The sequence below is a fragment of the Duganella sp. Dugasp56 genome (assembly GCF_047304105.1).
Lineage (GTDB): Bacteria > Pseudomonadota > Gammaproteobacteria > Burkholderiales > Burkholderiaceae_D > Rugamonas > Rugamonas hordei.
On sequence record NZ_JBGLYQ010000026.1, the window covers coordinates 55,775 to 108,559 of the forward strand.

A 52,785-nucleotide genomic window follows, 5' to 3' on the forward strand; every position below is an offset into this window, starting at 1 on the left:
GAAGGCATGCGGGTCGTCCCGCAGCAGCGACATCAGATCAGACATTGCCGTCCACTCATGGCAGGCCACTGCATCCACGGTTCGCCGCCGCGCGTGACGGCCAGGCGGACGAAGGAATTAGCGGAGGTGTACAAAGCGAAAAACCGCGACAGCACGCCGGCCAGCACCAGCGGCGAGGTGCCGACGAATGCGTCGGCGTCGAACTCCAGCACGATGTCGGTGCCGCGGCAGTGGCCGCGCCAGGTGTCCGTGCCCAGCCGCGCCGTGGCGACCGAGGCCACCATGCTTTTTACGCCGCGCACCTGCGCCTGGTCGCGGGCGCTGTCGCCGGCGAACAGCATCAGCATTTTGCGCAGCGTGTCGACGCCGGTGGTGCCGTCCACCAGCGAGCGGTGGTTCAGGCGCAGCAGCGCCACCAGCGACCACAGGGCCTTGGCTTCCATCACCGGCGGGCGCTGCGCGCTCGGCTGGTACAGCGTGCGTATCACCGTCGACGTGGAGATGCCTTCGCCGTAGAAGCGTGTGCCGGGGCCGATCTGTTCGGCCAGGCCGCGGTTGGTGCACAGCAGCTGGGCATAGACCACCGGTTCGTCCGGCATGCTGCGCACGTCGCTGCGGTCGATAAAACTCAGGTAGACGTCGGTGCCGGTGATGCCCTTGCGCAGGCTCATCTCGCGGCGCAGCGACCAGTACACGTCGGCGTCGTCCGACTCGTCGGCGGTGGATTCGGCGTAGACGCTGGGGATGATGGTCGGGCGGTCGGCGCGCGGGTCGGACGCGGTGACCGACACCACCGAATGCACCTCCATCACCGCCTCGCGCTGGTAGTCCGGCACCAGCATGTATTCGTAGTGGCGGCGATGCAGGCGTATCGGTTCGCTGGTGACGGGGAACAGGTTCACGGCCGGCACGCAGCCCAGCAGGAAGTTGTCCGCGCTGAGCTGCGACAGCACGCGCGCGCGGCGGTTGAACACGAAGCGCACCGAGAAGCCGCTGCCGCTGCCCAGCAGGCCGCGCAAGCCCTTCAGGTCGAAGAACTGGAACTTGCGCGGGAAGGCGAAGTATTCCTGCAGCAGCGCATAGGCCGGATGCGCATGCGCTGGCTGGGCCAGGATGGCTTCGTTTTCTTCAAAACCCACCTCGGCCAGCGCGTTGGGGCCGAGGCGGTGCACGGCGCCGTCGCCGGAAACCAGCTCGATGCGTTCCAGGCCGCTGATCAGCAATTCGTGCAGCGGCATCGTCGTCATCAGGTCGCCGGACAGGTGCAGGCGCAGGCTGTCCAGTTCCAGCTCGGAGACGTCGAGGCCGGGGTCGCAGCGCAGGTCCAGGCGCAGGGTCGGCCGGTTTTCCTGCGTGTCTTCCATCTTGGCGACGGCCACCTGCAATGGCCACAGCGTGGTGTTCCACGCCACCTGGAAGCGGCAGTTCTCGCCGGTGGACGCGGTGGTGGTCAGCATGGCGCCGCGCACGACCGGCATGCCGGCCATGACCTTGCCCTGCGAGGAATCGAGCGTCATGCGCACCACCGTCATGGCCGGCACGGGCTGCGTCAGGCTCGGGCACAGGTTGTCCAGCATGGCGCCGGCGATGGTGGGGAAATCGCGGTCGAGGTCGCGGTGCACGCGGGCGGTCAGGAAGGCCACCGATTCGATCAGCCGTTCGGTGTGCGGATCGGCAGATTCGCCGCCGTTCAGCACCAGCCGCTGCGCCACCTTCGGATAGCGTTCCGCGAAGTCGGCCGACTGCGTGCGCAGATAGGATAGTTCGCGGCGGTAGTATTCAAGGATATCGTCGCTCACGGCGTGGCCTCCCGCTGGCCGGTCGTCATGCGGCCGCCTGCATTGCCGCTGAACGGGCGTCCAGGGCGACGTCGAAATTCACCCGGCACAGCTGCTGGCCGAGCATGACCACGGCGGCGATGGAGGCGCGGGCGGCGTAGGGTTTGACGGGATCGGCCAGCACCTGCACCTTCACATGCGACAGGCGCGGCTCGAACAGCGCCAGACTGCGTTCGAGCACGGTCGACCAGACGTACAGGTCCTGGTCCGATTGCGGCGACAGCGCCAGCATATCGGGCAGGCCATAGTCGAGGATCGTGGGATCGCCTTCCAGGAACTCCTGTATCGTCAGCGCGTTGCGTACATTGAACAGCCGCATCAGGTCCAGCTGCAGCGAGTGTTGCAAGCCGCCGCCATCGAGCAGCCTGCCATCCGGGGAAGCGTGCGCCACGCCGGTCAGCCGATCAAACAACGGAACAAGCGACGCCGTGATGGCTTTAGACATAGTTTCTCAACGATACGCGGTGATGATGAACAGGCCGGCGGCGCGCCCGCAGGCACGCGCCGGCTACGTGCATCAATCCGCTTTCATCGTCTCCAGGTTCCAGTTCCACGTGCCGGTGCCCTTCGCGGTCGAATCCGACTGCTGCTGGGTGTAGTCGCACTTGATCTTGGTGAAGCTGATCGAGAACGAATCCGACGGAATGCCGCCGCCGCCGGAAGTGCTGATGTTCGAGATCATGGCGTTGGTCATCTCGTACTTGAAGAAGCTCATGTACTTGCCATTCTCGACGCGCCCCACGTGCAGCGTGGCGGTGCCGATCTTGGTGCCCTGGGTACAGGCCTTGTACATTTCCGTGGTCGACAGGTCGGACATTTTCGAGAACGAAATCTCGGAAAACACCGGACGGCCGGAGGTACGCTCGGTGTTCGAGGCGTCCATTTGCAGCGGCATCGAGGCGCTGTGCGAGTACGACAGCACGATCACCTTGTCGGTATAACCGGTCACCATGCAGTTGCCCTTGATGGTGGTGCCCAAATCCAAAATAAGTACGTCAGACATTGCTGGCTCCAAATTTTTATAAGCAGACCCGGGCGCCGCGATGGCGCCGGGTGTGCGGGAACTTCATTGTGTATGGCGGGATATCAACCGGCGGCGGCCGGCAGTTCGGCCACCAGGCGGATCGACGTGGTCAGCTCTTCCATCTGGAAGTGCGGTCGCAGGAACACCGTGGCCGAGTAGGCGCCAGGCTTGCCTGGCTTCTCGGTCACATCGACGCGGCCTTCGGCCAGCGGGAAGCGGGCCTTCTCGCCTTGCGTCGCGTTCGGGCTCAGCAGAACGTAGGAGCTCAGCCACGAGTTCAGGTAGTTCTCCACGCTTTGACGGGTCTGGAAGCTGCCGACCTTGTCGCGCATGATGACCTTGATGTAGTGGGCGAAGCGCGAAGCGGCCAGCACGTACGGCAGGCGCGACGACAATGCCGCGTTGGCGTTGGCCGTGTCCAGGTTGTACAGCTTCGGCTTGTTGACGGTCTGGCCGCCGAAGAAGGCGGCAAAGTCCGAACCCTTGGAATTGACGGCGGCGATGAAGCCCAGGTCGTTCAACTCTTTCTCGCGGCGGTCGGTGATCGCCACTTCGGTCGGGCACTTCAGCACGACATCGCCTTCGTCGGTCTTGTAGGTGTGCGCGGTCATGCCCTCGATCTTGCCGCCGCCTTCCACGCCGCGGATCGCGGTGGTCCAGCTGTGCTTGGCGTAGGCGTCGGTGATGCGCAGGCCCAGTTGGTAAGCCGAGTTGGCCCACAGGTATTTGCTGTGGTCGCGGCCGTCGACGTCTTCCTCGAAGCTGAAGCTCTCAACCGGGCTGGTCTTGGCGCCGTACGGCAGGCGCGCGGCGTAGCGCGGCAGCACCATGGCGATGTAGCGCGAGTCTTCCGATTCGCGGAAACCGCGCCAAGAGGCCAGTTCGGCGCTCTCGAAGATCTTCGACATGTCGCGCGGCACGCCCAGCTCGGTGAACTCGGTCATGTCGAACAGCGACGGCGCGGCGGCCGTGATGAACGGCGCGTGCGCGGCGGCGGCGACCTTGGACAGGCGCTGCAGCAGGGCGATATCCTGTGGATGACGGCCGAAGTAGTAATCGCCGATCATCAGCGAATACGGGGCGCCGCCGAAGGTGCCGTACTCTTCCTCGTAGACCTTCTTGAACAGCACGCTCATGTCGTGGTCAACGGCGCTCTCCAGGTCTTTCAGCAGTTCTTTCTTCGACACGTTCAGCAGACGCAGCTTGAGCGTCGGGCCGGTCTCGGTGCCGTAGACCATGTCGTGCAGGCCGCGCCAGGAGCCTTCCAGCTTCTGGAATTCCTCGTGGTGCATGATGGCGTTCAACTGGTCGCTGAGGATGCGGTCGATTTCGGCCACGCGCTCGTTGATGGTTGCGACCACGCCCTTGTCCGGTGCGGTTTTCATGCCTTCGTCCAGCACCTGCGAAGCGAATTGGCCCAGCAGTTTTTTAGCGTAAGCGTTTTGCGACGGATCGACCGCCATCTTGCCTTCCTGGACGATACGATCCAGCAAGCTCAGTTCGCCGGCGGATTCCGTCGACTTGGCACCGCCTTTGGCGGATTGACTAGTAGCCATGATTTAGCTCTCTTTGGTAAACGATGAGGGGAAGCGCGAGGCGCGCGCTATCAGGATGGGGTCGCTTCCGCGTCCGCCGCCGGCGCTTCAGCGGCCGGTCCCTGGTCCTTGAGGGTTTTCAGCTCTTCCGAGTTCTGGACGATGTTTTCCAGCAACGCGTCGAGCTCATCGTTGCCATCGAGCTTGCCGAGCAGGTCGCGCAATTGCTGGCGCACTTCCAGCAGCTTGGCCAGGCGCGGCACCTGCTTGACGATGGCTTCCGGATGGAAGTGATCGAATTCGGTGAAGTTCAGTTCGACCTTGAGGTTGCCTTCGCCCTTGTAGGTGTCCGGCACCGAGATGTCGAGGCGCGGGGCGATCTTGCCCATCACTTCGTTGAAGTTGTCGCGGTCGATTTCAATCAGTCGTCGGGCTTTGAGCTTGGGCGGCGGGACCAGCGGCTGACCGGACAAATCGGCCAGCAAGCCTACCACCAGAGGCAGTTCTTTCTTTTCAGTGGCGTCACCAATTTCGACGTCGTACGTGATTTGCACACGTGGCGGACGATTGCGTCCCACCCATTTTTGTAAGCTGTCTGACATTCACATCTCCACATTCTGGTGACGAGCGGCTGACGATCGACTACTAAAAAAACAGGTGGAATGGAGTCCTGGAGTGCTCTCTCGCCGCCACCACTTCGCTGCGCCGCAACGTAATTGATAGGTACAATACTTTCCAATACTCAATTGATAATAAATGTAAATTCTTCTAGGAACAAGCTTTTTTACTTTTCACCGCGTCATATTTTCGCCACGGACTTGTGATTGCTCAATGTGACATTTGCGTGACATTTCAAGTGGACGGCGGAATGCCCGGCGGGGCTGGAGGGATAGCATCTTTCAAGTCGCTCAGCGATGCGAGTGGGTCGTGAGATGGAAGCTTGGCCGCAGCGTCTTTGGCGGCGGCCAGTTTGTCGGCCAAGGTCTTGGCGGCCGTGGCCTGGTCGGCGGCGGCTTTGCTTGCGGCGGCATCCGTTGCGGCTTTGGCTGCGGCAGCAGTGGCGTCGGAGGACAGAGCGTCTGCGGCGGGAGCTGCCGTCTCGGCGCCAGACGATGTGGGCTTGGCCTCGGCAACTGCTTTAGCATCGGCACCGGCTTTTGCATCGGCGGCCTTGCCGGCTGCATCGACATTCGGGGGCGTGCCGCCAAATGCGGCTTTTGCTGCCGCCTGGTCGGCGGCTGCGGCAGCGGCTTTGGTTGCTGCTGGCGCGGCTTGAGCTGCATCTGCCGCAGCCTTCGTCGCGGCGTCGACGCCGGCGGGCGGCTTGATGCCATCAGGGATAGGCATGCCCGCTTTGCCGGCCGACGCGAGGCTATCCGGCACGGCACCAGCGGGCGATTCCAGCGTTGCATCCGCTGCAGGCGTTTTGTCGGCAGGGACGCCCTCGCCCGCTTTCGGCATCGCGCCGCCGGATTTTGTGCGCTGCGCATGCGCGGCACCTGCAGATGCTGGAGCGGCGCCGTCGGCGGCAGTCGCGTCGGGCACCGCCATGCCGGCATCGGCATCGGTGGAGGGCGCATCCGCAGAGGGTGTTGCCGCCTCAGCGCCAATCGGCGCAGGCTCAGAAACGGCCGGGCCATCAGGTTTAGTATCGACGACCGCTTTAGCATCAGCGTCGGCGCTTACGCTGGCGTCCTTGTCGGCTTTGAGATCAGCATTTGCCTTGGCATCCGCGTCGGCTTTGGCATCTGTATCGGCTTTAGCGTCCGTACTGGCTTTATCATCCGCGTCCGCCTTGGCATCGGCATCCGCTTTGGCATCGCTGTCGGCTTTGGTATCCGCGGCCGGCGCATCGGCGGTGGCGGACGATGCGGACTTGGCGTCAGCGTCAGCTGTCGCACCGCCCGCATTGGCGGCGGCGGAGGCGCCGTCTGCCGCGCCGGAGTCAGAAGCTGCCGCCGCATCGGCAGGTGCTGCAGCGCCGTCGGCGGTTCCTGCTGCGGCACCGGCAGCACCGGCAGCACCGGCTGTACCTGCGGTGCCAGCGGCACCGGCTGCACTCGCGGCAGCAGCAGCGGCCTCGGTGGCGGCCTTGTCGGCGGCATCGGCATTCGAGGAGGTGCCGCCGTTCTTGACCACCTCCGCATCGACGATCGCCTCCGCCTTGATCGCCTCGGCGCGCGCCGCGTTCACCTGCGCCTGCACCGACTCAACCTGCGCCAGCGTTTGATTGATGCCCGCCTGCGCCTGGTCCTTCATCGCAGTGGTCTGCGCCGTGGCATCGTCCGCCGCCGCGCCCACGTCCTTTTCGCTGGCGACGATCTGCGCCGCCAACGACTGCTCCGATTCCTTGGCCGCTTGCGCCGCCTGCTCCGCCTTGTCCGCCTCGGCCTTCACATCGGCCAGCAACGCCTCGGTATCCGGCACATACGGCTCCATCGTCGTCTCCGACTCCTTCTGCGAATCAGCCAGCGACGACGACATCTCCTCCATCGCCCCATCCGCATCCGCCGCGACGCTGTCGGCATCCTGCTTCATGCCATCGAACGAGGCCTGCACCTGCTCCGACACCGAGCCGCTCTCCGTCATCGAATCGCTGGCCTCCTGCGCGCCGGCGGCCGTGTTGTCCGCCGCCATCTGCACCTCGCTCACGCCCTGCGACGCCTCGTCCGCCGCCGCGCGGGCACGGTCGAGCAAGTCATTGGCAGCCTGCTTCGCCTCGGACTGCCAGTTATTCACCGCGTCGACCACGCTGCCGGCGTTTTGCACCTGCGACTGCAACTGGGTAAACGTCCCCGCCACATCGTCGTAGAACTGCGCGAACGGCGCTATCTGCTCGCCCACTTCGCGGATCTTCAAGCTGGCGATGGCCTGCGACGCCTGGTCCACATACGACAAGGCCTGATCCGCCGCCTGCCTTACCTGCTGCTGCGCCGAACCGCTCACCGATTCCACCTTGCCTTGCGCCGTCGCCAGCGTGTCGGTCAGCTTCTGCATAGGCTGCATGGCCTGCTGCTTCACGCCCGCCAACGCGGCACTCAGCTTGCCCAGGCCGTCCTGCGCCATCGCGGCAGCCTTGCCGACTTCCACTTTGCCCTGCGCCAGCACATTCTGCAGGGGCGCGCCCGCGGCCTGTATCTGCGCCTCCAGCGGCTTGAAGGTGCGGTCCAGCAGATCGTTCAACTCCTGCTGCAGGCGCCGCACCAGCGGTTCGCATTGCAGCTTGGCCAGGCACTGCTCGGCGGCCGTGCGCACCTGGTCCAGCACCTGATGCACCGCGGCCGCTGCCTTGTCGAACTGCTCCTGCATCAGCGGCGGAATCTGTTCGGCGGCGGTGGCCACCTGCTGCAGCGCCGCCTGCATCTGTTCCAGCAAACCGATCAGCGCATCAATCGCCACCTGCACTTGCGCGATGGCCTGGTCCAGCAGGGGATTCAACGAATCGACCAGCGTGATCGCCTGGTCCATCAGGCCGGTGGCCTGGTCGCCCGCCGTCTTCACCGCCGTGCGCGCGGTGGTGATGGCCGTCTTCACGCCCGGGATCATGGCCTTGATGCCCATGAACAGCGTGCGTGCCACCATCAGCGCCGGCGCCTTCATCATGTAGCGCGTGCAGATCTCGATCGCGCTGGTGCACAGCGCGTCGGCCTGATCGAGCTCGCTGGAGGCCGCGTCGAGCGCGCCGTTGGCCTCGGCCACGAACGGCGGGATATTGTCCTTCACCTGCGTCAGCATGGCGATCGCCTCGGCGATCATGGTGCGCACGGGGATGAAGTTGTCCGGTAGTTGGCGCAGGATGGTCTTGGCGTTTTCGGCCTCCTCGTCCAGCTCCTTCATCAGCTGCAGCACCTTGCCCACTTCGTCGCGGATGACGTCCAGCACTTCCTGCAAGGCCTGCTGAATGGCATCCACGCGCAACTCCAGCGCATCGATCGGCTCCATCGCGCGCTGGATCATGGTGTCCACTGTGTTGGCGGCGGCGGCCAACTGGTCGATGACGATATCGACCTGCGCGCGGGCGGCGGCCAGCGGCTTGATGAGGATGTCGCCCAGCCTCCCCAGTTGCGCCGAGGCTTCATCGAACAGCGCATCGCAGTTGCGCGCCTCGTCGCCCAGCGCGGCGCTGGCGCTGTCCACCTGATCGATGGTCGCCTGCAACGGCGCCAGCAGCGCATTGCCTTTCTCGTTCAGCAGGTCGGATACGCCGCCTATCGTTTGCGTGGCTTGCGCGGTGGCTTGCTGCATCGCCGTTTCGAGGTCGCCGACGTTGCCGTCCAGCGTATCGCGCAGCGCCTTGACCTGCGCCAGGCTGTCGCTCTGCAGCTGCTCGGCGCGCGCCAGCACGGCCTGCACAGCGGCGTTGCCGGCACCCGGTCCGCCCTGCAGCTTGCCCAGCTGCTCCAGCTGCTGCGACAGCGGCAGCAGATCGCGGCCGTACTGCTCGACCATGGCGCCGGTGCGCTTGGCCAGGTCGGCCAGCGCCTGGCCGCGTCCCGGCAGGCTGTTGAAGAAGGTCATCTGCGCGCCGAAGTCCGGCACCAGTCCGGACAATTCCGGCAGCAGGGTGCTCATGGCCTCGACCGCCTCGTTGGCCGAGTCGATGACCTTTTGCACGCCGGCCGTCTGCGCCAGCAGGCGCTGCGGAATAGCGGCGGCGTCGTTGGCCAGCTGGCGCAAGTCGCTGGCAGCCTGCTCCAGCACGCCGGTGCAGCAATCGATGATGGGCTGCGGGTTCAGCAGGTCCGGTATCGCCTTCATCTGGTCGGCGACCTTTTGCATGTCCTGGTTCAGCGAAGTGGCGGTGGCCGTGACCTCGGTGGCGAAGGTCTTGCCCTGCTCGACGATGGTGTCGGCCGCCTTTTGCACCGCGCTGGCGATGTTGACCGGGCACTGCGGCAGCACTTCGATGGAGTGGTCGATGACTTTCATTTACAGGGATCCCAGCGTGGCCGTGCTGCGCGAAGTGGCGTCGCTCAGCGAGGTCTTGATCGCCGCCACCTTGGACGGCGCCGGCTCCAGCGACAGCGAGGCCGAGCCGATGGTGCCGATGGTGGCGTTGACCTGGGCCAGCGCCTGGTTCAGCTCAGGCAGCACCTCGGCGCCTTCGATGCGGATGTCCTCCAGCACCAGCAGCAAGTCCGGCACCACGGGGATTGCCGGTACCGCGCTCAGTGCCGGCAGGGCCGACAGCGCGGCGGCCGATGCGGCCGCGCCCGCACTGGGCGGCGCCACCAGCCGGCCCGGCTGGGCTTGGCGACTCAATTCCTCCATGACCACCACCGCGCCGCTCATCAGGCGTCCGGCCAGCGCGTGCAGCCAACCGTCCGGGCCGGAGTTGGCGGTCGCCAACGACGGGCCGGAGCGTTGCAGTATCCAGCGGAGTTCGGCGCGCGCGGCCGGTTCGCCCAGCCAGTAGCGCAGGTAAGTGTAGGCGTCGGCGGCGGACGAGAAGCGCCGCCGCGAACCCAGCGTGTGCTGGCCGCCCTGCCCCTGCAGCAATGCCTGTCCGATCTGGCCGCCAGATTCGTAGAAGGTGACACGGCTGGAATGGCGCCATAAGCTGGCCAGTGGATGCAGCATGAAAGTCTTGGCAGATGTTTAAGCTGTGCAGGGTCGGACGACAATAACATGAGCAGCTTGATAACGCAAACCCACAGAAGCTGCCCAGAAGCCACATCCCGAGCCGCCGTCGTTGCATGATGAGGTCGCCTCGGGTAGCATGGAATTCGAACTGGGACCCAGAGAAAAACGACAATGTGGAATCGCGCTTTATTTAAAATACTGGGTCTGGCTGGCTTGCTGTTTCTGTCGCTGGCTGCACAGGCCGACGCCGGCAGCAGCCCGACACTGGACACCATCCGCAAGAACAAGGTCATCCGGGTTGGCGTCAAGACCGACTTCAGCCCCTACAATTCGCTCAACGCCAAGCGCGAGGTGGTCGGCTTCGAAAGCGACATCGCTGAGCTGATCGCCGACCGCCTCGGCGTCACCCTCAAGAAAGTCAGCATCACCACCGAGAACCGCTTCCAGAAGCTGGAGCTGGGCGAGGTCGACATCCTGATCTCCACCGTCGGCGACACGGCCGCGCGGCGCAAGATCGCCACCGCCATCGAGCCGGGTTATAACGAAACCAGCGTCAACGTGCTGTTCCGGCCGGGCGAGGCCGTGCCGGCCTGGAACCAGATCCGCCACGAGACCATCTGCGCGCTGCAGGGCAGTTATTTCAACAAGCCGATGAGCGAGCGCTACCTGCTCGAACTGCAAACCTACAAGACCGTGCGCGACGCCCAACTGGCGTTGCGCGACGGCCAGTGCTCCGGCTTCCTGTACGCGACGGCGGCGCTGGCCAACACCGCCCAGCTGCCCGAATGGGCCGGCTACAAGATGCCGCTGCCGAACGCGCTGATCACGCCGATGGCGATCTTCATCGCGCGCGGCGAGCAAGGCAGCGAGCTGGATCTGGCACTGGGCAATATCCTGGCCGACCTGCACCGCACCGGCTGGCTGCTGGAGGCCAACAATCGATGGGGCATCGCCTCGACCTCCTGGCTGAAGGCGCAGAAGGAACTCTGGTCGGCGCGCGACGAGCACGGGCAGTACCTGTGCGTGCGCAACAATACCGGCAACTGGATCGCCGCCTGCCGCGCCGCCGAGTACGTGTCGAGCACCGAGGTCAGCGGCGTGCAGGCGGTCGGCCTGTGGATCAAGGAACAGCTGGGCGTGGACCTGAACTTCGTCTACGACCCGTACGACCGCGCGCAATTCTTCACCGGCATCTGCTACACCATGTTGCTGATCACCTGCAGCATCGCCATCAGCATGGCGCTGGGCATCGCCGTCTCGGTCGCGGTGGACGGCCGCGACGGCTGGACCGCGCGCGTCATCCACGCCATCATGGCCTACGGCAGGCTGACGCCGCCGCTGCTGATGATGTACCTGATCTTCTTCGGCCTCGGCGGCTGGACCATGCGCGAGTTCGGCATCAAGCTGCCGGCGTTCGCCGTGGCGGCGTTCTGTTCCGGCTACTACACGGCCGGCCTGGTGATGCGCGCCTTCCTTGAGGCGGCCAACCACGTCCGCACCTATGAAGCGGGCTTCGTGCTGCACTGGCGCAACCTGGGACGCACGGCGCAATACGCCAACTGGCCGGTCAAGCAGGCGCTGATCAACCTGACCAAGCAGACCATGATCGCCTCGGCCATCGCGATCCCGGAACTGCTGAGCGCCAGCAGCCTGCTGATCGCTGAAAAAGGCAACATCTTCCTGACCATGACGGTGCTGCTGATTACCTTCTACCTGATCACCAGCCTGTGGACCAGGATCTTCAATTACCTGGAAAAGGCCTTGCTGCCGACCGTGGGGCAACCATGAACAACGAAACCCTGAGTTTCCTGCTGACGTGGACGCCCTTCCTGCTGCAGGGCTTCATGTGGAATGTGTTCATCGCCGTGTGCGCGGTGGCGCTGGGCACGCTGATGGGCGCCGGCCTGGCTTGGCTGCGGGTGAAGAAAACCGGCCCCGTCGGCACTGCGGCCGAGCAGGTCTCGACCTTCTTCCGCGGCGTGCCGACGCTGGCGCTGATCTTTTACGCGGTGTTCGTGCTGCCCAGCGAATTCGCGCTGCCTGGCACCGAGATGACGATCCATATTCCGCAGTGGGTGAAGGCGGTGATCGGCTTGTCGGCGGCGCCGCTGTCGTTCACGTCGGAGAGCCTGGTGGTGGCCTACCGTGCCTGGTCGCGCGGCGACATCGGCGCGGCCCTGCTGTTCATCCCGACCTGGATCAATGTGTTCCTGATTTCGTTTGTCGCCTCGAGCGCCTCGTCGCTGGTCGGCGTGAGCGAGCTGGTGAGCCGTTGCAACACGGTGATCGCCGCCACCGGCACCAGCGTCATGGTGCCGGTGTATATTTACTGCAGCTTTTACTTTGTCATCACGTCGCTGGTGTTCACTGCGCTGATCGGCAAATTCAAGACGTCACGCTTCATGGCCGGGGTGCACACCCGGCTCTCGCACGCCCACGCCGCACTGCGCAACTGACCTCGCCCGGAAACCGACGCCATGCCACTCACCTTCAAAGAAGAGATTGAACTGCAAGCCGCTTTCATGCACATCAAGCGTGAGCGCCGCGAGTCCCTGCAGGCGATGTTCGGCGGCACCCAGCTGCGCGCCAAGAGCCGGGTCGAAGACGCCAAGACGCTGGCCAAGGACGCCAAGGACTGCAAGAAAAAACTGGGCGCCATTCCCGGCGTCGCGGTGCCGCATTTCAGCATACCGCAGCTGAACATCGACCTGTTCAAGGGACTGGACCTGCCCGGCCTGATCGACTTCCGCATCCCGGGCGTAGGCTTGCCGAATTTCGACATCAACCTGATCCCGGACATCCACCTGGGCTCCATTCCAGGCTTCAACCTGCCCACGGTAAGGCTGAACCTGAAGGGCCTGATCAAGTTCAAGGACTTGCTGCCCGATATCTCGCTGCGCGCGCTGGTGTTCAAGATCGCGCTGAAATTCCCGGAAATAAATATCCCCTCGCTGCTGTTCGACCTGAGCAAGATACTGAGCATTGATTTCGATGTGGCGTTCCCGCGCATCCGCGACCTGTTCCCGGACTTTTTCAAGATCGACCTGAACGTCAGCCTGCCGCACCTGGCGATACCGGACATCAGCCTGCCCAACGTCAACCTGCCCAACCTGGACCTGCCCAACATCAACCTGGGCGAGATCGACTTCAGCAAGATTCACATCCCCGGTTTCGACTTCCCGACCATGCTCAAGGTGCCGGGCTTCGACAAGGTGCTGCGGCTGCTGTTCGAGCTGTTCGACAGCCTGGACATCGAAGTCATCCTCGCCGAACTGGGTGTCGAGTTCATGGCCGACTTCATCAGCTCGGCGCTGCCGCTGGTGCAGCAGGTCAAGGCCGGCGCCAAGGCGGCCAGCAACTGGGGCACAGCGGCGATGGACTGGCACAAGGCGCAGAAGACCACGGTGCAGCGCGGCTTCCTGCTGCCGGGCGACGCCCGCGACGCCTGCGACGCCGTGGCCGCGCTGCTGCGCACCAGCCGCAACGAGCATGCGGCGCTGGCGGCGATCCAGACCACCCAGCTGGCGGTGTCCACGGCCGGCCTGTTCGCCGACCTCGGCGGCGTGACCGGCCCGGCCGTGGCGGCCGCCAGCGCGATCGCCACCACCTGCCAGAAGATCATGATCATGGGCGCGCGCTACAAGGAGATGAAGAAGGTCAACCAGATCCTGAGCGCGTCGGCGATGGAAGCGCTGTCGTCGAACATCTTCCGGGTGTCGCCGCTGCTGGGCTGCTACTACCTGGCCAACAACAGCACCAGCAGCGTGCTCAACATCCTGTGCGACAACATCATCGAGGATGGCTGGATGGCGCAATGGGAACAGAACAAGCGCCAGCATCTCGATCCGCTGCTGACGGAGTGCGCGCGCTTCATTTCGGAATCGCGCTACGTGCTCGATCCGGTGCGGCAGAACAAGGGGATGTTTGTCGAGAAAAGCAGCATGGACAAGCTGAAGGAAGGAATGGCCTTGTACATCAAGAAAAAGCGCGGCCTTGCGCCGGCGCACGCCAGGGTGGCGACGCACAAATACGTGGGCTGACGGCAAAGCTCGCCGCAGGCGCGGCGAGCTTTAGCAACCGGTCAGCGGCGGTGGTAGCCGCGCCCACCCCAGCCGCGTCCGCCGCAGCACCAGTGGCCGAACGAAAAGTCCAGGCCGATCGATACCGGCGGGTAATAATAGGCCGGTGCCGGCGCGTAATAAACCGGCTGGGCGACGTAGGTGGTCGTATAGACCGGCTCGGTGGTATACACCACGCGCGACGCGCTTTGCGCCGGCAACTCTTCCGTCCACGTGCCCGACTGCACGCTGCTGCCAGCAGGCACGGTCGACACGGTATGCCACTGATACGGATCCTGCACGCGGGCGCTGGTGTAATACGGCTGCTGCACTGCGCAGCCTGTCATTGCCGCCAGGGCGGCCACTACGGCGATGATGGTTTTCATGGCGAATTCTCCTTGTTCCAGATGTTACTATATAAGGAAGTGCGGCAATGCTGGAGTCCCATTACAGCTTGTTACACCCGATGTAACAGACGAAAAAAAGGAACCGCGCGCGGTTCCTTTTTTGTCTGCAACACCGGGCTTACTCCAGCTGCTTAGTCCAGCTTCCAGGCGTAATCGACCTTGGTCCAGGTTTCGGCCGGGGCGCCGTCCTTGGTGCCCGGCTTGAACTTGCAGGCGCTGATGGCCTTGATCGCGGCCTTGTCCAGGTTCTTGAAACCGCTGCTCTTTTCAACCTTGGAGTCGGCCACCGAGCCGTCCGGCTTGATCAGGAAGGACATCGATACCGTCCCCTGCTCTTCGTTCATCAGCGACGCTTTCGGGTATTCGGCCTTGCAGTTTTTTGCATCGAAACTGGCCGGAACTTCAGCAGCAAACGCCACTGGTGCGCTCGAAACGAGCACTGCTGCAATCACACTTAACCAACGCTTATTTGTAGACATCTGATTTCCCCAAGTGTTTTAGTATCCGGCACTTTGCTGATTTATTACAGCTTCCAGCTGTAATCGACTTTGGTCCAGGTCTGGGCCACGGCACCGTCCTTGGTGCCCGGCTTGAACTTGCAGGCGCTCAGGGCCTTGATGGCGGCCTTGTCGAGGTTTTTGTAGCCGCTCGACTTGTCGACTTTCGACTCAACCACGTTACCGTCCGCAGCCACCAGGAAGGACATGGTGACGTCGCCCTGCTCTTCGTTGATCAGCGATGCCTTAGGGTATTCAGCCTTGCAATTCTTGGAGTCCAGCGATGCTGGCACTTCGCCGGCGAAAGCGGTCGAAGCAGCGGACAGGATGACGGCGGCGAATACACTGGTAGAAAACTTATTCATTATGCAATTTCCAAATAATTATTATTAAAAACTGGTTAGTCGAATCCCACAGCGGACCTACGTGCCGCGCAAAAGCGCGACGGCAGACTGCGGCAAAGTTTTAGAACTCTTCCCACTCGTCGCTGCCGGCGGTGCTGGCTGCCGAGGCGACTTTCTTCGGTTTGGCTGCTGCGGCTGGCGCGGCGGCCAGTTTTTTCACAGGAGCACGGGCGGTGATCGGTTTGACCACTGCCTTGGCGGCGGCAGGCTGGTACACAGGAGCCGTAACGCGCTCCTCGCCTTCCACCAGTTTGAAGATGCTGACCACGCGCGACAGTTCGGCGGCCTGGTCTTGCAAGCTTTGTGCGGCGGCGGCGGCTTCTTCCACCAGCGCGGCGTTTTGCTGGGTCATGCTGTCCATCTCGATGATGGAGACATTGACCTGTTCGATACCAGCGCTCTGCTCCTGGCTGGCGTTGGCGATTTCGCTCATGATGTCGGTCACGCGGCGGACCGAGGCAACCACCTCGTCCATCGTCACGCCGGCCTGGCCGACCAGCTTGGTGCCGGCGCCGACTTTTTCGACCGAGTCATCGATCAGCATCTTGATTTCTTTTGCAGCACCGGCCGAACGCTGGGCCAGGTTGCGCACTTCCGACGCCACCACGGCGAAGCCGCGGCCTTGTTCGCCGGCACGTGCCGCTTCCACCGCGGCGTTCAGCGCCAGGATGTTGGTCTGGAAGGCGATGCCATCGATCACGCCGATGATGTCGACAATCTTCTTGGCCGATGCGTCGATCGAGCTCATGGTGTCGACCACTTCCGACACCACTTTGCCGCCCTTGATCGCCACGTCCGACGCGGCCGACGCCAGCTGGTTGGCTTCGCGGGCATTGTCCGCATTCTGTTTAACGGTCGAGGTCAGTTCTTCCATCGCCGACGCGGTTTTTTCCAGCGAACTGGCCTGCATTTCGGTACGCGACGACAGGTCGATGTTGCCGGCGGCGATTTCACGCGAGGCGGTGCCGATGGTTTCGGTGCCGGAGCGGACCTGGCCCACGATATCGACCAGGCTGTTGCGCATTTCTTTCATTTCGGCCAGCAAGCTGTCCTTGTCGTTGCCGGCGGTATCGATGGCGATCGACAGGTCGCCGTTGGCGATGCTGCCGGCGATCGACGCGGTGTAGTCAGGCTCGCCGCCCAGTTGTTTCAGCAGGCCGCGGGTGATCACCACGGCGGCGGCTACCGAGATACCGACAGCCAGCAGGCCCAGCACGATCATGAAGCTGCGGGCGCTGGAGAAGCCGCTGGCGGCATCCACTTGTACTTGTGCATTCAGCTTGTCTTCCAGCGTGGCCAGCTGGTCGAGCGCGGCCATCCATTTTTTCTGGGCTGGACGGATTTCCTTGATCAGTACCTTGGTTGCTTCTTCGGCCTTGTTGGCCAGCCACAGTTCGGACGCCTTGGCGATGGCCGGCATGGCGATCGCTTCCTGCTCCTTGATGGTCGCCAGCAGCGCCTTTTCTTCAGGCGTGGCTTCGACCGAGAACTGCGTGCTCAGTTTGTTTTGTGCGTCGGCGTACTTGCCGGCCAGTTCCTTGATGCGATTCATTTCCGGCTCCATGTCGCCGGCATCGGTCATCAGGGTCAGGATACGCAGCGACGTGATGCGGTCGCCCACGTTCGCGCGCATATCGACCACCAGGCGCGAGACGACGTTGTTCACGCTGATGACGTGGTCCAGGCGATCCTGGATTTGTGCCATGCGGAAGATGCCGACGGTCGTCACCGCCACCAGGAATAAGAGAACCAGCGCGAATCCGAGACCCAGGCGCGTTCCGACTTTCATTTTTGCTAAATTCATTTCGTCTCTTCGTAAGTGACACAGTTGATAAGAGTGCCCTGGATGGCTTCGTCTTTTGCACGGCACTATCCACTCGGCCCTTGCTGCTAGGTAATATATGTGACAGTAGCAAACAATGACTGCGAATGCAAAACTAGCGGTTCGGGGAATGCTGATGTGTCGCTTTTGAACCGCAAATACACAGAAGGAACAGCGTGGATATGTGTGTATATTAGGGAATTATAGATGCAAATTTTGCTTCAAAGCAAGCAAAACCTGCCTTAAAAATACGCAAGCGAACTTTCTGCGTGGAAATACCAACACACCCGACGATTGTTTGCCAAATAGGCTAGATCATGCGGCAATGCGCAGGTGCGAGGCGGCTTCGAGCAGCAGGCGGGCGTCGCCGGCGGCGAGTTTTTTGGAGTCGGACAGGACCTGGCGGAAAGCGCGGGCACCCGGCAGGCCTTGCATCAGGCCCAGCATGTGGCGGGTGATGGAATTGAGCTTCAAGCCGTTTCCACCGTGCTGGGCCAACTGGGCCTGAATGTAGGGAATCATTGCTTCCAGGACCTGTTCGCGGGTCTTGGGCGTGGTGGCGGCGCCATAGTAACGCTGGTCGAAGCCGGCCATCATGAACGGATTGTGATACGCCTCGCGGCCCAGCATGACGCCGTCCAGGTGCTTCAGGTGCTCGTCGATTTCGGCTTCGGTCTTGATGCCGCCGTTGATAATGATTTCGCAGTCAGGAAAATCGCGCTTCAATTGATAGGCGAATTCGTACTTCAGCGGCGGCACTTCGCGGTTTTCCTTGGGCGACAGGCCCTTCAGGATGGCGTTGCGCGCGTGCACGATAAAGGTGGTGCAGCCGGCCTGGTTGACGGTGCCGACGAAGTCGCGCACGAAGTCGTAGCTCTCGGTCTGGTCGATGCCGATGCGGTGCTTGACGGTGACGTCGATGCTGACGGCGTCGCGCATGGCCTTGACGCAGTCGGCCACCAGCTGCGGCTCGGCCATCAGGCAGGCGCCGAACGCGCCCTTCTGCACGCGCTCGGACGGGCAGCCGCAGTTCAGGTTGATCTCGTCGTAGCCCCACTTCTCGCCCAGTTTTGCACTGGTGGCGAGGTCGGCCGGATCGCTGCCGCCCAGCTGCAGCGCCACCGGATGCTCTTCATCGCTGAAGCGCAGGTGGCGCTCGACGTCGCCGTGGACCAGCGCGCCGGTGGTGACCATTTCCGTGTACAGCCAGGTGTGACGGCTGATCTCGCGGTGGAACACGCGGCAGTGGCGGTCGGTCCAGTCCATCATCGGCGCGACGGACAGGCGGCGGCCCGGCACTGCGGGGGCCTTGGCGGTGGTCGGCAGGTTGATGATGGTCATGGCGGCAACACTCGGTATCGGTCGGGGGTCGACATTATAGCTCAGGCGGCGGGCGGCGTCCGCAGCGCCCGCAGGATGTCGCGCCAGCTAAGGATGCCGACCAGCCGGTCGGCAGCGCTGAGGATGGGAATGCACGAAATATTGTGCGCATTGAACACGTCGATGGCGTCGTCCACACTGGCGTCCTCGCGCAGCACGACGGGGCGGCGTGACATGATCTGGTGGACTTTCTTGTTCAACGTGGCCACGTCCTTGTAGGTTTCCACCGAGCTGCCGAGGTTCGGGCTGAGCGCCTTGTACAGATCGCGGTCCGAGACCACGCCCAGCAGCTCGCCTTGCTCCATCACCAGCACGTGGTGGAACTTGCCGTGATCGAAGATTTCCTTGACCAGGCTGAGACGGTCGTCCAACTCCACCGTCACCACGTTCTTGCTCATGATTTCCTTGAGTTCCATGCCCTCCTCCGCAGATGCCGATTGAAGTCCATAGGCTACAACACAAACGGCAGCGTCACCAGTCCGACCAGGTAGCGGGCCGGCTTCTTGCCGGGATTGGCGTAGCTGATGTGCAGGTCCTCGCGGATGGCCAGGCAGTCGCCCGGCTCCAGCCGCCATTGCCCGTCGCCGGCGCTGATGTCCATCACACCTTCCAGCAGCCACACCTGCTGGTAGACGTCGGACTCGCGCAGCACCTGCTCGTAGGCCACGCGCTGGCCGGGCGGGAAGATCACTTCGACCAGCTGCATCGGCGAGCGGGCCGGCGGCGACAGCTGGCGCCGCACGTAGCCGGAGGCCGGATCGGTCCACACCGCCTGCTCGGCCGCGCGCCGCAGCGGCGATGGCGCGCTCGGCGCCGCCTCCCCCGCCTCGAACAGCGAGGCCAGCGTCACGCCCAGGGCGCCGGCAAGCTTGTCCAGCACGGTGGCGGTGGCGCTGCTCTCGCCACGCTCGATCAGCGAGATATTCGACCGGCTGACGCCGCTGCGCTCGGACAAGGCCGTCAACGACAACTGCCGCGCTTCGCGCAAGGCCAGCAAACGGCTGGCAATAAGTTTGTTGATATCCATGAAATCCATTATACTGGATTTTATCATCCAATAAACTGTCACCCACCGCCACTATGCAAATCGCCTTTGAATCACCCAACCAGCCCGAGGTCATCGCCCTGATCGCCGATCTCGATGCCTACCAGCTGACCTTGTATCCACCCGAATCCGTGTACGCGCTGGACCTGGACTCGCTGATGCAGCCGCACGTCAAGTTCGCCGTCGCGCGCGACACCGAAGGCGCCATCGTCGGTTGCGGCGCCATCGTATTGACGCCGGAGTACGGCGAGATCAAGCGCATGTACGTGCAGCCGGCCCAGCGCGGCAAGGGACTGGCGCTGGGCGTGCTGTCCCTGCTGGAACAGGCGGCGCTGGACCAGGGCTGTCCGCTGCTGGTGCTGGAAACCGGCCCGGCGCAGCCGGAGGCGATCGGCCTGTACCAGCGCCACGGCTTCCAGCGCTGCGCGCCCTACGGCGGTTATCCGGACGATCCGCTCAGCGTGTTCATGGAAAAACCGCTGCCGCGCCTGTAACCAGTGGACTACGCCTTTTTCTTCTTGCGCACCACCGCCAGCTTGGGCGCCTTCGGGCCGAACATTCCGGCCACGCGTTCCAGCCGCGCGGCGCCGTCGCCGGTCAGCGTGCCGGTGGCGCCGGCCACCTGGCGCACGATGCCCAGCGCCGCCGCGCGCGCTTCCGGCTCGGCCGGCAGCAGCAGCGGCAGGTCGCGCATCGCGGCCGCCTCGTCCACCTGCAGCATCAGGTACTGGTCGCGCACGATTTCCTTGAAGTGGGTGAGGCTCATTTCCTTGTCGTCGGAGGTGCGCAGACGCAACTGGCGTATGGTGGCGAAGGCGCGCTCGTCGGCGGCGCTCATTTCCGGGCTGCGGTAGATATACAGCAAGCCGCGGATGATGGCTTCGGCCACCCCGCCCTCTCCCGTCTTCAGCGCCAGCGCGGCGCGGTGCGCCACCAGCGCCGCCTCGCGCGCGATGTCGCGGCCAATGCGGCGCGGCCTGCCGCCGTCGGTGCGCAGGCCCACCAGCGCCTGCAGCACCGGCGAGCCGTAGACGTTCAGGAACAACTGTTCGGTGGCGTGGTCGCGCAGGTCGCGGTAGCGGTCCAGCGCGGCGACGATCTGGCCGGACATCGCTTCCTGCATCTGCAGGAAGATATTGTCGGCCGCCACCGGGCGGCGCTCGGCGCGCACCTTGGCCGCCATCGCCGGAATGCCGTTCAGCAGCGGATTCTTGCTGGAGAAGGCCGTGTAGCGCAGGCGCAGCGGATGCAGCTCGCGCTGCCGCTCCGCGCTGCTCTCGCTGACCATGGTCTTCACCAGCGGGCTGGCGAAGGTGCGGTACAGCCCCTGGTTGATTTCCGACACGCGGGCGACGGTGGCGAAGCGGCGCTCGTCCTCGACATCGTTGCCGCCCAGCGCGCGCAGCGCATCGAGGCCGCGCCGTTCGAAGCGCATCACGTAGTCGCCGGCCGCCAGGTCGCCGGCGGCGATTTCGGCCTGCAGCATTTCCTCGTCCTTGTCGAGGAACACCGCCTCGTACAGGCCGGGCGGCATGATGTCTATCATGTCCATCGCCGCGGTGAATTCCTCGTGCTCCTTGTTGGCCACCGAGGCCGAGACGAAGATGCCCAGGTGGCCGATGTCCTCGTGCATCGAGTAGATGATGGTCTGGCCGCCCGCCACCAGCGCCGCGTCGTCCTCGTACAGGTCCAGCACCCAGCCCAGCGCCTGCTGCGGCGGCGTGATGTCGTCGCCCCACGAGCAGAACACCACGATCGGCGACTTGATGTTGCGCAGGTCGATGCGGTGGCCGGCGCTGTCGAGCAGCGCGGCGTCGCTCAGGCGGTTGCCGACGAACAGCGAGTCGGCGATGTACTGCATTTCGCCCGCGTTCAGCAGCACCGGATTGCCCCACCATTTCTCGAACTCGAGGAAGCGCGGCGCCTCGGTGTCGATCTTCGAATACGCGTTGTAGTTCTTGCTCCACAGCGTGTTCGACGGATTCATTTTCTCGAAGTTGGCGACCAGCTGCGCGCCGTCGAAAATGCCGTTGCCGAGGTCGCCAGCAAGCGAAGTCATCCATGTACCGCCAAGCACGCCGCCCAGGTAGCGCAAGGGATTCTTGCCGCGCACGCCGGCCCAGTACGACAGCGGAGCGCCGGCCAGCACCAGCGGGCCGACCAGGTCAGGATTGAGCGCGCTGGTCATCATGATCTGCCAGCCGGCCTGGCAATTGCCGATCAGCGCGGGCTTGCCGTCGGCCTGAGGATGCAGTTCGGCCACCCTGGCGATGAATTGCGCCTCGGCGCGGCACACGTCCTCGATGGTCTGGCCCGGCACCGGCTGCGGCAGGAAGCCGACGAAATAACAGGGATGGCCGGCCTTGAGCACGACGCCGATTTCGCTGTCTTGCTTCATGCCGCCGATGCCGGGGCCGTGGCCGGCGCGCGGATCGAACACGATGAAGGGGCGCTTGGCGGGATCGGGGGCGATGCCGTCCGGCGGCACGATATGCAGCAGGCCGTAGTTGACCGGGCGCGCCAGGTCGCGTCCGTCGAGCACTACCTCGAACTCAAAGCTCAGCACATGTGGCGCGGTCTGCTCGGCGCGGTGGTTGCGCTCGTCGCCGCGCTGGCGCAGCACGTCCATGAACAGCACGCTGCGCTGGCAGGCGTCGATCCAGTAGTCGGTCGCCTGCTGGGCCAGAAGGAAGGGATTGGCGGGCCATTGCGGCCAGCCCTGCTTGTCGTCGCTCACCGGAGTCTCCTTGATGCTGGCTATGCTGCCATGCATCAAAGTACCCCAGTGGAAATGAAAAGGCAACCGAATCCCGAGACGAAAAAAAACCCCCACCTGGCCCGGAGGCTGGTGGGGGTTTTCAGACTGCCGTCAGATCATCAGTTGAACTTGTGATCGTACTGGACAGTGAACTTGGCCGAACGTGGAGCCGTAGCCGACAGAGGCGCCTCGTAGTTGGCCGACACAGCGGTACCGCTGTTGTAGGCTTCGGTCACGTTCTGGATGGTTTGACGGTTGAACACGTTGAACACGTCGATCTTGAATGCCAGGCCCTTCAGCGACTGCGGCGAGTACACGGCGTTCAGGTCCAGACGGGTATCCCATGGCAGACGGCCCAGGGTACCGCGTGGCACCAGGATGTTCTTGCTGCGGTCGGAACCGAAGCAGTAGAAGGTCTGGTTCGAGTAGTTCGGCGAATCGCCAGGAGCTGGAGCGCTACCGATGCAGCTGCGTGGACGGCCGGAAGCCACCAGCATGTTACCGCCGAAAGTGAACTCTTTGTTCAGCTGGTAGAAGCCGAACGCTTTCAGTTGGTGCTTGCGATCGTTAGGCAGCAGGCCATCGGCGCCTACCATCAGCTCTGGGTAATCCCATACCGAGGTAGCCGACACGTCGGTCTGGCCGTTGTCCGAGCGAACCTGGCCTTCGGTGTTACCCTTGTTTTTCGACAGGGTGTAGTTGACCTTGCCATACCAGCCGTTGCGCATTGGGTGTTCCAGGAACAGATCCAGAGCGGCGTAGGTACGGGTTGGGTCAGGGAAGCCTTGATCTGCCTTGGTCAGGTGTACCAGCACGTCGTTCTTGCCGCCGCCAGCGAAGTCGATGTAGAAGGTGTTGTCGCGACCTGGGTTAAAGGTCTGGCAAGTGTTGCCCCACAGCGGATTGGATTTGTAAGAATCGATGTTGTGCGCGTCAGCCCATTTTTCGAACGGACGAACGTCGCAGAAGTCATCGATGGTCGATTTCAGTTTCTTGTAGGTGACCTTGGCGCCGAAGTTCAGCGTTGGCGACCAGGCTTTCTCGAAACCGACAACCAGCTCATCCTGATAGGAAGGCTTCATGTCCAGCGCGGCCAAGGTCTTGACGTCCTTTTCCTGGCCAAACTCGTTGTTGCCCGACAGCGGAGCGGTCAGCTGCGAACCGATGATAGGCGAACCGTCGGCATTGACGCCGGTGTAGGTAAAGTATTGGTCGGTAAAGGTCGAACGGCCTGCACCGCGCACGGCGATGTGGGTCGGGATCGGTACCGAGAAGCGACCGGCGCTACCGAAGATCTTCAGCGATGCATCGCCGTTGGCATCCCATGCCACGCCCAGACGCGGCGAGTAGCTCGCCTTCATGTCGAGGAAGGTGACGCCGGCGTCGTTGATGTTCTCGAAGCCTTCACGACGCAGACCGCCGGTGATCAGCACGTTCTGCGAGATCTGGAATTTGTCTTCCAGGTACTGCGCGCTCTGTTTCGAGAACGAATTGGTCACGTCCGAGAACAGGCCTTTACGCACATAGTAACCCTGGGCTGCCAGGCCGCCGTATGGGGTCAGCGCAGGCACGGTGCCGCCGGTCACGTCGAATGGCGCGCCCGGTTTGGCCGTTTTCAGGTACTCGTAGGTACCGCCACCGGCCTTGAATTCACCGGCGTTGATCGAAGCGACCTTGGTGTGATCCAGACCGCCGCGCAGCGTGTGCTTGCCCAGTTGCCATTCCAAGTCGACGCGGTAGTTCTTCACGTCGTCTTTCGAACCGTTGGCCAGCACGTTGCCGCTCTGTGGCTGCGGGTTAGGGTAGCTGACGCCAGCCGCCTGGTTGGCAGGCAAGGCGATGGTCGAGAACAGCACGGCGCTAGGATCGTAGTTCGGGAACTCGTTTTCGTGACGCGATACGGTTTGGCCCCACAGACCGGTCAGGATCAGGTCCTGGGTCAGGTTACCGGTGTACTTCAGCATGGCGGTCTTGCCGCCGTTGCTGTCGACGTCGGTGCGGGTGGCGCGCGAGGTGATGTTGTTCTTGCGGCCGGCGATGGCGTAGTCGGCTGCGGTGACCGCGCCGTTGGCACCGGTGCCGATCATGCCCGAATCCTGCACCTGCTCTTTCGGCGTATCGCCGAACGCGGTGAATTCCAGACGATGATTGTCGGTGATGTTGTAATCCAATTTCAACAGGTAGCGCGAGGTGCGGGTCTGACGATCGCGCCATGCGTTCTGGCCCAGCGAGGTCGCGGTACGGGTCAGGTTGACGAAGGATTCATCGCGGTCGCCTTCTTCGGCAGCGGCGAAGATGAACAGCTTGTCCTTGATCAGCGGACCGCCAACGTAGACGCTGGTGATCTGCTCTTCATAGGTGTTCTTGTCGCGGCTCTGACGCAGCGTGCCGTCGGTATTGACGTTGTTCGGCGCGCCGGTCTTGGAATAGTTGAAGTTCTTGTAGGTCGCGCGCAGGTTTTGCGGCTGGAAGCTGGTCATCACGCCGGCTTCCCAGGTGTTGGTACCGGACTTCGAAATGACGTTGACCACACCGCCGGTCGAGCGGCCGAATTCGGCGCCGTAGGAACCGGTCAGCACTTGCGCTTCGGCGATCGCGCCGAACGGAAGCTGGGACGCGCCCAGGCCGGTCAGTGGGTTGACCACTGGGAAACCGTTGATGTAGTACGAGTTTTCCGACGCGGCACCGCCGGCGAAGGAGGCACCGCCAGCGAAACGGCTGTCGACGCGGGTGGTGTTCGGGGCCAGCTGGATGATGCCTTCGATGTTGCGGGCGATCGGCAGGGATTCCAGTTGCTTGGCGGTGAACGTGGCGCCGCTTGGGCTGGTCGACACGTCGATGGTGCGGCGCTGGCCGGACACTTGAACGGTCTGGATCTGCTGCGAAGGGAACACCACTTCGGTGCTCTTGCCCAGGGTTGCATCGGCCTCGGCGGTGCCGATGACGGCGTCGCCCTTGACCAGGGTCAGCTTGTAGCTACCGGTCGGCAGCGAGGTCGCCTGGAAGCGGCCCGATGCGTCTGGTACCAGCGTGCGGCGGACGCCGGTGGCTGGATTTTCGATGTGAACTTTCACATCCGGTCCTGGCGAGACGACGCCGAAGATGGTACCGGTCGCATTCGACTGCGCCATGGCAGGCTGGATAACGCCGGTCATGATGATAGCAGTGCCAAACGCGACTGTTAACGCGTGAGCAATAACGGTTTTTCTTAACATGTGATTTCCCAATTTCCCGATTGAAGAAGCTTGTTTGACGTCAAGTCTGTGAGTGAGCACATCTTGTCGCCACCAGCTGTGTTTTTTAATAGCCCCAACTTTTTTCCAACTACGAATCGCTTTATGGGCGATTCCCTTTAAGCTTGCTTTACGGTGAGTAAAACGAACTCAAGCATCGATAAAACCACGCGGGCCAAAATGGTGTCAATTGCAAGTGCGGAATTTTCATCAATAAAACAACATTTATCTTTCCTCTAACGCAATGGCGCATCATATTGGTGCGTGATTACCCCTATTTCGCGCATAAATATCACTGATTTGGTGCAATTTCTCTACCAAAAATAGGTGGTTGGCAGACGCGGTTTTAACTATCGGGACCGGTCACCAAATTTTATATGGTGGCCCATGATGGTGCGATTTGGGCAAAACGCAGCAGAGCGCCGCCACGGGCCGCAAAATGACAAAAAGCCGCCCAGCTTGCGCTGGACGGCTTTCACGCCTGTAAGGGCGGTTTTAAGGCTCTGGAGGGCTTATGCGCCTTCGCGCGATGCCTTCTTGCGTTCGTGTTCCTTCAGGAAACGCTTGCGCAGGCGGATCGATTTCGGCGTGATCTCGACCAGTTCGTCGTCGTCGATGAATTCGACGGCGTATTCCAGCGACATCTGGATAGGCGGCACCAGGCGCACCGCTTCGTCGGTACCCGACGAACGCACGTTGGTCAGCTGCTTGCCCTTGATCGGATTGACCACCAGGTCGTTGTCGCGCGAGTGGATGCCGATGATCATGCCTTCGTACACCGGGTCGTTGTGGACCACGAACATGCGGCCGCGATCCTGCAGCTTCCAGATCGCGTAGGCCACGGCGGCGCCGTCGTCCTGCGAGATCAGCACGCCGTTGCGGCGGCCGCCCAGCTCGCCCTTGGTGTTGTCCACCGGCGCGTATTCGTCGAACACGTGCGACATCAGGCCGGTGCCGCGGGTCAGGGTCATGAATTCGCCCTGGAAGCCGATCAGGCCGCGCGCCGGGATCTTGTATTCCAGGCGGACACGGCCCTTGCCGTCCGATTCCATGTTCTGCAGGTCGCCGCGGCGGCGGCCCAGTTCTTCCATCACGCCGCCCTGGTTGGCTTCCTCGACGTCAACGCTCAGTTGCTCGAACGGCTCGTGGCGCACGCCGTCGACCATCTTGAACACCACGCGCGGACGCGACACGGCCAGCTCGAAGCCTTCGCGGCGCATGTTTTCGATCAAAATCGTCAGGTGCAGCTCGCCGCGGCCCGACACTTCAAAGATGGTGTCGTCGTCGGTCGGCGCCACGCGCAGCGCGACGTTGGCTTTCAGTTCGCGGTCCAGGCGGTCGCGCAGCTGGCGGCTGGTGACGAACTTGCCTTCGCGGCCGGCCAGCGGCGAGTTGTTGACCATGAAGTTCATGGTCAGGGTCGGCTCGTCGACGGTCAGCATTTCCAGCGCATCCGGGGTGTCCGGCTGGCAGATGGTCGAGCCGATGCCGATTTCCTCGATACCGTTGATCAGCACGATGTCGCCGGCGACCGCTTCGTCCACCAGCACGCGCTCCAGGCCCTTGAAGTTCAGCACCTGGTTGATGCGGCCCTTGATCGGGGTCGAGCCTGGGCCGTTGAGGACGATGACGTCCTGGCCGGCCTTGATGCGGCCGCGCGAGATACGGCCGATGCCGATCTTGCCGACGTAGGACGAGTAGTCCAGCGAGGTCACTTGCATCTGCAGCGGACCGTCCGGATTGTCGTCACGGACAGGAACGTGCTTCAGGATCGCTTCGAACAGCGGGGTCATGTCGCCTTCGCGCACTTCCGGGTCCAGGCTGGCGTAACCGTTCAGCGCCGATGCGTAGACAACCGGGAAGTCCAGCTGTTCGTCGGTGGCGCCCAGTTTGTCGAACAGTTCGAAGGTCTGGTTGATCGCCCATTCAGCGCGCGCGCCCGGACGGTCGATCTTGTTGACCACGACGATAGGCTTCAGGCCCAGCGCCAGCGCCTTGCGGGTGACGAAGCGGGTCTGCGGCATCGGGCCTTCCTGCGCATCGACCAGCAGCAGCACCGAGTCCACCATCGACAGCACGCGCTCCACTTCGCCGCCGAAGTCGGCGTGGCCCGGGGTGTCGACGATGTTGATGTGGGTGCCTTCGTACTCAACCGCGCAGTTCTTCGACAGAATGGTAATGCCGCGTTCTTTTTCGAGGTCGTTCGAGTCCATCACGCGGGTTTCAACTTGCTGGTTTTCGCGGAAGGTACCGGATTGACGCAGCAGTTTGTCGACGAGGGTGGTTTTACCGTGGTCAACGTGGGCGATGATGGCGATGTTGCGAATTGCGCGTTTTGTAGTAGACATGGTCGTTATATTTGCTGAAAAACTGCGGGTGCGTACGTAACGTACGAGAGTGGCCAATTTCTGGAACCGCGTAGTATAGCATGTTGCGGTGCAACTCCCTCTGAAATCCTGAATATTTTCAAAGAGTTGCTTTATTGGCGGCTAGGGTGACGCCGGTGGCGAATTAAAGGCGATCAGGCGTTCCGGCGCCAGGATGCTGTACTCGCCGAGGATGGCGGTGCCGAGCAGCTTGCCGTCCAGGTAAACCCGGACCCTGCCCTGCCCGGCCGGCACCACGACCGCTTCCTTGCCCAGCGCCAGGCGCTGGCCGTTGAGGAAGCGTTTGGCCAGCTCGGCCGTCAAGTGCACGGCCGGAAAGCTCGACAGCAGCGCATCGACCGGCGCCAACAGGCTCAGCGGCGCTTCGTGCGCCGTCAGCTGCTCCAGGGTCAGCATGCCGTCCATGGTCAGCGCGCCGACCTGGGTGCGGCGCAGCGCGTTCAGGTGGGCGCCGCAGCCGAGCGCCTCGCCGATGTCCTGGCCCAGCACGCGGATGTAGGTGCCCTTGCTGCAGGTGACCGACAGCTTCAGGAACGGCGCCTCGTAAGACACCAGCTCGAGCTTGTGGATGACCACGTTGCGCGCCTCGCGCTCCAGCGTGATGCCGGCGCGGGCGTATTCGTACAGCGGCTTGCCGTCGCGCTTGAGCGCCGAGTACATCGGCGGCACCTGCGCGATCGGGCCGCGGAAGCGCTCCAGCACGGCGTGGATCTGCTCCAGCGTGACGTCGACGGTCCGGCTGGCTATCACTTCGCCTTCGGTGTCGCCGGTGTCGGTGGTCTGGCCCAGATGCACCGTGGTGTCGTACGATTTATCGGCTTCCAGCAGGTCCTGCGAGAACTTGGTGGCCTCGCCAAAGCACAGCGGCAGCAAGCCGGTGGCGAAGGGGTCGAGGGTGCCGGTGTGGCCGGCCTTCTTTGCGTTGAGCACGCGCTTGGCCTTGATCAGCGCATCGTTGCTGGAAAAGCCGACCGGCTTGTCGAGCAGCAGCACGCCGTCGACCAGGTCGCGGACTTTCTTGGGATGGTTTTGCTTCATCGGTGCAGCGTGCTTACTCGCCGTCCTTCTTCTCTTCGGCCGGCGCCTGGTCGTCGTCCAGCGAGCGGGTGCTGTTGGCCTGGTCGATCAGCAGCGACAATTCCATGCCGCGCGCGGTCGACGTGTCGTGCACGAAGTGCAGCATCGGCAGCGTGTGGATGTGCAGGCGCTTGCCCAGCTGGCCGCGCATGTAGCCGGCCGCGGCGCTCAGGCCGTCGACGGTGTTCTTGACCTGCTCCTTGCTGTCTTTCAGCATGGTGAAGAAGATCTTCGCATGCGCGTAGTCCGGCGTCACTTGCACTTCGGTGATGGTGATCATGCCGACGCGCGGGTCCTTCAACTCGTAGGCGATGATTTCCGACAGGTCGCGCTGGATCTGGTCGGCCACGCGCTGACCGCGCTGTGGGATGTTTTTGCTATGTTTTGCCATGATATTCCATAAACGGCAAGTGGACGGGAGCTGATGCCCCCGTCCACTTTACCTGTTGCTGCCCTATGCGCCGGAGCTTACAGCGTACGAGCGATTTCCTGCACTTCGAACACTTCCAGGGAGTCGCCCACCTGGATGTCGTTGTAGTTCTTCAGCGACAAGCCGCACTCCAGACCGGCGCGGACTTCTTTCGCGTCGTCCTTGAAGCGTTTGAGCGAGTCGATCTCGCCGGTCCACACCACGATGTTGTTGCGCAGCAGGCGTACCGAGGACGAACGCTTGACCACGCCATCGGTGACCAGGCAACCGGCGATGGCGCCGACTTTCGAGACCAGGATGACCTGGCGAATCTCGACCTGACCGATGACGGTCTCGCGTTTTTCCGGTGCCAGCATGCCCGACAACGCCGATTTGATCTCGTCGATCGCATCGTAAATGATGTTGTAGTAGCGGATGTCCACACCGTTCGACTCGGCCAGCTTGCGCGCCTGGGCGTCGGCACGGGCGTTGAAGCCGATGATGACCGCTTTCGAGGCGACCGCCAGGTTGACGTCCGATTCGGTGATGCCGCCGACCGCTGCGTGCACAACCTGTACCCGCACTTCGGAAGTCGACAGTTTCTGCAGCGAGCCAACCAGCGCTTCCTGCGAACCCTGCACGTCGGTCTTGATGATCAGCGGCAGGTTCTTGACTTCGCCTTCGGCCATCTGGTCGAACATGTTTTCCAGCTTCGCGGCTTGCTGCTTGGCCAGTTTCACGTCGCGGAACTTACCTTGACGGAACAGACCGATTTCGCGCGCCTTGCGCTCGTCCGCCATGACCATGACTTCTTCGCCGGCTTGCGGCACTTCGGTCAGGCCCTGGATTTCGACCGGGATCGATGGACCGGCTTCGTTGATCGGCTTGCCGTTTTCGTCCAGCATCGCGCGCACGCGGCCGTAGGAAGAGCCCGCCAGGATCACGTCGCCGCGCTTCAGCGTACCGGATTGCACCAGGATGGTCGCGACCGGGCCCTTGCCCTTGTCCAGACGTCCCTCGACCACCAGACCGCGCGCAGGCGCATCGATCGGGGCTTTCAGTTCCAGCACTTCGGCTTGCAGCAGCACCTGTTCCAGCAGCGCGTCGATGCCGACGCCGGTCTTGGCCGATACCGGCACGAATGGCGATTCGCCACCGTATTCTTCCGGCACCACTTGTTCGGCAACCAGTTCCTGCGTCACACGGTCCACGTTGCCGCCCGGTTTGTCGATCTTGTTGATCGCCACCACCAGCGGCACGCCGGCCGCTTTCGCGTGGGCGATCGCTTCCTTCGTCTGCGGCATCACGCCGTCGTCCGCCGCCACCACCAGGATGACGATGTCGGTTGCTTTCGCACCGCGGGCACGCATCGCCGTAAAGGCTTCGTGACCCGGCGTATCGAGGAAGGTGATCGTGCCGCGTGGCGTATCCACGTGGTACGCGCCGATGTGCTGGGTAATGCCGCCGGCTTCGCCCGACGCCACCTTGGCGCGGCGGATGTAATCCAGCAGCGAGGTTTTACCGTGGTCGACGTGACCCATGACGGTCACCACCGGAGCGCGCGGCACCGATTCAAAGTGAGCGTGCTCACCCTGGTCGGCCAGCAGCGCTTCCGGATCGTCGATCTCGGCGGCGAAGGCCTTGTGGCCCATTTCCTCGACCAGTATCATCGCGGTTTCCTGGTCCAGCACCTGGTTGATGGTGCACATCTGGCCCAGCTTCATCAGTTGCTTGATGACTTCGGAAGCCTTGACCGACATCTTGTGCGCCAGTTCGGCCACGGTGATGGTTTCCGGCACGTAGACATCCTTGATGACGGCTTCGGTCGGCGCCTGGAAGTTGGTTTCGCGGTCATCGGCGTGCGAGCCGCGACGGCCGCCCTTGCCGCCACTGCGCCAGCCGTCACGGCCGCCGGTCGAACCGGTGTTGCCACGGCCCTTGTTAGCCGCGCCGGGTGCGCCGCGTTTCTTGGCGTCGTCCTGCCAGGTCGACGAGACATTGGCCGACTTGATCGACTTCTTGTCCGCGGTGACCGGCTTCTTGTCGTCTTTCTTCTCGCCAGGCTTGGCCACGGCGCCGGTGGCAGGCTTGTGCAGCGTGCCTTCGGCAACCTTGGCCTTGACCGGCGCGGGCGCCGGTTCAGGCGCCTTGATGGCGCGACGCGGCGCGTTCATCATGGCCTTGATCTGGGCAACCTCGTCGGCCACGGCTTTGCGTGCGCGCTCGGTGGCATCCGCTTTTTCGGCGGCTTCCTTGGCGGCGACGGCAGCCTTCTTCTTGGCTTCCTCGGCGGCGGCTTTTTTCTTTTCCTCGGCGGCGGTGTCGGCTACCGGCGCGGTGCCGGCAGCTGCGGCGGTCGCGGCGGCGGCGGCCTTGGCGGCGGCTTTCTTGGCTTCAGCGTCGGCTTCCTTCTTGGCTTCGGCTTCGGCGGCGGCGGTGGCGCGCGCTTGCGCTTCCTTCTCCGACTCCAGCTTGGCCAGGCGCTCCTGCTTCTCGCGCAGTTCCGCTTCCTGACGTGCGATCAGTTCTGCCTGCTTGCGCGCCTCTTCTTCGCGGCGTGCGACTTCAGCGGCGTCGACCACCGGGGCGGCAGGCGCCGCCGGCGCGGCGACGACCGGCTCGTCGCGCTGGACGAAGGTACGCACCTTCTTCACAGCGACCTGAATCGTGCGGGCCTTGCCATTGGCGTCGGCCTGCTTGATTTCAGTGGTTTCTTTGCGCGTCAGCGTGATCTTCTTCTTTTCGGTATCAGCCGAGGCGCCGTGGGTACGGCGCAGGTGATCGAGCAGCTTATCCTTATCATCTTTCGACAATGGATCTGACGTCGAACTTTTTTCGACGCCGGCAGAACGCAGCTGCGTCAGCAGCAAGTCTGCAGGCATCTTCAGTTCGGTGGCAAATTGGGCTACGTTGTTACTCGCCATTCAGTCCTCTTTTCTATGTGTCGCGGAGATGATAAAGATACTCAAATTAAGCCTTTGCAGATTCGGCAAGACTCCATGCCTTGGCCTGGAGGCCTTTGGCGCGGTCGTCGTACTTCGAGTCAACCAACTTCATCTCATCGTCGGTCACATCTTCAAATTCACTCTTAATCAATGCTCGTGCACGGTCTGCGGACAACGCCAGGATGGCGCCGAATTCGTCGTAGGCCAGTGCAGCAAATGCTTCCACCGTCTTGATGCCAGCCAGACCCAGCTTGCCGGCGGTGACGCGGTCCATGCCTTCCAGACCGACCAGCGCCTCGTCCATGCCTTCCAGGCCTTCTTCCGAAGCGATCGCTTCGGTGACCAGGGCGTCACGGGCGCGGGTGCGCAGTTCGTTGACGGTGTCTTCGTCGAACGATTCGATTTCCAGCATTTCGGAGATCGGCACGTAGGCGATTTCTTCCAGGCTGGCAAAGCCCTCTTCCACCAGGATGTCGGCGACTTCCTGGTCGACGTCCAGTTTTTCCATGAACAGTGCGCGCACCGCCGCGGTTTCCTGGGCTGCCTTGTCGGCCGATTCCTCGGCCGTCATGATGTTGATCTTCCAGCCGGTCAGGTCGGAAGCGAGGCGCACGTTCTGGCCGGAGCGGCCGATGGCGATCGCCAGGTTTTCCTCGTCGACCACGACGTCCATCGCGTGCTTCTCTTCGTCGACCATGATCGACGAGACGTTGGCCGGAGCCAGCGCGCCGATGACGAACTGCGCCGGATCTTCGGACCACAGCACGATGTCGACGCGTTCGCCGCCCAGTTCGCCGGTCACGGCCTGCACGCGCGAACCGCGCATGCCGACGCAGGTGCCGATCGGGTCGATGCGCTTGTCGGCCGTGTAGACGGCGATCTTGGCGCGGACGCCGGCGTCGCGCGCCGCCGATTTAATTTCCAGCATGCCTTGCTCGATTTCCGGCACTTCCAGCTCGAACAGCTTCATGATGAAGTCCGGAGCGGTGCGCGACAGGATCACTTGCGGGCCGCGCATATTGCGGTCGATGCGCAGGATGAAGGCGCGGACGCGGTCGCCGATACGCAGGTTCTCTTTCGGGATCATCTGGTCGCGTGGCAGGCGGGCTTCGATCTTGCCCGACTCGACGATCGCATCGCCGCGCTCCATGCGCTTGATGGTGCCGGTCACGAGCGCGTCGCCGCGCTCCAGGAAGTCGACCAGGATCTGTTCGCGCTCGGCGTCACGCACGCGCTGCAGGACCACCTGTTTGGTGTCCTGGGCGAAGCGGCGGCCGAATTCGACGGATTCGATAGGCTCTTCGATGTGGTCGTCCACTTCGATGTCCGGAATCTGTTCCTTGGCTTCGAAGTGCAGGATTTCCTGGTCCGGCAGCTGCAGGCCGGCTTCGTCGGGCACCACGTGCCAGCGGCGGAAGGATTCGAACTCACCCGACTCGCGGTCGATCGAAACGCGAATATCCACTTCACCTTCATAGCGTTTCTTCGTGGCTTGCGCCAACGCGAATTCAAGCGCGCCGAAAACCACATCTTTATCGACGTTTTTCTCACGCGCCAGCGCGTCTACCAATAACAAAACTTCGCGACTCATGCTTTGCGTCCCTTAAAATCCACCTTTGGCACCAAGCGTGCCTTATCCACATCGGCGAGCGTAAACTCCAACAACGCCGGACCTTCATTGCTTTCAAATTCCAACGACAAATTATCGCCCTGGGGTTCTTGCAGAACGCCCTCGAACGATTTCCGGTTGTTCGTACCCGGCATTGCGGTGCGCAGTTTGACGATTGCTACGCAACCGGCAAAACGCACGAAGTCTTCCAGCTTGCGCACCGGGCGATCCAGCCCTGGCGACGAGATTTCGAGACGCTCGTAGTTCACGTTCTCGACCGTCAGCACGTGCGACAGCTGGTGGCTGACCGTGGCACAATCCTCCACGGTAATCGGGCCTTTTTCTTCGGCGTCGGCGGCGTTGAAATCGATAAAGACGCGCAGCAGTCCGCGCTCGGCCCGTTCGACATCAACCAGCTCATAGCCCAGACCCGTTACGGTCTTTTCAATTAATTCCGGCAGCTGCAAGAAATTCTCCAGATCAAGGCCTGTTTCAACATATTAAAAACAGGCCGTTCAAAACGGTTCACCAAAAAAAAAATGGGCATCTGCCCATCTTCTTGTAATACCCAGCCAGATGAAAGCATTCTCAGGGGAAGTACCCCGCGAAGAACTTTTACTAGGCTGGTTATTATAACCTTATATGATCTCCGCTGCAATGCCGCACGAGTCGGAAAAGCAGGCACGCAACAGTTCAAATAAGGCTACAAGCCTTGCAAACAGGCGCTATCGCCGGTTTGCAAGGACGGGGATTTAACCCTTGCGACGACGCGGCATGCCGTGGTCGATCGCACCGCCGCGTGGCGGCTGACCGCGGCGCGGCGCGCCGGAATTACCAAAACCGAAAGTCGTCTGCAACGGATCCGGCTGGCGCGGACCGCGGCCCGGACCCTTGGCCGACTGGCCGCCGCCCTGACCCGCTCCACCCTGGCCGCCTTGCGGACGCCCCTGTCCTTGCGGACGGCCGCCCTGGCCCTGCGGACGCGCCGGGCCTTCGCCCAGCGGACGGCCGCCGGCGTAACCGCCGATGCCCTGCGGACGACCACCCGGACGGCCCGACGTCTGCGCGCCGGCCGGACGGCCCTGGCCGTTGCCATTGCCGCCTGGACGGCCGCTGCCCTGGGCGCCGCCTGGACGAGCCTGGCCGTTGCCGCCCGGACGGCCCTGGCCGCCACCGAAACCGCCGCGGCCCTGGCCGCGCGGGGCCTTGGCGAACGGCATCGCGTTGTCGTTGCTGACATCGGCGCGGTTGAAGTTCGGTTCGTCGTGATCGTCCTCGTCATCGTCGTCGAAATCGCGGTCATCGCCACGGCCGCGTTGCGGACGCTTTTCCGGGCCCTTGTTCTGGGCCGGCTTGGCTTGCTGCGGGCCTTTGCCGCGCGGCGCAGGCACATCGCCCGCACCTTTCTTCTCGACGCCGTACGCCGCCATCAGGTCGCGCACGGTGTTTTCTTCCATCTCTTCCCAGCGGCCGCGTTTCAGGCTGCTTGGCAGGGTCATCGCGCCGTAGCGGGTGCGGATCAGGCGCGACACGGTCAGGCCGATCGCTTCGAACATGCGGCGCACTTCGCGGTTGCGGCCTTCGCCGATGATCACGCGGTACCACTTGTTGATGCCCTCGCCGCCGCCGTCGGCGATCTTGGAGAACTGCGCCAGTCCGTCTTCCAGCTCGACGCCGGCCAGCAGCTTCTGGCGCATGCCTTCTTCCAGCACGCCCAGCGTGCGCACCGCGTATTCGCGGTCGATGCTGTAACGCGGGTGCATCAGGCGGTTGGCCAGGTCGCCGGAGGTGGTGAACAGCAGCAGGCCTTCGGTATTGAAGTCGAGGCGGCCGATGGCCAGCCACTTGCCGGCCTTCATGGTCGGCAGGCGGTCGAACACCGATGGACGGCCTTCCGGGTCGTCATGGCTGACGATCTCGCCGGCCGGCTTGTGGTACACCAGCACGCGCGGCGGCTTCTTGCTGACGCGGCGCTGGATCAGCTTGCCGTTGATGCGCACCGCATCGGTCGGCAGGATGCGCTGGCCGATGTGGGCCGGCTCGCCGTTGACCGACACGCGGCCGGCAACGATCAGGTCTTCCATGTCGCGGCGCGAGCCGAGGCCGGCTTCGGCCAGGACCTTGTGCAGCTTCGGCGCGTCGTCGTCCGAGGTCAGGTCGCGGCGCACGGCTTTCGGCGCCTGGCGGCCCTTGCCCGACTCTTCGCTGTCGAAGGCGTCGGAGGTGACGTAGGAGAACGCTGCGTCGGCATCGTTGGCCTTGGCGCCGTTGGCGTTCTGGCCGGGACGCGGCTTGCCGTTCTTGCCCTTGCCGTTCTTGCCGTTGCGTTGACCATCGCGCTGGCCGTCGCGCGGACCGCGCTCGTGGCGCGGCTTGCCAGCGTTCGGCGCGGCGCCCTCTTCCGCCGGGGCGGCTTCGCCTTCGGCGGCAACTACAGGGGCCGGGCGCGGCATCATCGCCTCGCGGGCGGCGCGCTGTTCGCGCATCTGGCGCGGGCCGCGCGGACCGCGTGGGCCACGCCCACCGGCTTCGGCAGGAGCGGCTTGCGCTTCGACTGCGGAGGCTGGTGCCGCGATTGCAGCTGCTGCGGTATCGGCAACAACCGGCGCGGCCGGCTTTTTGGCGCGCGGCGCCTTGGCCGGAGGTTCAGTTGCAGCTACAGCTGCAGCTGCGGGAGCGGCGGCGGCTTGCGGCTGGGCTTCGGCGCCGTCGGCTGCCGGAGCGGCCTTGGCGGCCGGCTTGGCGCGCGGTTTTTTCACCGGGGCCGCGGCGTCGGCGGCAGCCGGTGCGGCGACCAGGTCGGCTTCCGCTTTGGGCTTGCGCTTGGCCTTGACCGGCGCGGCGCCGGACTCGGCGGCGGCGCTCGGCGCATGCGCCTCGCTATCGGCTTCGATCTGGGCTTTGGTGCGGCGTTTAGGCTTGGCGGCCACTTCGGCCGGCGCTACGTCGTTGACTGTCTCAGGGGAATTAGGATTGTTCATTATTCATTTCTTGGTTGTGCTCAGCGTCAACCGTTAAATCTGGCGCAGGGTCGTGATTAATTGGTTCTGGGCCGGCTTCCGGGCTGGTCGACGCTGGTTCAGCTTCGACGACGGGCAACTCGCTTTGCGCGGCTTTCTCAAAGTTTTCCTGCAGGGCCGCTTCCAGCGCTTCCATATCCGGACCGCCACCCTGCATATCGCTGATTTGCTGCAAAGGAGGCAGCTGGGACAGCGAATTCAAGCCCAAATCATCCAAAAACTGCTTGGTGGTGCCCAGCAAAGCCGGGCGGCCGACGACGTCGCGGTAACCGATGGCGTCTACCCAGCCCCGGTCTTCCAGCATCTTGATCGTCTGGGAATTAACGGCTACGCCGCGTATCTCTTCAATATCGCCCCGTGTCACCGGCTGGCGGTAAGCAATGATGGCCAGGGTTTCCAGCGTCGCCCGCGAGTACTTGGGCGGCCGCTCCGGGTTCATCCGGTCGAGATACAACTTCATCTCGGGGCGGCTCTGGAAGCGCCAGCCGGTCGACAGGCTGATCACCTCCACACCCTTGCCGGCCCAATCCAGCCTTAATTCTTCGAGCAATTCCTTGATCGTATCGGAACCGACTCCGGGACCGCGCGGCCGGTCTTGATCGTCCACTTCGACAAACAGCTTTTTCAGACTGTGGATCGACAATGGCTCACGAGCGCATAGCAAGGCGGTTTCGAGGACTCTTTTAGCCTCTGCTGTATCCATAGCAATCTTGTGGTTGCATTTTCATGCAAGAAAGAAATCAATCACATTCAGTGAGGCAATGACCAGCATCTACGACGCTGCCTGCTGGAATACTCGCTGAAGCTGTTTTTCCGACGCCCGGGCCGATGCGCGCCAGGCGGGAGAGAGGGACATGCCAGCGGCGGCCGAAGCCATCGCTTCATACATAAAACGTGCTCTGGAAGCGTGGTTTTCGGGCGAAAACATACGCGGCCAAGCTAAGACGTTTCATCCAACAAGCCGAATTGTACCTGATAAAACCGCAAAACGCGCATTTCGCGTTCTTCGAAATGTAACTTGCCTTACGCGGCAGCAAGTCTTTCTGACAAGATTGCCGAAACACCTACGAACGCCGGGTATTCCGCCGTGATCACCCAGGTCGGCACTTCGGACAGGTATTTGTTGAAACGGCCCTTGGCTTCGAAACGGGCGCGGAAGCCGGAGCGGTCGAAACGCTCGCCCAGGCGCGGGACGATGCCGCCGCCTATATATATACCGCCCTGCGCGCCCAGCGTGATCGCGACGTTGCTGGCGATGGTGCCCAGCATGCAGCAGAACGCTTCGATGACTTCGTCGCACAGCGTGCATTCGCCGTCCAGCGCGCGGCGCGAGATTTCGGCGGCGCTCAGCTTTTCGGCCGGCATGTCGGTGTGGTCGGCCAGGGCGCGGTAGATCAGTTCGATGCCGGCGCCGGACATCAGGCGCTCGGCGGAAACGTGCTCGAATTCCTTCCAGGCGAAGCGCAGGATGGCCACTTCGGTTTCATTGGCCGGCGAGAAGGTGACGTGGCCGCCCTCGCTCAGCAGCGCGGTCCAGCCATCCTTGCCCGGGATCAGGCCGGAAACGCCGAGGCCGGTGCCGGCGCCGATCAGGCCCAGCGGGGTGCCGGCGATGGACGTGCCGCCGCCGACCTGGTGCTTCTGGGTGGCCGACAACTGCGGCAGGGAACTGGCCAGCGCGGTGAAGTCGTTGACGACGACCAGCGTGTCGAAATTGACTTCGCGGCGCAGCGCCTCGATCGAGAATTCCCAGTGGTGGTTGGTCATGCGCACCATGTCGCCGGTGACCGGATTGGCGATCGCAATCGCGCCGTTGCGGATGCCGGTGACGCCGGCCTGGGTGACGGTCGGCGAGGCCAGATAGGCAACCAGGGCGGCGGCCAAGGTTGGATATGCGGCGCAAGCCAATACTTCGATCGCCTCAATCTTGCCCGGAGCGGTTTCCAGCGCAAAGCGCGCGTTGGTGCCGCCGATGTCCGCCAGCAGACGCGGGCCACCAGGGAATGCGGTGGTCAGGAAGGGAGGCGTTTGGAGGGACTGAGCTGTCATGATAGATCGAAAATAGTTGAGGCCTAAGCTTAAAGTATTTTCACCATTCGAGGCAAGTGAAGTTTGTAGTTTTAGTACAGTTGCGGCACGTTTGCCACGTAAAATTACAATGTGGAATATTTTTTTCGTAGTATGACTACGACTTCGACCACCATACGAACCGGCCGCGACCGACTTGCGCCAGCGCAACACTCACCCCACCATTTGCAGCCACTCTTTCGTTTCCACCGTCTTTTATGGAGGCCAGAATGACTACGCATGCGACGCACAAGAAGCGAGCTTTGCACGGGGATACTACGGAGCGAAATCCATCCGATGTTCCAGATGCGTCTAAAACCGCGCTTCGCGAAGCCATGCGACTGGAAAACACGCCTGGCGCTCAATTTCAGGATCTGCTGTGGCTCATGGCGCAGGAATCGAGCGGCAAAGTCGGGGCCCGCAACAGCCACTCATCGGCTCGCGGCCTGTTCCAGCTATTGAGAAACAACTACGACCTTAATCCACGTGGAATCAACTCCTTTGGCAACGGCGTGGAGGAATGCCAAGGCGGAATACGATACATTATGCAGCGCTATCGCAGCGCCTCCAATGCACGCATATTTTGGCAAAAACATCACTGGTACTAACCATGAAAATCTTATCCACCCTGGCGGCCGCCACGATTCTGCTCGCACCTCCTCAGGCCAGCGGCGCAGCCGACGCTTCGCCGCCGCAGTTTTCCAGTCATCAGGTGAGCGATATCTACTCCGGCCCGACAGCCAAGCCAAGGCTGTTGACAAAAAAAGACCGGGAATTCGGTTCGCGGCTGCGCGAGGCCGCCGCGCAGCACGTCAATTTTGCGGGGCATTTTGTGGTGGCGACCTGGGGTTGCGGAGCTTCCTGCGTCATGGGGGCGATACTGGACGCGCGCAGCGGCAAGGTGACCTGGCTGCCCTTCATCATCTGCTGCGGCGATTACGACAGCGCGATGCCGGTCGATTTTCGTCCCGACAGCGCCCTTATCGTATTTAAGGGCATGAGAAACGAGCAGGGTCCCGGTGGAACTTACTATTACGTGTATGAGCGCGACAAACTAAAACTGCTCGCCGAACAGCCTCAGCCGGCGAATTAGCCGACTGACGCGGTGTTGTCGGTGGAAACAGCCTGCGGCGTGCCGAAGGCGGCGTTCCAGGCGTCGAGGCCGCCGTGCAGCGGCTGGGCACGCTTGTAGCCCTGGCTGATCAACCCTTTCGCCACGTGGGCGGCGGTGACGTCGTTCGGGCAGCTGCAGTAGACGATGATGTAACGGCTCTTGTCCAGCGCGGCAATCTGCTCGTTCGGATCGCCGCCGTTGAACAGCAGCGCGCCGGGCACGGCCGGCTCCAGCATCTGCGCCGTCACGCTGCGCGCATCGACCAGCACCGGCTCATGCCCCTGCTCCAGCAGTTTTTTCAGGTCGGCGATCGTGATCCGCTCGATGTCAACCGACTGGTGGAAACGCTTGCGCTCCACATACTTGAACGAGACGAACAGCAACAGCAGCACGCCCAGCACGATCAGCGCCGTGGTGCCCATGGTGCTGAGCACGTCCAGCACCTGATCGACGCTGGTGTGGAAGAAGGCGCCGATGGCGATGCCGGTCCCGCTCCAGAACAGGCCGCCCAGCACGCTGAAGCCGAGGAAGGTGCCGTTGGTGGTGCCCATGGCGCCGGCCAGCGGCGGCGCGATGGTATTGAAGCCGGGGATGAACTTGGCCACCACCAGCGCTTTCGGGCCCCAGCGGTTGAAATTGTCTTCGGTCTGGCTGACGCAGTAATCCGGCGACAGCGAGATCTTGCACAGCAGCTTGAGGATGCGCTTGCCGTAATAGCGGCCGGCGCGGAACCAGAAATAATCGCTGATCAGGCAGGCGAGCAGGCTCACCGCCAGCACGGCGGGCCAGCGGGTGTCGCCGTCGACCGACAGCGCGCCGGCGACGATGAGTATCGGGAAGGCGGGAATCGGCAAGCCGATCTGCTCGACCAGCACGACCGCAAACACGATCAGTACGCCGTATTCCTGCAACAGTAAGATTAAGTTCGCCATTCGGATATCTTAACTTAAAAAACGCTTAACCGTGCCGCGGTATCGCCGCCAGCAGCGCTCGGGTGTAGGGATGCGCGGGGTTGCGGTACAGCTGGTCGGAGTCGGCCATTTCCACCACCGCGCCCTGGTGCATCACCATCACCTGGTCGGCGATGTATTTGACCACCGACAGGTCGTGCGAGATGAAAATATAGGACAGCCCGAACTCGTCCTGCAAATCCTGCAGCAGGTTCAGCACCTGTGCCTGCACCGACACGTCCAGCGCCGAGACCGATTCGTCGCAGACCAGGATCTCCGGCTTCATAGTCAGGCAGCGCGCGATGGCGACGCGCTGCCGCTGGCCGCCGGAGAACTCGTGCGGGTAGCGCTGGAAGGCAGATGCGGGCAATCCGACTTTTTCCAAGAGTAAATACGCCATCGCGGCGCGCTCGCGGTCGTCGGCGCCGATGCGGTGGATGCGCATAGGCTCGAGCAGGATCTGGCCGACCGTGAAGCGCGGGTTCAGCGAGGCATACGGATTCTGGAAAATGATCTGGATGCGCCGCTTGTAGGCCTGGAACTCGCGCGCCGGCATGCCGATCAGGTCGCGGCCCTCGAACATGGCGGTGCCGCCGGTGGCCTGGTGCAGGCGCAGCAAGGTCAGGCCGACCGTGGTCTTGCCGGAACCGGATTCCCCCACCACGCCCAGGGTCTTGCCGCGCGCCAGCGTGAACGACACGTCCTTGACCGCCTTGAACTCGCGCTTGCCGAACCAGCCTTCGCGCAGATAGAAGCTCTTGCTCAGATTGTTCACGACCAGCACCGGCTGGTCGTCCGGGCCGCTGCCGCGCTGGCGCTCCAGCGGATGCAGCGGTGTCACGCCCTGCCCTTCGGCGATGTCGCCGCCGGCGTGGCGCTGGTGCTCGACGCCGGCCATGTAGTCGGCGATCACCGGCAGGCGCCATGGCCGCGCGTCCAGCGTCGGACGGCAATGCAGCAGGGCCTTGGTGTAGGCGTCCTGCGGCCGGCTGAAAACGTCGTGGGCGGCGCCAGCCTCGCGCACTTCGCCGTGGCGCATGACGATGACCCGGTCGGCGATCTCCGCCACCAGGCCGAGGTCGTGGGTGATGAACAGCACCGCCATCGCATGGCGTTTCTGCAGGCGCGCGATCAGTTCCATGATCTGCTTCTGGATCGTGACATCGAGCGCGGTGGTCGGCTCGTCGGCGATCAGCAGCTTGGGTTCGCAGGCGATGGCCATGGCGATCATCACCCGCTGCTGCTGGCCGCCCGACATCTGGCTGGGATAGGCGTCGATCTTGCCGGCGGGATCGGGAATGCCGACCTCGTCCAGCAATTCCAGCGTGCGCCGGCGCGCCTGCGCCTCGCTCATCTTCATATGCAGGCGCAGCACTTCGCCTATCTGCGCGCCGATCGTGAACACCGGGTTCAGCGACGACATCGGCTCCTGGAAGATCATCGCCACATCCTTGCCGCACATGGCGCGGCGCTCGGCGCGGCTCATCGTCAGCAGTTCGCGGCCGTCGAAGCGGATGCTGCCGGCCGGGTCGATGATCGTGGTGTCCGGCGGCAGCAGGCCCATCACCGCCAGCGAACTGACCGACTTGCCGCTGCCCGATTCGCCGACCAGCGCGACGGTGCCGTTGCGCGGCACGCTGAACGACACGCCCTTGATGGCCTCCACCGTGGTGTTGCGGCCGGTGCGGAAGGCGATGCGCAGGTCGGTGATTTCCAATAGGTTTTCGCTGGTCATCATTTCACCTTGGGATCGAGGGCGTCGCGCAGGGCGTCGGTGAACAGGGAGAACGCCGTCACCAGCAAGGCCATGGCGATGGCGGCGGCGGCCAGCTGCCACCAGCGGCCGAGTATCAGCTCGTTCTGCGCCTCGTTGAGCATGCTGCCCCACGACACCACGCCGACCGGCACGCCGAAGCCGAGGAAGCTGAGGATGACCTCGGCCTTGATGAAGCCGACCACCAGGATCGACATCTGCACCAGCGCCACATGGCTGACGTTGGGGAAGATGTGCGAGAACATCTTGCGCCAGTGCGAGGCGCCGATGGCGTCGGCGGCCAGCACGTATTCGCGCGCCTTGTGCTTGATGTATTCGGCGCGGATCAGGCGGTAGGGACCGGTCCAGCCGGTCAGGCCGAGGATCAGCACGATCGTCAGCACGCCCTTCTGCTGCAGCACGGCGGCCACGGCCAGTATCATCAGCACCGAGGGGATGGCGGTGAAGATGCTGTAGAACCAGTTGAAGAAGTCGTCCACCACGCCGCCCCAATAGCCGGACAGCGCGCCGAACAAGGTGCCCAGCCCGACCGCCAGCAAGGCCGCCACCAGGCCGACCACGATCGAGGTTTCGCCGCCCTTGATGGTTTTCTTGATGATGTCGTGGCCCCATTTGTCGCCGCCGAACGGCAGGGTCGCGGGCCTGCCGGCGCCACGCAGCTGGGCCATGTCGCCGGCCAACGGATCGAAGGGATTGTCCGGCAATGGTTGAGCTGGAGCCGGCGCGGACGCAACCCCGGCAACGGCGCCGACAAAACCCGGCGGCGCATAATTCACGCCGACCTCGTTCTCCCAATCCGCGGCGATCAGCCCGGTCGCCGACAGCACCAGCATCAGCAGGAACGCCGCCACCACGGACAGCGACGCCATCGCCACGCGATCCGCGCGCAAGCGCCGCCAGGCCAGCAGCCACAAGCCGGGCGATCCGGCATGCACGATCGCCGTCATGCCAGCTTCACCCGCGGATCGACCGCCTGGTACATCAGATCGGTCAGCAGGTTGAACACCATCGTTGCCGCCGCCACATACACCGTGATCGCCTTAATCACCGGAAAGTCGCTGCGCTCCACCGCCAGGATCACTTCGCGCCCGATGCCCGGTATGCCGAAGAAGCGCTCCAGCAGGAAGGCCCCGATCAGCAGCGCCGGCAGGTTCGACATCACATGCGTGATGATGGGAATCGCCGCGTTGCGCAGCACGTGCACCCACATCACGCGCCGCTCGCTCAAGCCCTTGGCGCGCGCGGTGCGCACATAATCCTGCCCGGCCTCGTCGAGCACGAAGCTGCGGTACAGGCGCAAGGTCGGCGCGATCGACACCGCCAGCCCGATCAGGATCGGCAGGGTCGAATAGCGCAGCAGGTTTTCCCAGAAGCCTTGGCCCCAGCCCTGCACCGGGAACAAGCCCAGCCGGTAGGCCAGCCCGTACTGGAACACGATGATGTACACCAGGATGCTGATCGACATGCCGACCGTGCAGGCGATCATCACCACGCGGTCGGTCAGCGAGCCGCGCACGAAGGCAACGCAGAGCGCCAGCCCGATGCCCAGCACCGTCTCCAGCAAGGTCAGCGGGATCAGCACCGTCAGCGACGGTCCCAGCCGCGTGGCGATGATGTTGGACACCGGCTCGCCGGTCGCCCAGCTGAGCCCGAAATCGAAGCTGGCGATCTGCTTGATGAAGATCCACAGCTGCACGTAATACGGCTGGTCCACGCCCAGCTGGTGGCGGATGTTGGCGATGCTGTCGGCGTTGGCCATCTTGCCGGCCAGGATGTAGGCCGGATCGCCGCCGACCCAGTTAAACAGCAGGAACACCAGCAGCACCACGCCCAGCATGGTCGGCAACATTTGCCATAGGCGACGAACGATATAAGCCAGCATGCGATCTTGGTCCTTAGCGGTTGATGTCGCGAAAAGTGCCTAACAATACATGAGATAGCACAGCGCCGAAATGGCCTGCGGAAACAAGTTGTATATGGGAATCGTCCCTTTGTCGCATAAATGTAACGTTCTGTTTCGATATTAATACAGGTTCATGACATTGCTTTTGCACCAACTTGTTGCATAGCGACTACGTCCAGCCAAGATTTTCCCTATTTTTTTGATCCAAAATCAATGTTTCCCAAGATTTCCTTGCCTTGCGCACCAAATTAGAGCGTTTTTTTGCTCAAATTTAGAGCACTGTTGCCGTGAAGTTAATAATGCAATACTACTACTAAATTGCAAGTTTGTTCATTGACAGCAAATGGCGCCGGGTGATCTGATGCCCAGATGAAAAGAACGTTTGTGTTTTTTTCAACCGGCGATACAGCCGATAAAAAATATAAATCACACCCCGTGTTCATCGTTTCAAATTTGGGAGCCTAAATAATGATGGTTGAAACAGTATTGTCCCGCTCCGTACGCCTGATTTGCGCCAGTGGCCTGGCTATGGGCATGCATGCGGCAGTGGCGCAAACCGCGCCGGACGCACCGATCCAGCGCGTAGAGATCACCGGTTCGAGCATCAAGCGTATCACCGCCGAGGGCGCGCTGCCGGTCCAGACCCTGTCCAAGCTGCAGATCGAGCAGAGCGGCGCGAGCAGCGTAGCCGACCTGATCGCCACGCTGCCGTCGATGCAAGGCTTCACCACCTCGTCGATGTCGGTCAACGGCGGCGGCGCCGGTATCCAGACCGCGTCGATCCACGCCATCGGCGAGGGTTACACGCTGGTGCTGCTGAACGGCCGCCGTCTGGCGCCAGCCACCTCCGGCTCCACCGTCAACCTGGCCAGCATTCCGCTGGCGGCCGTTGAGCGCGTCGAGATCCTGACCGACGGTGCCAACACGCTGTACGGCTCGGACGCGATCGCCGGCGTGGTCAACTTCATCCTGAAGAAGAACCAGACCGACCTGGTCATCGAAGGCTCGTACAACCAGCCGAAATCCACCGGCGGCTCGACCTCCAACGTGTCGATCTCCAAAGGCTGGGGCGACCTGGACAAGGACGGCTTCAACATTCTGCTGTCGGCGGCCCACGACGAAAGCAAGGCCATGTTCGCTTCCGAGCGCGACTTCTCCAAGTCGGGCGTGGTCGCCTTCTCGGACAGCGGCAAGAACTACTCGCTGTATCAGCTGAGCTCAAACTCGATTCCGGGCAACGCCACCGTCAAGTACAAGAATGCCAAGGGCGTCGCCAGCAGCGCCGCGTTCGGCCCGAACTTCCTGGAAACCGGCAAGTGCAACGGCCCCAACCTGTTCAACGTCGGCAACCGCTGCCTGTTCGACTACGCCGCCACCGTGCAGGACACGCCAGGCCTGAAGCGCGACAGTGTGTTCGGCTCGCTGAACTACAAGATCAACGACAACGCCAACTTCTTCATGGAAGCGCTGGGCTCGTCGTTCAGCAACACCGCGCAATATGCGCCGCCGGCGCAGCCGCTGGGCATTCCGGTCGGTAGCGCGCTGTACAAGAAATCCATCCTGCCATACCTGGCCCGCCTGGGCATCGATCCGGCATCGGTCACCAGCGTGGCGATGAACCTGCGCCTGGTGGACGCCGGCGGCCGCGCCGACGAATACAAAACCGACGCCAAGCACCTGGCCTTCGGCGTCGACGGCACGTACAAGAACTTCGACTACCGCGCCGCGTTCACGCACTCGGAAAACACCCAGAAGGATACGGCGGCCGGCGGCTACATGAGCCTGAACGCCTTCGACGCTCTGGTCAACAACGGCAAGTTCGATCCGTTCGCGCCGTCGGGCACCTCGAAGGACGTGCTGGCCCCGGCCGTGCTGCACAACCTGCTGAACGAGACCAAGTCCAAGCTCGACGTGCTGCAAGCGAGCGCTTCGACCGAGCTGTTCAAGATGCCGGCGGGCACCGCCCAGCTGGCGGTCGGCGCCGACTACACCAAGCAGCAGTATTCGGAAGCGCCGGATGCGTACTCGCAAGGTCAGAACGTGCAGCAGCCTAACTTCACCGACGCCATCGTCGGCGGCGGCGCTGGCGCCCTGCCGATCGACGCCAGCCGCAAGAACTACGGCGCGTACGGCGAGTTGCTGCTGCCGCTGATGAAGACCATGGACCTGACCGCATCGACCCGTTACGACCATTTCGGCTCGGTCCACAACGACAAGAACTTCGACTCCGCGGGCAATCTGATTGCGCCGGGCTCGCAGGGCGAAACCGCCAGCAAGGCCACCTACAAGCTGGCGCTGCGCTGGAATCCGATCGACACGCTGCTGCTGCGCGGTTCCTATGGCACCGGCTTCAAGGCTCCGACGCTGACCAACATCGTCAAGCCACTGGTGAACGGCGGCTCGTCGCAGTTCCACGCCTGCCCAATCACGTCGGCCAGCGATCCACGCTTCCCATTGTGCAACCCGGGTTCGTCGGAATATACGCTGCTGACCGGCGGCAACGCCTCGACCGGCGCCGGCTCGCTGAAGCCGGAAGAGTCGAAGCAAGCCACGCTGGGCTTCCGCCTCGAGCCGGTGGCCAGCCTGTCGATCGGCTTCGACTTCTGGGACGTCAAGCTGACCAACCAGATCCAGACGCTGTCGGAAGACACCGTGTTCGGCAATCCCAAGCTGTACGACAGCCTGCTGCGCAGCTACTTCGATCCGATCCAGAAGCAGAACGTGCTGGCCGCCGCGCTGACCCCGTTCAATCTGGCCAGCTCGCACTTCCAGGGTATCGACTGGGACCACACCTACAAAACGGCCACCCCGTTTGGTAAGCTGAACGTGCAGTGGACCGGTACCTTCATGACCAAGGCTGAGCAGGAAACCCCTGAAAGCGGCGTGGAGAAAAACATCGGCCGCTTCAACTCCTACTCGGACGTGACGTTCCGCTGGATCTCGAAGCTGACCGCGTCGCTGCGCACCAGCGACCGTTTCACCCATGCACTGACGGCTAACTACCACTCGGGCTATACCGACCAGGTGTACACCGAAGACGACAGCGTCGTCCGCGTGGTCAATGCCGACGGCAGCCTGGGCGACTACGTGGCGTTCAAGCGCAAGGTGTCCTCGTACACGACCTTCGACTGGCAGAGCAAGATCGCGTTCAGCAAGCAGTTCACGCTGACCGCCGGTGTCAAGAACATTGCCGACATCACTCCGCCGTTCACCATCCGCAATGCCGGTGGTGGTAACCAGTCCGGTTACGATGGCCGCTACACCGACCCGCTGGGTCGTCAGTTCTACCTGGTTGGTTCCTACAAGTTCTAATCAGCCCGTAGTTTTTTAATAGCCAAAAGAAAGCCCCATGTGTGCCCGAACACATGGGGCTTTTGCTTTTAGAACTTGACGTTGCCGGTGAGGTAGAACGCGCGTCCCATCGGATCGGCGTAACGGCCGTCATAACCCAGCTGGTTGCCGCCGCCGGCGTTCTGCAGGGTCAGCGGAGGCTTGCGGTCGAACAGGTTCTTGATGCCTGCGGTCAGCGCGAAGCGGCCGAAGTCATACTTGCCCTGCCAGTCGAACGTCGTGTACGACGGCGTCCACAAGCCGGCAAACGCCACCGAGTCGCCGACGCCGCCGCCCGGCGCGACGGCGAAGATCGCCGTATCGACCGGATAGGCCTGGTCGTGATAGCCCGACTTGTAGTGCGCGGTGAGCGTGTTGGTCAGCGCGCCGTTGGTCAGACTCAGGCTCAGGTTGGTTTGCACGCGGAACACCACCGCATTGTCCGGACCGAACACGCCGAGGTCGGTATTGGCGACGCCGCCGGCCTCCGTGGTGTAGTTCTGCTTGATCATGTAGGTGCCGTTCCAGGCCGCCTTGACGTCGCCAATGGCGGTCTTGTTGCGGTAGCTGAAGTCCCAATCGACGCCGCGGTAGTTCGCCACGCCGCCGTTGATCGGCGCCAGCAGGTAGGCGATCGTGGTGTAGCCGGCCGGATCCGGATACGGATTGACGAACAGGTTTTTATACTGCTGCGGATTGGCGAAGCCCACCTGCTCCGGCGTGCCGGCCGACAGCACCTGGTTGCGGATCTGCACGTTCCACAGGTCCAGGCCCAGCGACAGGCCGCGCAGCGGTTCGATGCGGCCGCCGAAGGTCCATTGCTTGGATTTCTCCGGCTGCAGGCCGGCCGAGCCGCTCTGGCCGTTCGGGCCGATCAGCAGGTCGTACTGCGCATTGCCGACCAGGCAGCCCGGCGAACCGGGGAACGGGCAGGCATAGCTGCCGGCCGTGCTGCCGTTGAAGGTGTTGGAGCCGGCGATGTCGCTCAGGTTCGGCGCCTTGAAACCGGTGCCGTAGGCGGCGCGCACCAGCACCGTATCGACCGGGGTCCAGCGGGCGCTGACCTTGTAGGTGCCGGCACTGGACGTGTTGCCCAGTTCGCCGCTGGCCAGCTGCTGCTGCACGCCGCTGGCGTCCGGCGTTGGCGAGAAGATGTAGTTGCTGTGCACCTTGTCGTAGCTGTCGTAGCGGCCGGAGACGGTCGCCTCGAACGTTTTGTGGATAGGGAATAGCACCTCGGTAAACACGCCCCAGTTGTCGCGGCGGGCGTCAAACGGCACTTGGCCGTAGGTGCCGCCGACCGGATAATCGGCCGACGCCGGCTGCGTCGAATAACCCGAATTGGCCAGGATCAGCGGGTGATAGCCGATCTGGTAATGGGTCTTCGAGTAGTCGCCGCCCAGCGAGATGATGGACGTGCCGCCCGGCAGGTTGAACAGGTCGTGCTGCGCGCCCGCGTGCAAGGTGTTGAGCTTGGACGTGGTGGTGGAGAAGTTGATCCCGTTCAGCAGCGCGCCCGCCAGCTGGTCGGCGCCGATGCCGGTGACCGGGTCGTATTTGCCGGCCGCCACCAGCGCTTCGAGCTGGTTGAAGTCGGAATAGCCGCCGGCGGCGTTGTCCTTGATCTTCGATTGCGACAGGATCAGGCTGGCGTTGTAGGCCCAGCCGTAGGCGTTGCCGTCGATGCCGGTCGAGAAGTGGCGCGCCTCGGTCACGTATTCGTCGGTGCGGCCGCCGATCAGCACCGAGCGATAGCCCAGCGTGGCGTCGTTGGTCGGGTTTTCCAGATTGTTGGCGTTCAGGTAGGGCTGCACGTATTTGGCGTACAGCGCCGGGAAGCGCGTGGTGGAGTTGACGCCCATCGGCTGCGCCGACGGCGCGTATTGCGCGTGCATGTTAAAGCTCGACAGCACCAGCTCGGCCCAGGCCTTGGTGTCGTCGTTGATCTGCCAGGTGCCTTTCAGCAGGCCGCTGTCCCGGCGCGAGCCCGGAACGTCCTCGACCGTCGCGCCGTAGTTGAAGCGGCACTGCGTGCCCAGCGGACCGGCCAGCGCGCTGCCGCAATTGCCGTTGGCGGCCAGGTAGGGATTGATCGCGTAGCCGGTGGTGTCGTCGGTGGTGCCGCGCGGACGGGCGTTGAAGGTGATGTTGGCCGGCTCGGTGTTGCCGGTGCGCTGGTCGAACCAGTACTGCTTGCCGCCGCTGTTGAACTTGAAGAACGCGCCCTGCGCCGAGAAGTCGCGCTGCAGCGCCCTGATGCGCTGCTGCTCGTCGTGGCTCAGGGTCAGCAGCACATTCCACTTGTCGGTCTCGAGGTCGCCCCAGCCCTTGGTCAGGCCGGCGCTGTTCCACTTGCCGCCGGAGGCTTTCGGCTGGCCGTAGGTGGCATAGGCCTCGCCCTTGGTCATGTTCTTTTTCAGGATGAAGTTGACCACGCCGGCGATCGCGTCGGAGCCGTACAGCGCCGAGGCGCCGTCGCCGAGGATCTCGATGCGCTCCACCGCTTCAAGCGGGATGCTTTCGATGTTGACCGCGTAGCCGCCGCCCTGGCCGTTGCCGATCGCGCTGGGGGCCATGCGCTGGCCGTCGAGCAGCACCAGCGTGTACTTCGACGGCAGCGAGTGCAAGGCCGCCGTGGTGACGCCGGCGCCGCCGCCGTTGACCGAGCTCGACGATGGAACGAAGCCCTGCATCGACGGCAGCATCTGGATCAGGTCGGTCGCCGAGGTGGCGCCGGTCTGCTTGATGTCGGCCTGGGTCAGCACCTGCACCGGCAGCGCGCCTTCCTTGGCGATGCGCTTGATCGACGAACCGGTGATCTCGACGCGCTGGATCACCTGGTTGTCCGCGGGCGCGGGCGCATTCTGCGCCAACACCGGCATGGAGAAACTGGCCGCGACACTCCCCAGGAACATCAGTCGCAAAGAGCGTGACAATACTTTTTCTTGCATCATAAAAACCTCCCTATATTATTTTTGGCCGCAGTCGTCCAACGCCCTCTTCCAGGGAGGAAGCGGGTCGCATAAAAAACCGGATGGCTTGCGGTGCGTCTAGGAGGGTGTTCAGCGACACCACCCATGTTTTATATAAAAACATGCAACGGAATTGGGTGTCAATCGTACTGAACCTGCTTTCATGATTCTTACAACAACCTTGCCAGTCTAGCGCAAAAAGAAAGGGCCCCATGTCGCCATCGGGGCCCTTCGCGGCAAGTTATTGCTTACAGACTACGTTACTTTGAAGCAGCCTCCGCGGCCTGCGTGGCCAGCCGGCGCGCGCGCACCGACGCCGCCAGGTCCTTCAGCACCTGCACGCTGCTGTCCCAGTCGATGCAGCCGTCGGTGACCGACTGGCCGTAGGTCAGTTCCTTGCCCGGCACCAAGTCTTGGCGGCCGGCGACCAGGTGCGATTCGACCATCACGCCGACGATGCGGTTGTCGCCGCCGGCCACCTGGCGGCCGATGTCGGCGCACACCGGCACCTGGTTTTCCGGTTTCTTCGAGCTGTTGGCGTGCGAGGCGTCGATCATCAGGCGCGGCGCCAGGCCTTGGGCGGCGATCGCCTTGCAGGCTTCCTCGACGCTGGCGGCGTCGTAGTTCGGCGTCTTGCCGCCGCGCAGAATGATGTGGCAATCCTCGTTGCCGTTGGTCGACACGATGGCCGAGTGGCCGCCCTTGGTCACCGACAGGAAGTGGTGCGGCTGCGAGGCCGCCTTGATCGCCTCGACGGCGATCTTGACGTTGCCGTCGGTGCCGTTCTTGAAGCCGACCGGGCACGACAGGCCGGACGCCAGCTCGCGGTGCACCTGCGATTCGGTGGTGCGGGCGCCGATCGCGCCCCAGCTGATCAGGTCGGCGATGTACTGCGGGCTGATCACGTCCAGGTATTCGGTGCCGGCCGGCAGGCCCAGCTCGTTGATGTCGCGCAGCAGCTCGCGCGCCATGCGCAGGCCGTCGTTGATGCGGAAGCTGCTGTCCATGTACGGGTCGTTGATCATGCCCTTCCAGCCGACGGTGGTGCGCGGTTTTTCGAAGTAGACGCGCATGACGATTTCCAGGTCGCCGGCCAGTTCCTGGCGCAGCGCGACCAGGCGGCGCGCATACTCCATCGCCGCCTTCGGGTCGTGGATCGAGCACGGGCCGATCACCACCATCAGGCGGTCGTCCTGGCCGTGCAGGATGCGGTGCAGCGCGATGCGCGCGTTGGCCGCCGTCTGCTCGGCCGCTTCCGAGCAGGCAAACTCGCGAATCAGGTGGGACGGTGGCGTCAATTCCTTCATTTCGCGGATGCGTAAATCGTCGGTACGGGGCATGCTGTTCTCCAGGTGATCGAAAGGTCGGGTAAAAAATCGGGGTAAAAAAAAACCGCCTCGGGGAGGCGGTTTTCTTGGAATTTGCTGGAACTCGTTTTTTGCTTCTACGTGCACCGGCCGCTACTCCACCGCCTTTGGGTTGGAATTGCTAAAGTAAAAATAGCCGGTAAAGAAGAAGCGGGTCATGAACGGGTTTCCGTAAGTGTTTAAACGACTATAACGCCAGCTTCCAGCCTTGGCAAGTAGTTTATTGGCATAAGCTAATAAGCGGGGTCAGTTCCGGCAACCTGCCATGCATGGCAGG

The 52,785-nt window shown here is 63.0% G+C and carries 39 protein-coding genes (1 of these 39 running past the window's edge); 7 read left to right on the forward strand and 32 right to left on the reverse strand.

Translation table 11 applies throughout. From position 1 onward, the window contains the following. From tssG to ACCD07_RS19010, 8 genes are all read right to left on the reverse strand, one after another. Positions 1–45, reverse strand: partial view of a type VI secretion system baseplate subunit TssG gene (tssG, locus tag ACCD07_RS18975; protein WP_413448244.1) — the 5' portion only. The gene continues 984 nt to the left of window position 1, outside the view; only the first 45 of its 1,029 coding nucleotides appear in the window; its start codon is at positions 43–45; its stop codon lies beyond the left edge, outside the window. Then, positions 33–1,799 carry a type VI secretion system baseplate subunit TssF gene (gene tssF, locus ACCD07_RS18980; RefSeq protein ID WP_176655589.1) on the reverse strand — a complete coding sequence of 589 codons (1,767 nt, stop codon included), beginning with the start codon at positions 1,797–1,799 and terminating at the stop codon, positions 33–35. The genes tssG and tssF overlap by 13 nt, the downstream gene beginning before the upstream one ends. Before the next feature lie 25 nt (positions 1,800–1,824). After that, positions 1,825–2,283, reverse strand: a complete 459-nt coding sequence (gene tssE, locus ACCD07_RS18985) for a type VI secretion system baseplate subunit TssE (RefSeq protein WP_353400255.1) — start codon at positions 2,281–2,283, stop codon at positions 1,825–1,827. Between the two features lie 72 nt (positions 2,284–2,355). Next, a complete protein-coding gene (locus ACCD07_RS18990) occupies positions 2,356–2,841 on the reverse strand; it encodes an Hcp family type VI secretion system effector (protein WP_176655587.1) in 486 nt (161 codons plus the stop codon). Between the two features lie 83 nt (positions 2,842–2,924). Further along, on the reverse strand, positions 2,925–4,418 hold the full coding sequence (tssC, locus tag ACCD07_RS18995; RefSeq protein WP_176655586.1) for a type VI secretion system contractile sheath large subunit: 1,494 nt from the start codon (positions 4,416–4,418) through the stop codon (positions 2,925–2,927). Positions 4,419–4,468: 50 nt separating this feature from the next. Next, positions 4,469–4,999, reverse strand: a complete 531-nt coding sequence (tssB, locus tag ACCD07_RS19000; protein WP_176655585.1) for a type VI secretion system contractile sheath small subunit — start codon at positions 4,997–4,999, stop codon at positions 4,469–4,471. Positions 5,000–5,249: 250 nt separating this feature from the next. Further along, positions 5,250–9,326 (reverse strand): hypothetical protein, encoded by a 4,077-nt coding sequence (locus ACCD07_RS19005; protein ID WP_413448245.1) that lies wholly within the window; start codon positions 9,324–9,326, stop codon positions 5,250–5,252. Beyond that, the gene (locus ACCD07_RS19010; RefSeq protein ID WP_413448246.1) at positions 9,327–9,977 is read right to left on the reverse strand and encodes a hypothetical protein; all 651 of its coding nucleotides are present in this window, start codon (positions 9,975–9,977) and stop codon (positions 9,327–9,329) included. A 174-nt stretch (positions 9,978–10,151) separates the two neighbouring features. Between ACCD07_RS19010 and ACCD07_RS19015 the strand changes: the two genes are divergently transcribed. From ACCD07_RS19015 to ACCD07_RS19025, 3 genes are read left to right on the forward strand one after another with little or no spacing between them, the layout of a single operon-like run. Further along, on the forward strand, positions 10,152–11,768 hold the full coding sequence (locus ACCD07_RS19015) for a transporter substrate-binding domain-containing protein (RefSeq protein WP_413448247.1): 1,617 nt from the start codon (positions 10,152–10,154) through the stop codon (positions 11,766–11,768). Then, on the forward strand, positions 11,765–12,436 hold the full coding sequence (locus tag ACCD07_RS19020) for an ABC transporter permease subunit (protein WP_353400241.1): 672 nt from the start codon (positions 11,765–11,767) through the stop codon (positions 12,434–12,436). The genes ACCD07_RS19015 and ACCD07_RS19020 overlap by 4 nt, the downstream gene beginning before the upstream one ends. A 21-nt stretch (positions 12,437–12,457) precedes the next feature. Continuing rightward, positions 12,458–14,020 carry a hypothetical protein gene (locus ACCD07_RS19025; protein WP_353400238.1) on the forward strand — a complete coding sequence of 521 codons (1,563 nt, stop codon included), beginning with the start codon at positions 12,458–12,460 and terminating at the stop codon, positions 14,018–14,020. Between the two features lie 41 nt (positions 14,021–14,061). Here ACCD07_RS19025 and ACCD07_RS19030 read toward each other — a convergent pair whose 3' ends face one another. The 7 genes from ACCD07_RS19030 to ACCD07_RS19060 all read right to left on the reverse strand — a co-directional run bounded on the left by ACCD07_RS19030 (position 14,062) and on the right by ACCD07_RS19060 (position 19,575). Further along, positions 14,062–14,424 carry a hypothetical protein gene (locus ACCD07_RS19030; RefSeq protein ID WP_176655579.1) on the reverse strand — a complete coding sequence of 121 codons (363 nt, stop codon included), beginning with the start codon at positions 14,422–14,424 and terminating at the stop codon, positions 14,062–14,064. A 152-nt stretch (positions 14,425–14,576) separates the two neighbouring features. Continuing rightward, positions 14,577–14,924 (reverse strand): energy transducer TonB, encoded by a 348-nt coding sequence (locus tag ACCD07_RS19035; protein ID WP_176655578.1) that lies wholly within the window; start codon positions 14,922–14,924, stop codon positions 14,577–14,579. A gap of 44 nt (positions 14,925–14,968) precedes the next feature. Next, entirely contained in the window at positions 14,969–15,307 is a 339-nt protein-coding gene (locus ACCD07_RS19040; protein WP_176655577.1) for an energy transducer TonB, read from the reverse strand. A gap of 100 nt (positions 15,308–15,407) precedes the next feature. Then, a complete protein-coding gene (locus ACCD07_RS19045; RefSeq protein WP_413448248.1) occupies positions 15,408–17,150 on the reverse strand; it encodes a methyl-accepting chemotaxis protein in 1,743 nt (580 codons plus the stop codon). A gap of 333 nt (positions 17,151–17,483) precedes the next feature. Then, positions 17,484–18,509: a tRNA dihydrouridine(20/20a) synthase DusA gene (dusA, locus tag ACCD07_RS19050; protein WP_413448249.1), complete on the reverse strand. Its 1,026-nt coding sequence runs from the start codon at positions 18,507–18,509 to the stop codon at positions 17,484–17,486. 41 nt (positions 18,510–18,550) lie between these two features. After that, positions 18,551–18,964 carry a CBS domain-containing protein gene (locus ACCD07_RS19055; protein WP_176655575.1) on the reverse strand — a complete coding sequence of 138 codons (414 nt, stop codon included), beginning with the start codon at positions 18,962–18,964 and terminating at the stop codon, positions 18,551–18,553. Between the two features lie 35 nt (positions 18,965–18,999). Continuing rightward, positions 19,000–19,575, reverse strand: coding sequence for an XRE family transcriptional regulator (locus ACCD07_RS19060; RefSeq protein ID WP_176655574.1), 576 nt, complete (start codon positions 19,573–19,575; stop codon positions 19,000–19,002). Positions 19,576–19,628: 53 nt separating this feature from the next. Here ACCD07_RS19060 and ACCD07_RS19065 point away from each other — a divergent pair, with 53 nt between their 5' ends. After that, positions 19,629–20,087: a GNAT family N-acetyltransferase gene (locus ACCD07_RS19065; RefSeq protein ID WP_176655573.1), complete on the forward strand. Its 459-nt coding sequence runs from the start codon at positions 19,629–19,631 to the stop codon at positions 20,085–20,087. 8 nt (positions 20,088–20,095) lie between these two features. Here ACCD07_RS19065 and ACCD07_RS19070 read toward each other — a convergent pair whose 3' ends face one another. From ACCD07_RS19070 to ACCD07_RS19120, 11 genes are all read right to left on the reverse strand, one after another. Next, a complete protein-coding gene (locus ACCD07_RS19070) occupies positions 20,096–22,366 on the reverse strand; it encodes a DUF3141 domain-containing protein (protein WP_413448250.1) in 2,271 nt (756 codons plus the stop codon). Positions 22,367–22,470: 104 nt separating this feature from the next. Further along, the gene (locus tag ACCD07_RS19075) at positions 22,471–25,506 is read right to left on the reverse strand and encodes a TonB-dependent receptor plug domain-containing protein (RefSeq protein ID WP_413448251.1); all 3,036 of its coding nucleotides are present in this window, start codon (positions 25,504–25,506) and stop codon (positions 22,471–22,473) included. 590 nt (positions 25,507–26,096) lie between these two features. Continuing rightward, positions 26,097–27,932 (reverse strand): translational GTPase TypA, encoded by a 1,836-nt coding sequence (typA, locus tag ACCD07_RS19080; protein ID WP_176655571.1) that lies wholly within the window; start codon positions 27,930–27,932, stop codon positions 26,097–26,099. A 141-nt stretch (positions 27,933–28,073) separates the two neighbouring features. After that, positions 28,074–29,009, reverse strand: a complete 936-nt coding sequence (gene truB / locus ACCD07_RS19085; RefSeq protein ID WP_413448252.1) for a tRNA pseudouridine(55) synthase TruB — start codon at positions 29,007–29,009, stop codon at positions 28,074–28,076. Between the two features lie 13 nt (positions 29,010–29,022). Beyond that, the gene (rbfA, locus tag ACCD07_RS19090; protein WP_176655569.1) at positions 29,023–29,439 is read right to left on the reverse strand and encodes a 30S ribosome-binding factor RbfA; all 417 of its coding nucleotides are present in this window, start codon (positions 29,437–29,439) and stop codon (positions 29,023–29,025) included. Between the two features lie 77 nt (positions 29,440–29,516). After that, positions 29,517–32,381 carry a translation initiation factor IF-2 gene (gene infB, locus ACCD07_RS19095; RefSeq protein WP_176655568.1) on the reverse strand — a complete coding sequence of 955 codons (2,865 nt, stop codon included), beginning with the start codon at positions 32,379–32,381 and terminating at the stop codon, positions 29,517–29,519. Positions 32,382–32,427: 46 nt separating this feature from the next. Beyond that, the gene (gene nusA / locus ACCD07_RS19100) at positions 32,428–33,993 is read right to left on the reverse strand and encodes a transcription termination factor NusA (protein ID WP_176655567.1); all 1,566 of its coding nucleotides are present in this window, start codon (positions 33,991–33,993) and stop codon (positions 32,428–32,430) included. Further along, on the reverse strand, positions 33,990–34,478 hold the full coding sequence (gene rimP, locus ACCD07_RS19105) for a ribosome maturation factor RimP (RefSeq protein ID WP_176655566.1): 489 nt from the start codon (positions 34,476–34,478) through the stop codon (positions 33,990–33,992). Before rimP ends, nusA begins: the two co-directional genes overlap by 4 nt. Before the next feature lie 285 nt (positions 34,479–34,763). Next, positions 34,764–36,992 carry a pseudouridine synthase gene (locus tag ACCD07_RS19110; RefSeq protein ID WP_413448253.1) on the reverse strand — a complete coding sequence of 743 codons (2,229 nt, stop codon included), beginning with the start codon at positions 36,990–36,992 and terminating at the stop codon, positions 34,764–34,766. Continuing rightward, positions 36,979–37,734 carry an SMC-Scp complex subunit ScpB gene (scpB, locus tag ACCD07_RS19115; protein ID WP_176655564.1) on the reverse strand — a complete coding sequence of 252 codons (756 nt, stop codon included), beginning with the start codon at positions 37,732–37,734 and terminating at the stop codon, positions 36,979–36,981. Before scpB ends, ACCD07_RS19110 begins: the two co-directional genes overlap by 14 nt. Positions 37,735–38,054: 320 nt before the next feature. After that, positions 38,055–39,080, reverse strand: a complete 1,026-nt coding sequence (locus tag ACCD07_RS19120) for a glucokinase (protein ID WP_176655563.1) — start codon at positions 39,078–39,080, stop codon at positions 38,055–38,057. A gap of 248 nt (positions 39,081–39,328) precedes the next feature. On the opposite strand from ACCD07_RS19120, the gene ACCD07_RS19125 reads away from it, so the two are divergent. Beyond that, positions 39,329–39,706 carry a hypothetical protein gene (locus ACCD07_RS19125; protein WP_353400206.1) on the forward strand — a complete coding sequence of 126 codons (378 nt, stop codon included), beginning with the start codon at positions 39,329–39,331 and terminating at the stop codon, positions 39,704–39,706. A gap of 2 nt (positions 39,707–39,708) precedes the next feature. Then, positions 39,709–40,191: a hypothetical protein gene (locus ACCD07_RS19130; RefSeq protein WP_176655562.1), complete on the forward strand. Its 483-nt coding sequence runs from the start codon at positions 39,709–39,711 to the stop codon at positions 40,189–40,191. On the opposite strand, the gene ACCD07_RS19135 is transcribed toward ACCD07_RS19130, so the two are convergent. Genes ACCD07_RS19135 through ACCD07_RS19150 form a run of 4 tightly spaced genes read right to left on the reverse strand, consistent with a single transcriptional unit; the run spans position 40,188 to position 44,818 of the window. Further along, positions 40,188–41,144, reverse strand: coding sequence for a VTT domain-containing protein (locus ACCD07_RS19135; RefSeq protein WP_176655561.1), 957 nt, complete (start codon positions 41,142–41,144; stop codon positions 40,188–40,190). The genes ACCD07_RS19130 and ACCD07_RS19135 overlap by 4 nt on opposite strands. 25 nt (positions 41,145–41,169) lie before the next feature. Then, the gene (locus tag ACCD07_RS19140; protein ID WP_413448259.1) at positions 41,170–42,897 is read right to left on the reverse strand and encodes an ABC transporter ATP-binding protein; all 1,728 of its coding nucleotides are present in this window, start codon (positions 42,895–42,897) and stop codon (positions 41,170–41,172) included. Further along, positions 42,897–43,883 carry an ABC transporter permease gene (locus ACCD07_RS19145; RefSeq protein ID WP_413448254.1) on the reverse strand — a complete coding sequence of 329 codons (987 nt, stop codon included), beginning with the start codon at positions 43,881–43,883 and terminating at the stop codon, positions 42,897–42,899. The genes ACCD07_RS19140 and ACCD07_RS19145 overlap by 1 nt, the downstream gene beginning before the upstream one ends. Beyond that, the gene (locus tag ACCD07_RS19150) at positions 43,880–44,818 is read right to left on the reverse strand and encodes an ABC transporter permease (RefSeq protein ID WP_413448255.1); all 939 of its coding nucleotides are present in this window, start codon (positions 44,816–44,818) and stop codon (positions 43,880–43,882) included. The genes ACCD07_RS19145 and ACCD07_RS19150 overlap by 4 nt, the downstream gene beginning before the upstream one ends. Positions 44,819–45,373: 555 nt before the next feature. Between ACCD07_RS19150 and ACCD07_RS19155 the strand changes: the two genes are divergently transcribed. Continuing rightward, positions 45,374–48,151: a TonB-dependent receptor domain-containing protein gene (locus ACCD07_RS19155; RefSeq protein WP_413448256.1), complete on the forward strand. Its 2,778-nt coding sequence runs from the start codon at positions 45,374–45,376 to the stop codon at positions 48,149–48,151. A gap of 68 nt (positions 48,152–48,219) precedes the next feature. On the opposite strand, the gene ACCD07_RS19160 is transcribed toward ACCD07_RS19155, so the two are convergent. Continuing rightward, the gene (locus ACCD07_RS19160) at positions 48,220–51,123 is read right to left on the reverse strand and encodes a TonB-dependent receptor domain-containing protein (RefSeq protein ID WP_413448257.1); all 2,904 of its coding nucleotides are present in this window, start codon (positions 51,121–51,123) and stop codon (positions 48,220–48,222) included. A gap of 278 nt (positions 51,124–51,401) precedes the next feature. Then, on the reverse strand, positions 51,402–52,481 hold the full coding sequence (aroG, locus tag ACCD07_RS19165; RefSeq protein ID WP_176655556.1) for a 3-deoxy-7-phosphoheptulonate synthase AroG: 1,080 nt from the start codon (positions 52,479–52,481) through the stop codon (positions 51,402–51,404). Positions 52,482–52,785: the final 304 nt, after the last annotated feature.

Bases quoted from the DNA above. Each gene is read 5' to 3' on its own strand.
- tssE (WP_353400255.1), bottom strand. From the start codon at position 2,283: ATGTCTAAAGCCATCACGGCGTCGCTTGTTCCGTTGTTTGATCGGCTG.
- ACCD07_RS18990 (WP_176655587.1), bottom strand. From the start codon at position 2,841: ATGTCTGACGTACTTATTTTGGATTTGGGCACCACCATCAAGGGCAAC.
- tssC (WP_176655586.1), bottom strand. From the start codon at position 4,418: ATGGCTACTAGTCAATCCGCCAAAGGCGGTGCCAAGTCGACGGAATCC.
- tssB (WP_176655585.1), bottom strand. From the start codon at position 4,999: ATGTCAGACAGCTTACAAAAATGGGTGGGACGCAATCGTCCGCCACGT.
- ACCD07_RS19005 (WP_413448245.1), bottom strand. From the start codon at position 9,326: ATGAAAGTCATCGACCACTCCATCGAAGTGCTGCCGCAGTGCCCGGTC.
- ACCD07_RS19010 (WP_413448246.1), bottom strand. From the start codon at position 9,977: ATGCTGCATCCACTGGCCAGCTTATGGCGCCATTCCAGCCGTGTCACC.
- ACCD07_RS19015 (WP_413448247.1), top strand. From the start codon at position 10,152: ATGTGGAATCGCGCTTTATTTAAAATACTGGGTCTGGCTGGCTTGCTG.
- ACCD07_RS19020 (WP_353400241.1), top strand. From the start codon at position 11,765: ATGAACAACGAAACCCTGAGTTTCCTGCTGACGTGGACGCCCTTCCTG.
- ACCD07_RS19025 (WP_353400238.1), top strand. From the start codon at position 12,458: ATGCCACTCACCTTCAAAGAAGAGATTGAACTGCAAGCCGCTTTCATG.
- ACCD07_RS19030 (WP_176655579.1), bottom strand. From the start codon at position 14,424: ATGAAAACCATCATCGCCGTAGTGGCCGCCCTGGCGGCAATGACAGGC.
- ACCD07_RS19035 (WP_176655578.1), bottom strand. From the start codon at position 14,924: ATGTCTACAAATAAGCGTTGGTTAAGTGTGATTGCAGCAGTGCTCGTT.
- ACCD07_RS19040 (WP_176655577.1), bottom strand. From the start codon at position 15,307: ATGAATAAGTTTTCTACCAGTGTATTCGCCGCCGTCATCCTGTCCGCT.
- ACCD07_RS19045 (WP_413448248.1), bottom strand. From the start codon at position 17,150: ATGAATTTAGCAAAAATGAAAGTCGGAACGCGCCTGGGTCTCGGATTC.
- dusA (WP_413448249.1), bottom strand. From the start codon at position 18,509: ATGACCATCATCAACCTGCCGACCACCGCCAAGGCCCCCGCAGTGCCG.
- ACCD07_RS19055 (WP_176655575.1), bottom strand. From the start codon at position 18,964: ATGGAACTCAAGGAAATCATGAGCAAGAACGTGGTGACGGTGGAGTTG.
- ACCD07_RS19060 (WP_176655574.1), bottom strand. From the start codon at position 19,575: ATGGATATCAACAAACTTATTGCCAGCCGTTTGCTGGCCTTGCGCGAA.
- ACCD07_RS19065 (WP_176655573.1), top strand. From the start codon at position 19,629: ATGCAAATCGCCTTTGAATCACCCAACCAGCCCGAGGTCATCGCCCTG.
- ACCD07_RS19070 (WP_413448250.1), bottom strand. From the start codon at position 22,366: ATGCATGGCAGCATAGCCAGCATCAAGGAGACTCCGGTGAGCGACGAC.
- ACCD07_RS19075 (WP_413448251.1), bottom strand. From the start codon at position 25,506: ATGACCGGCGTTATCCAGCCTGCCATGGCGCAGTCGAATGCGACCGGT.
- typA (WP_176655571.1), bottom strand. From the start codon at position 27,932: ATGTCTACTACAAAACGCGCAATTCGCAACATCGCCATCATCGCCCAC.
- truB (WP_413448252.1), bottom strand. From the start codon at position 29,009: ATGAAGCAAAACCATCCCAAGAAAGTCCGCGACCTGGTCGACGGCGTG.
- rbfA (WP_176655569.1), bottom strand. From the start codon at position 29,439: ATGGCAAAACATAGCAAAAACATCCCACAGCGCGGTCAGCGCGTGGCC.
- infB (WP_176655568.1), bottom strand. From the start codon at position 32,381: ATGGCGAGTAACAACGTAGCCCAATTTGCCACCGAACTGAAGATGCCT.
- nusA (WP_176655567.1), bottom strand. From the start codon at position 33,993: ATGAGTCGCGAAGTTTTGTTATTGGTAGACGCGCTGGCGCGTGAGAAA.
- ACCD07_RS19110 (WP_413448253.1), bottom strand. From the start codon at position 36,992: ATGAACAATCCTAATTCCCCTGAGACAGTCAACGACGTAGCGCCGGCC.
- scpB (WP_176655564.1), bottom strand. From the start codon at position 37,734: ATGGATACAGCAGAGGCTAAAAGAGTCCTCGAAACCGCCTTGCTATGC.
- ACCD07_RS19120 (WP_176655563.1), bottom strand. From the start codon at position 39,080: ATGACAGCTCAGTCCCTCCAAACGCCTCCCTTCCTGACCACCGCATTC.
- ACCD07_RS19125 (WP_353400206.1), top strand. From the start codon at position 39,329: ATGACTACGCATGCGACGCACAAGAAGCGAGCTTTGCACGGGGATACT.
- ACCD07_RS19130 (WP_176655562.1), top strand. From the start codon at position 39,709: ATGAAAATCTTATCCACCCTGGCGGCCGCCACGATTCTGCTCGCACCT.
- ACCD07_RS19135 (WP_176655561.1), bottom strand. From the start codon at position 41,144: ATGGCGAACTTAATCTTACTGTTGCAGGAATACGGCGTACTGATCGTG.
- ACCD07_RS19140 (WP_413448259.1), bottom strand. From the start codon at position 42,897: ATGACCAGCGAAAACCTATTGGAAATCACCGACCTGCGCATCGCCTTC.
- ACCD07_RS19145 (WP_413448254.1), bottom strand. From the start codon at position 43,883: ATGACGGCGATCGTGCATGCCGGATCGCCCGGCTTGTGGCTGCTGGCC.
- ACCD07_RS19150 (WP_413448255.1), bottom strand. From the start codon at position 44,818: ATGCTGGCTTATATCGTTCGTCGCCTATGGCAAATGTTGCCGACCATG.
- ACCD07_RS19155 (WP_413448256.1), top strand. From the start codon at position 45,374: ATGCATGCGGCAGTGGCGCAAACCGCGCCGGACGCACCGATCCAGCGC.
- ACCD07_RS19160 (WP_413448257.1), bottom strand. From the start codon at position 51,123: ATGATGCAAGAAAAAGTATTGTCACGCTCTTTGCGACTGATGTTCCTG.
- aroG (WP_176655556.1), bottom strand. From the start codon at position 52,481: ATGCCCCGTACCGACGATTTACGCATCCGCGAAATGAAGGAATTGACG.